54 protein-coding genes and 1 pseudogene (1 of these 55 only partly in view) are annotated in these 53,662 nt (G+C 69.7%); 44 read left to right on the top strand and 11 right to left on the bottom strand.

The genetic code is table 11. From position 1 onward, the window contains the following. On the bottom strand, window positions 1–459 hold a 459-nt coding region (locus H7J06_RS24585), incomplete at its 3' end, for a DUF222 domain-containing protein (RefSeq protein ID WP_264041956.1). Between the two features lie 189 nt (window positions 460–648). On the opposite strand from H7J06_RS24585, the gene H7J06_RS24580 reads away from it, so the two are divergent. The 3 genes from H7J06_RS24580 to H7J06_RS24570 all read left to right on the top strand — a co-directional run bounded on the left by H7J06_RS24580 (window position 649) and on the right by H7J06_RS24570 (window position 2,025). Then, window positions 649–900, top strand: a complete 252-nt coding sequence (locus H7J06_RS24580) for a hypothetical protein (RefSeq protein ID WP_264041954.1) — start codon at window positions 649–651, stop codon at window positions 898–900. Between the two features lie 56 nt (window positions 901–956). After that, the gene (locus H7J06_RS24575; RefSeq protein WP_264041952.1) at window positions 957–1,649 is read left to right on the top strand and encodes an SDR family NAD(P)-dependent oxidoreductase; all 693 of its coding nucleotides are present in this window, start codon (window positions 957–959) and stop codon (window positions 1,647–1,649) included. An 82-nt stretch (window positions 1,650–1,731) separates the two neighbouring features. After that, window positions 1,732–2,025 (top strand): SDR family NAD(P)-dependent oxidoreductase, encoded by a 294-nt coding sequence (locus tag H7J06_RS24570; protein WP_264041950.1) that lies wholly within the window; start codon window positions 1,732–1,734, stop codon window positions 2,023–2,025. A gap of 1 nt (window position 2,026) precedes the next feature. Here the strand turns inward: H7J06_RS24570 and H7J06_RS24565 are convergent, their stop codons facing one another. After that, complete coding sequence (locus H7J06_RS24565; protein ID WP_264041948.1) at window positions 2,027–3,235, bottom strand: serine hydrolase domain-containing protein; 1,209 nt, start codon at window positions 3,233–3,235, stop codon at window positions 2,027–2,029. 116 nt (window positions 3,236–3,351) lie between these two features. On the opposite strand from H7J06_RS24565, the gene pyrR reads away from it, so the two are divergent. The 7 genes from pyrR to pyrF are packed head-to-tail and all read left to right on the top strand — an operon-like array spanning window position 3,352 to window position 11,958. Beyond that, window positions 3,352–3,927 (top strand): bifunctional pyr operon transcriptional regulator/uracil phosphoribosyltransferase PyrR, encoded by a 576-nt coding sequence (gene pyrR / locus H7J06_RS24560; RefSeq protein ID WP_264041946.1) that lies wholly within the window; start codon window positions 3,352–3,354, stop codon window positions 3,925–3,927. Continuing rightward, on the top strand, window positions 3,924–4,880 hold the full coding sequence (locus H7J06_RS24555) for an aspartate carbamoyltransferase catalytic subunit (RefSeq protein WP_264041944.1): 957 nt from the start codon (window positions 3,924–3,926) through the stop codon (window positions 4,878–4,880). The genes pyrR and H7J06_RS24555 overlap by 4 nt, the downstream gene beginning before the upstream one ends. Next, entirely contained in the window at window positions 4,877–6,172 is a 1,296-nt protein-coding gene (locus H7J06_RS24550) for a dihydroorotase (RefSeq protein WP_264041942.1), read from the top strand. Before H7J06_RS24555 ends, H7J06_RS24550 begins: the two co-directional genes overlap by 4 nt. Continuing rightward, the gene (locus H7J06_RS24545; protein WP_264041940.1) at window positions 6,169–6,669 is read left to right on the top strand and encodes a PH-like domain-containing protein; all 501 of its coding nucleotides are present in this window, start codon (window positions 6,169–6,171) and stop codon (window positions 6,667–6,669) included. The genes H7J06_RS24550 and H7J06_RS24545 overlap by 4 nt, the downstream gene beginning before the upstream one ends. Next, window positions 6,666–7,796: a glutamine-hydrolyzing carbamoyl-phosphate synthase small subunit gene (gene carA / locus H7J06_RS24540; RefSeq protein ID WP_264041938.1), complete on the top strand. Its 1,131-nt coding sequence runs from the start codon at window positions 6,666–6,668 to the stop codon at window positions 7,794–7,796. The genes H7J06_RS24545 and carA overlap by 4 nt, the downstream gene beginning before the upstream one ends. Next, window positions 7,796–11,146, top strand: a complete 3,351-nt coding sequence (carB, locus tag H7J06_RS24535; RefSeq protein ID WP_264041935.1) for a carbamoyl-phosphate synthase large subunit — start codon at window positions 7,796–7,798, stop codon at window positions 11,144–11,146. The genes carA and carB overlap by 1 nt, the downstream gene beginning before the upstream one ends. Beyond that, window positions 11,143–11,958 (top strand): orotidine-5'-phosphate decarboxylase, encoded by an 816-nt coding sequence (pyrF, locus tag H7J06_RS24530; protein WP_264041934.1) that lies wholly within the window; start codon window positions 11,143–11,145, stop codon window positions 11,956–11,958. The genes carB and pyrF overlap by 4 nt, the downstream gene beginning before the upstream one ends. A 60-nt stretch (window positions 11,959–12,018) precedes the next feature. On the opposite strand, the gene H7J06_RS24525 is transcribed toward pyrF, so the two are convergent. Beyond that, window positions 12,019–12,378 (bottom strand): hypothetical protein, encoded by a 360-nt coding sequence (locus H7J06_RS24525; protein ID WP_264041932.1) that lies wholly within the window; start codon window positions 12,376–12,378, stop codon window positions 12,019–12,021. 704 nt (window positions 12,379–13,082) lie between these two features. Between H7J06_RS24525 and mihF the strand changes: the two genes are divergently transcribed. The 7 genes from mihF (at window position 13,083) to H7J06_RS24490 (ending at window position 18,832) form a co-directional block, all read left to right on the top strand. Continuing rightward, a complete protein-coding gene (gene mihF / locus H7J06_RS24520) occupies window positions 13,083–13,406 on the top strand; it encodes an integration host factor, actinobacterial type (protein ID WP_057165041.1) in 324 nt (107 codons plus the stop codon). Window positions 13,407–13,435: 29 nt separating this feature from the next. Next, the gene (gmk, locus tag H7J06_RS24515; RefSeq protein ID WP_264041929.1) at window positions 13,436–14,005 is read left to right on the top strand and encodes a guanylate kinase; all 570 of its coding nucleotides are present in this window, start codon (window positions 13,436–13,438) and stop codon (window positions 14,003–14,005) included. Window positions 14,006–14,055: 50 nt separating this feature from the next. Beyond that, window positions 14,056–14,352 (top strand): DNA-directed RNA polymerase subunit omega, encoded by a 297-nt coding sequence (rpoZ, locus tag H7J06_RS24510; RefSeq protein ID WP_264041927.1) that lies wholly within the window; start codon window positions 14,056–14,058, stop codon window positions 14,350–14,352. Window positions 14,353–14,367: 15 nt separating this feature from the next. Further along, a complete protein-coding gene (gene coaBC, locus H7J06_RS24505) occupies window positions 14,368–15,624 on the top strand; it encodes a bifunctional phosphopantothenoylcysteine decarboxylase/phosphopantothenate--cysteine ligase CoaBC (RefSeq protein WP_264041925.1) in 1,257 nt (418 codons plus the stop codon). Between the two features lie 116 nt (window positions 15,625–15,740). Next, complete coding sequence (gene metK / locus H7J06_RS24500; RefSeq protein ID WP_308205831.1) at window positions 15,741–16,949, top strand: methionine adenosyltransferase; 1,209 nt, start codon at window positions 15,741–15,743, stop codon at window positions 16,947–16,949. A 122-nt stretch (window positions 16,950–17,071) separates the two neighbouring features. Next, entirely contained in the window at window positions 17,072–18,085 is a 1,014-nt protein-coding gene (locus H7J06_RS24495; protein WP_264041923.1) for an acetamidase/formamidase family protein, read from the top strand. Window positions 18,086–18,094: 9 nt separating this feature from the next. Further along, window positions 18,095–18,832 carry an SDR family NAD(P)-dependent oxidoreductase gene (locus H7J06_RS24490; RefSeq protein WP_264041921.1) on the top strand — a complete coding sequence of 246 codons (738 nt, stop codon included), beginning with the start codon at window positions 18,095–18,097 and terminating at the stop codon, window positions 18,830–18,832. 4 nt (window positions 18,833–18,836) lie between these two features. Here the strand turns inward: H7J06_RS24490 and H7J06_RS24485 are convergent. The 3 genes and pseudogenes from H7J06_RS24485 to H7J06_RS24475 all read right to left on the bottom strand — a co-directional run bounded on the left by H7J06_RS24485 (window position 18,837) and on the right by H7J06_RS24475 (window position 22,273). Further along, window positions 18,837–20,314 (bottom strand): annotated as a pseudogene (locus H7J06_RS24485) (flavin-containing monooxygenase). A gap of 43 nt (window positions 20,315–20,357) precedes the next feature. Beyond that, the gene (locus H7J06_RS24480) at window positions 20,358–21,326 is read right to left on the bottom strand and encodes an alpha/beta hydrolase (RefSeq protein WP_264041919.1); all 969 of its coding nucleotides are present in this window, start codon (window positions 21,324–21,326) and stop codon (window positions 20,358–20,360) included. Window positions 21,327–21,331: 5 nt separating this feature from the next. Beyond that, the gene (locus tag H7J06_RS24475; protein ID WP_264041917.1) at window positions 21,332–22,273 is read right to left on the bottom strand and encodes an alpha/beta hydrolase; all 942 of its coding nucleotides are present in this window, start codon (window positions 22,271–22,273) and stop codon (window positions 21,332–21,334) included. Here H7J06_RS24475 and H7J06_RS24470 point away from each other — a divergent pair. The 9 genes from H7J06_RS24470 to H7J06_RS24430 all read left to right on the top strand — a co-directional run bounded on the left by H7J06_RS24470 (window position 22,239) and on the right by H7J06_RS24430 (window position 31,751). Beyond that, the gene (locus H7J06_RS24470) at window positions 22,239–23,003 is read left to right on the top strand and encodes a lysoplasmalogenase (protein ID WP_264041915.1); all 765 of its coding nucleotides are present in this window, start codon (window positions 22,239–22,241) and stop codon (window positions 23,001–23,003) included. The two genes, H7J06_RS24475 and H7J06_RS24470, sit on opposite strands and share 35 nt — an antisense overlap. After that, entirely contained in the window at window positions 23,000–24,997 is a 1,998-nt protein-coding gene (locus tag H7J06_RS24465; protein ID WP_264041913.1) for a primosomal protein N', read from the top strand. The genes H7J06_RS24470 and H7J06_RS24465 overlap by 4 nt, the downstream gene beginning before the upstream one ends. A gap of 4 nt (window positions 24,998–25,001) precedes the next feature. After that, the gene (locus H7J06_RS24460) at window positions 25,002–26,804 is read left to right on the top strand and encodes a DUF2207 domain-containing protein (RefSeq protein WP_264041911.1); all 1,803 of its coding nucleotides are present in this window, start codon (window positions 25,002–25,004) and stop codon (window positions 26,802–26,804) included. After that, the gene (locus H7J06_RS24455; RefSeq protein WP_264041909.1) at window positions 26,798–27,334 is read left to right on the top strand and encodes a LemA family protein; all 537 of its coding nucleotides are present in this window, start codon (window positions 26,798–26,800) and stop codon (window positions 27,332–27,334) included. The genes H7J06_RS24460 and H7J06_RS24455 overlap by 7 nt, the downstream gene beginning before the upstream one ends. A gap of 3 nt (window positions 27,335–27,337) precedes the next feature. Continuing rightward, window positions 27,338–28,270: a methionyl-tRNA formyltransferase gene (gene fmt / locus H7J06_RS24450; RefSeq protein ID WP_264041907.1), complete on the top strand. Its 933-nt coding sequence runs from the start codon at window positions 27,338–27,340 to the stop codon at window positions 28,268–28,270. Continuing rightward, the gene (locus H7J06_RS24445) at window positions 28,267–29,658 is read left to right on the top strand and encodes an RsmB/NOP family class I SAM-dependent RNA methyltransferase (RefSeq protein WP_264041905.1); all 1,392 of its coding nucleotides are present in this window, start codon (window positions 28,267–28,269) and stop codon (window positions 29,656–29,658) included. Before fmt ends, H7J06_RS24445 begins: the two co-directional genes overlap by 4 nt. A gap of 32 nt (window positions 29,659–29,690) precedes the next feature. After that, entirely contained in the window at window positions 29,691–30,368 is a 678-nt protein-coding gene (rpe, locus tag H7J06_RS24440; RefSeq protein ID WP_264041903.1) for a ribulose-phosphate 3-epimerase, read from the top strand. Between the two features lie 8 nt (window positions 30,369–30,376). After that, window positions 30,377–31,384, top strand: coding sequence for a bifunctional diaminohydroxyphosphoribosylaminopyrimidine deaminase/5-amino-6-(5-phosphoribosylamino)uracil reductase RibD (gene ribD, locus H7J06_RS24435; RefSeq protein WP_264041901.1), 1,008 nt, complete (start codon window positions 30,377–30,379; stop codon window positions 31,382–31,384). Between the two features lie 211 nt (window positions 31,385–31,595). After that, window positions 31,596–31,751 (top strand): hypothetical protein, encoded by a 156-nt coding sequence (locus tag H7J06_RS24430; protein ID WP_264041899.1) that lies wholly within the window; start codon window positions 31,596–31,598, stop codon window positions 31,749–31,751. Between the two features lies 1 nt (window position 31,752). Here the strand turns inward: H7J06_RS24430 and H7J06_RS24425 are convergent, their stop codons facing one another. Further along, window positions 31,753–33,312 carry an MFS transporter gene (locus tag H7J06_RS24425; protein WP_372515406.1) on the bottom strand — a complete coding sequence of 520 codons (1,560 nt, stop codon included), beginning with the start codon at window positions 33,310–33,312 and terminating at the stop codon, window positions 31,753–31,755. 8 nt (window positions 33,313–33,320) lie between these two features. Next, a complete protein-coding gene (locus H7J06_RS24420) occupies window positions 33,321–34,019 on the bottom strand; it encodes an LppX_LprAFG lipoprotein (protein ID WP_264041896.1) in 699 nt (232 codons plus the stop codon). 64 nt (window positions 34,020–34,083) lie between these two features. Between H7J06_RS24420 and H7J06_RS24415 the strand changes: the two genes are divergently transcribed. The 6 genes from H7J06_RS24415 to H7J06_RS24390 all read left to right on the top strand — a co-directional run bounded on the left by H7J06_RS24415 (window position 34,084) and on the right by H7J06_RS24390 (window position 38,150). After that, window positions 34,084–34,572: a GNAT family N-acetyltransferase gene (locus H7J06_RS24415; RefSeq protein WP_264041894.1), complete on the top strand. Its 489-nt coding sequence runs from the start codon at window positions 34,084–34,086 to the stop codon at window positions 34,570–34,572. 21 nt (window positions 34,573–34,593) lie between these two features. Further along, window positions 34,594–35,202 (top strand): riboflavin synthase, encoded by a 609-nt coding sequence (locus tag H7J06_RS24410; protein ID WP_264041893.1) that lies wholly within the window; start codon window positions 34,594–34,596, stop codon window positions 35,200–35,202. A gap of 138 nt (window positions 35,203–35,340) precedes the next feature. Next, window positions 35,341–35,712, top strand: coding sequence for an ANTAR domain-containing protein (locus tag H7J06_RS24405; RefSeq protein ID WP_264041891.1), 372 nt, complete (start codon window positions 35,341–35,343; stop codon window positions 35,710–35,712). A 184-nt stretch (window positions 35,713–35,896) separates the two neighbouring features. After that, a complete protein-coding gene (locus H7J06_RS24400) occupies window positions 35,897–37,201 on the top strand; it encodes a bifunctional 3,4-dihydroxy-2-butanone-4-phosphate synthase/GTP cyclohydrolase II (protein WP_264041889.1) in 1,305 nt (434 codons plus the stop codon). Then, window positions 37,198–37,680, top strand: coding sequence for a 6,7-dimethyl-8-ribityllumazine synthase (ribH, locus tag H7J06_RS24395; protein WP_264041888.1), 483 nt, complete (start codon window positions 37,198–37,200; stop codon window positions 37,678–37,680). Before H7J06_RS24400 ends, ribH begins: the two co-directional genes overlap by 4 nt. Beyond that, window positions 37,677–38,150 carry a PH domain-containing protein gene (locus H7J06_RS24390; RefSeq protein WP_264041886.1) on the top strand — a complete coding sequence of 158 codons (474 nt, stop codon included), beginning with the start codon at window positions 37,677–37,679 and terminating at the stop codon, window positions 38,148–38,150. Before ribH ends, H7J06_RS24390 begins: the two co-directional genes overlap by 4 nt. Here H7J06_RS24390 and H7J06_RS24385 read toward each other — a convergent pair. Then, the gene (locus H7J06_RS24385) at window positions 38,125–38,586 is read right to left on the bottom strand and encodes a GNAT family N-acetyltransferase (RefSeq protein WP_264041884.1); all 462 of its coding nucleotides are present in this window, start codon (window positions 38,584–38,586) and stop codon (window positions 38,125–38,127) included. The genes H7J06_RS24390 and H7J06_RS24385 overlap by 26 nt on opposite strands. Before the next feature lie 47 nt (window positions 38,587–38,633). Between H7J06_RS24385 and H7J06_RS24380 the strand changes: the two genes are divergently transcribed. From H7J06_RS24380 to whiA, 7 genes are all read left to right on the top strand, one after another. Then, on the top strand, window positions 38,634–39,389 hold the full coding sequence (locus tag H7J06_RS24380) for a hypothetical protein (protein WP_264041883.1): 756 nt from the start codon (window positions 38,634–38,636) through the stop codon (window positions 39,387–39,389). Continuing rightward, window positions 39,386–40,744: a MurL-like N-terminal domain-containing gene (locus H7J06_RS24375; protein ID WP_264041881.1), complete on the top strand. Its 1,359-nt coding sequence runs from the start codon at window positions 39,386–39,388 to the stop codon at window positions 40,742–40,744. The genes H7J06_RS24380 and H7J06_RS24375 overlap by 4 nt, the downstream gene beginning before the upstream one ends. Beyond that, window positions 40,741–42,048 carry a UDP-N-acetylmuramoyl-L-alanine--D-glutamate ligase gene (murD, locus tag H7J06_RS24370; protein WP_264041880.1) on the top strand — a complete coding sequence of 436 codons (1,308 nt, stop codon included), beginning with the start codon at window positions 40,741–40,743 and terminating at the stop codon, window positions 42,046–42,048. The genes H7J06_RS24375 and murD overlap by 4 nt, the downstream gene beginning before the upstream one ends. A gap of 62 nt (window positions 42,049–42,110) precedes the next feature. Beyond that, entirely contained in the window at window positions 42,111–44,102 is a 1,992-nt protein-coding gene (gene uvrC, locus H7J06_RS24365) for an excinuclease ABC subunit UvrC (RefSeq protein WP_264041878.1), read from the top strand. After that, window positions 44,099–45,004, top strand: a complete 906-nt coding sequence (rapZ, locus tag H7J06_RS24360) for an RNase adapter RapZ (protein ID WP_264041877.1) — start codon at window positions 44,099–44,101, stop codon at window positions 45,002–45,004. The genes uvrC and rapZ overlap by 4 nt, the downstream gene beginning before the upstream one ends. Then, window positions 45,001–46,002 (top strand): uridine diphosphate-N-acetylglucosamine-binding protein YvcK, encoded by a 1,002-nt coding sequence (gene yvcK / locus H7J06_RS24355; RefSeq protein ID WP_264041876.1) that lies wholly within the window; start codon window positions 45,001–45,003, stop codon window positions 46,000–46,002. Before rapZ ends, yvcK begins: the two co-directional genes overlap by 4 nt. 13 nt (window positions 46,003–46,015) lie before the next feature. After that, window positions 46,016–46,993 carry a DNA-binding protein WhiA gene (whiA, locus tag H7J06_RS24350; protein WP_149479392.1) on the top strand — a complete coding sequence of 326 codons (978 nt, stop codon included), beginning with the start codon at window positions 46,016–46,018 and terminating at the stop codon, window positions 46,991–46,993. On the opposite strand, the gene H7J06_RS24345 is transcribed toward whiA, so the two are convergent. Beyond that, window positions 46,990–48,714: an esterase/lipase family protein gene (locus H7J06_RS24345; protein WP_264041875.1), complete on the bottom strand. Its 1,725-nt coding sequence runs from the start codon at window positions 48,712–48,714 to the stop codon at window positions 46,990–46,992. The genes whiA and H7J06_RS24345 overlap by 4 nt on opposite strands. Before the next feature lie 94 nt (window positions 48,715–48,808). On the opposite strand from H7J06_RS24345, the gene H7J06_RS24340 reads away from it, so the two are divergent. From H7J06_RS24340 to secG, 5 genes are all read left to right on the top strand, one after another. Beyond that, window positions 48,809–49,522: an ABC transporter substrate-binding protein gene (locus H7J06_RS24340; RefSeq protein ID WP_264041874.1), complete on the top strand. Its 714-nt coding sequence runs from the start codon at window positions 48,809–48,811 to the stop codon at window positions 49,520–49,522. Between the two features lie 98 nt (window positions 49,523–49,620). After that, window positions 49,621–50,643 (top strand): type I glyceraldehyde-3-phosphate dehydrogenase, encoded by a 1,023-nt coding sequence (gap, locus tag H7J06_RS24335; RefSeq protein ID WP_264041873.1) that lies wholly within the window; start codon window positions 49,621–49,623, stop codon window positions 50,641–50,643. A 10-nt stretch (window positions 50,644–50,653) separates the two neighbouring features. After that, window positions 50,654–51,889, top strand: a complete 1,236-nt coding sequence (locus tag H7J06_RS24330; protein WP_264041872.1) for a phosphoglycerate kinase — start codon at window positions 50,654–50,656, stop codon at window positions 51,887–51,889. Between the two features lie 9 nt (window positions 51,890–51,898). Further along, window positions 51,899–52,684 (top strand): triose-phosphate isomerase, encoded by a 786-nt coding sequence (gene tpiA, locus H7J06_RS24325; RefSeq protein WP_264041871.1) that lies wholly within the window; start codon window positions 51,899–51,901, stop codon window positions 52,682–52,684. A gap of 44 nt (window positions 52,685–52,728) precedes the next feature. Further along, complete coding sequence (gene secG, locus H7J06_RS24320; protein ID WP_264041870.1) at window positions 52,729–52,965, top strand: preprotein translocase subunit SecG; 237 nt, start codon at window positions 52,729–52,731, stop codon at window positions 52,963–52,965. On the opposite strand, the gene H7J06_RS24315 is transcribed toward secG, so the two are convergent. After that, window positions 52,949–53,662, bottom strand: the 3' portion of a protein-coding gene (locus H7J06_RS24315; RefSeq protein WP_264041868.1) for an ankyrin repeat domain-containing protein. The gene runs 558 nt beyond the window's last position; 714 of the gene's 1,272 nt are visible here — the last part of the coding sequence; its start codon lies beyond the right edge, outside the window; the stop codon is at window positions 52,949–52,951. The two genes, secG and H7J06_RS24315, sit on opposite strands and share 17 nt — an antisense overlap.

Genomic DNA, 53,662 nt, shown 5'->3' with positions numbered 1-53,662 from the left:
CCCGTCGATCGTCTTCTCCAGCGTCGCCACCGACATCGGTTCCCGGGAGCTCAACGCCGCCGCCAGCATGGCGTCGAGAGCGTGGAGGGCGTCGGGGTCGACAACCAGGGCGCCGCGCTGCACCACCGTCCGCACCAACTGATAGGTGATCAGACCCTCGGCGAACACCGCGGCCACCTGAGGGAACCGTTCATGCAAGGCGACCGCGATCAACAACTGGTTGGACGCGGCCCCGGTGGTGATCCGCAGCACCGCACCGATGTGGGCGGCCACGGCGTCCCAGGTGTCGGTGCACCACAGGTCCCGCTCGGCGGACCCCTCGACGGCGGAAGCCTCGTCGAACATGGCGGCCATCGCGGCGACCTTGCGGGCACACGCGGCCGATTCCGCCTGAGACCACGCCTCGACCGTAGCGGCACCCGAGGTGTCGACGGTTTGTGCCACCAGAAAATCGAACATACGTACGAAGTTACTCGGGGCGAGGGACGATGCCGATGAAAACTAGGCCGCACACCCCCAGGCTGTGGATGAATCAGCCACTGTGGACAACCCCGGCTCCACAGCACCACGATGTCGGTGGCACATGCCATGGCGTCGGTGGGCGGCCTGCCGCCGGTTGACGGCTCCCGTGGTGGGCATACCCCGGTCATGACGATTGACAGTGACGTCACGAGACGACTCGTGGACGCCGACGACGACGCCGTGTTGGTTCTGCTCGAGGGTCGCGCACAGGTGATCGGTGCAGCCCAGTTGGACGACGACGCCCACCGCGGGGCGCTTCAGGTGATCTCGCGGACGGACTTCCTGCAGCGCGTCGGGAAGGCCACCAACCTCTCCGACGACGAGCTCGCCACGCAGGCGGCGATCCTCGACGCCGAGGTGTCCGAACTGGGCGGCTGACGCCCCGACACGCGAGAAGCGGGATGAAACCGGAGACGTCAGTTGCTGACATCAGCATGACCGATTACGAACACCCCACAGCACTGATCGTCGGAGCGTCCAAGGGCCTTGGGCTCGCCATGGTGGCCGAGTTCCTGCGGCGCGACTGGCGGGTGGTCGCCACCGTGCGCGGTGACGCCCCGGCTCCGCTGCGCGAGCTGGACGCATCCGGCCGCCTCGAGATCGAGACGCTCGACGTCACCGTCCCTGAGCAAATCGCCGCACTGCGCGACCGGTTGGCCGGTCGGCGCCTCGACCTGCTGTTCGTCAACGCCGGGATCGCCCACGACAACGTTCCCGTTGCCGAGGTGAGCACCGACAGCTTCGTCGAGGTCATGGTCACCAACGCGCTGAGCCCGCTGCGTGTCGTCGAGACCCTGGAGGACCTGGTGCCCGAGTCGGGCACGATCGGCATCATGTCGTCGCGGCAAGGCAGCATCTCGCAGAACACCCGAGGCGGGCACGAGGTGTACCGCGCCAGCAAGTCCGCGCTCAACCAGCTGTTCCGCAGCTACGCGGCTCGGCACGCCGGCGATCCGCGCACGTTGCTGCTGATCAATCCCGGCCACGTGCAGACCGAACTCGGGGGCAAGGGCGCCACGCTGACCGTCGACGACAGCGTTCCCGGCGTCGTCGACGTCATCGTCGCCCATGCCGGCGACGGCGGACTGCAGTTCCTCGACTATCACGACGCCGTCGTGCCGTGGTGAGCACGAGGTTCTGAGGCATCGCCTAGCGGACCCACATCGGGCGCCAAGGCAATCGGCGTTGACTGATGTCATGATTCGCGAGATGCCCTCTCACACAACATCCGTCGTCGTGATCCTGGACGGCGACACCGACGCCGGCCGCCGGTTGGCCCGACGGACGTTGGCCGACGGACACCGGGTCGTGGTGGTGGCCCGACATGCCGGTGACGCCGTCGAGGTGATGCACGGTCACTCCGCGGATCGGGTGATGGTGATCGCTGCCGACGTGGCGGACGCCCGGCAGTGGAGGCGTGTCACGGAGCGGGTGACCGCGAGGTTCGGTCGGATCGACAGGGTCGTCCGAGCCGAGGGCGCGGCGTTGCGTTCGTCGGCGTGAGTCAGGACTCCAAGGCCTGATACGTACGACGGACGAACCGCGGCTGAGCGGCCTGCAGTTTCGCCAGCGACGTGTTGCCCGCCACCGCGGCCGCGGCGGCATCCGAACTCAGGTCGGGCAGGTTCTGAATCAGGTACAGCATGATCAGGTCCGCCGACGGGTCGGCCTGCCACCACGTGCCGTAGGCGCCGGGCCAACTGAACGTGCCGAGTCCGCCCGGACCGTAGAGCTGGCGGGACTGAGCCGCATCGGTGACCACCGAGAGGTTCAGCCCGAAACCGCGACCGCGCCAAAAGGGCATCCCGAGAAAGGGATACGACTTCTGTTGGTCGGTCAGCCGGTCGGAGCGCATCAACCGCACCGACTCCTCCGACAGCACCCTGACATCGTCCACGACGCCGCCGCCGAGCAACATGCGGGCGAAGGCCAGATAGTCGTCGGCGGTCGACCACAGCCCGGCCCCTCCAGTGCAGAACGTCGGCAGCGTCACCGGCGCAGGACCCATCACGTCGTCGCGGAGACGCCCGTTGTCGTCGAGCTGGTACATCGTGGCCGCGCGCCGGCGCCCTTCGACGCTGACCTTGAAACCGGTGTCGGACATGCCGAGTGGGCCCAGAATCCGGGCGTCCAGCACGTCGGCCAGCGGCTTGCCCTCGATCCGCGACAGTGCGATGCCCAGCACGTCGGTGGAGTGGCTGTAGGTCAGCCGTTCGCCGGGCTGGTGGGCCAGCGGCAGCTTCGCGAGTTCGGCGAGCCAGCTGTCCTGGTCCTGGCGGAACCTCAGCTTGCCGTAGCCACGGGACAGCGGCGGCCCCACCGAGAACGCGTAGGCCAAGCCGCTGCGGTGCGTCATCAGATCGTCCACGGTGATCGGTCGCCGTAGCGGCACCGTCGACTCCAGCGGGCCCGACGGGTCGGCCATCACCCGCACGTCGGCCAACTCCGGTAGCCACCGGGCCACCGGATCGGTCAGCGCGAGCAGCCCGCCCTCGACCATCGACATGGCCGCGGCCACCGTCACCGGCTTGCTCATCGAGGCAATCCGGAAGATGGTGTCGCGCTGCATCGGCAACCCGGCGTGGACGTCGCGGTAACCGAGTTCGTTGACCTGCAGGACCTTGCCCGCCTGCCAGACCATCGTGACGGCCCCCGCCAGCAGGCCGGCGTCGATCGCCTCGCGGATGGATGCCTGATTGCCGTCGAGTTTCACCTGGCCAGCCTAGCCAGCCGGGCTGACGGTGCCCGGCGGGTGTTAAGCTGCCGCGGAAGTTCGACGTCCTTTAACGATCCGTCCCGAGAGGCGGAGAAGGAGGTCCTAGGTCAGTCATGGCTTCTGCCAGCCCCGACCGGGAATTGATGTCCGCCGCGGACGTGAGCCGGACGGTGTCGCGCATCGCGCACGAAATCATCGAGAAGACCGCGCTGGACGGCGCCGACGCGCCCCGCGTCATCCTCCTGGGCATTCCGACGCGCGGCGTCACACTGGCCGCCCGCCTCGCCGAGAAGATCCACGAATTCTCCGGCGTCACCGTGCCACGCGGCGCGCTCGACATCACGCTCTACCGCGACGACCTCGCCGGCAAGCCACCGCGCCCGCTGGAGGACACCTCGATTCCCGATGGCGGAATCGACGGCGCTCTCGTGGTCCTCGTCGACGACGTGCTCTACACGGGACGTTCGATCCGCGCCGCTCTGGACGCACTCCGCGACATCGGCAGGCCGAGGGCGGTTCAGCTGGCAGTACTCGTCGACCGCGGCCACCGCGAATTGCCGTTGCGCGCCGACTACGCCGGCAAGAACGTGCCCACGTCGCGCAGCGAGAACGTGAAGGTACGTCTCGCCGAGAACGACGGGGGAGTCGACGGGGTCTCGATCGCACCGCAGGGAGGGCCCGCCAGGTGAAGCACCTTCTCTCGGCGACCGATCTGAGCCTGGACCAGGCGACGGCCATCCTGGACGACGCCGACCGCTTCAGCCATGCGCTGCTGGGCCGCGAGGTCAAGAAGCTGCCCACCCTGCGCGGGCGCACCGTGATCACGATGTTCTACGAGAACTCGACGCGGACCAGGGTGTCGTTCGAGGTCGCCGGCAAGTGGATGAGCGCCGACGTGGTCAACGTCAGCTCGTCGGGGTCGTCGGTGGCCAAGGGCGAGTCGCTGCGGGACACCGCGTTGACGCTGCGTGCCGCGGGTGCCGACGCGCTCATCATCCGGCACCCGGCTTCCGGTGCGGCGCAACGGCTTGCCGAGTGGACGCGCGAAGGCAGCGACGGCGGGCCCAGCGTGATCAACGCCGGAGACGGGACGCACGAGCATCCGACGCAGGCGCTGCTCGACGCCTTGACCATTCGCCAGCGGCTGGGCTCGGTCGAGGGCAAGCGCGTCGTCATCGTGGGCGACGTGCTGCACAGCCGGGTCGCGCGCTCGAACGTTCGGCTGCTGGCGACGCTGGGCGCCGAGGTGGTGCTCGTCGCACCGCCGACGTTGCTGCCGACGGGCGTCTCGACGTGGCCCGTCACGGTCTCGCACGACCTGGACGCCGAGCTGCCCGCCGCCGACGCGGTGCTCATGCTGCGGGTCCAGGCCGAGCGGATGAAGGGCGGGTTCTTCCCCTCGGCGAGGGAGTACTCGGTGCTGTACGGACTCTCCGAGAAGCGGTCGGCCAAACTCGCCAAGCACGCCGTCGTGCTGCACCCCGGGCCGATGCTCCGGGGCATGGAGATCGCATCCTCGGTGGCCGACTCCTCGCAATCGGCGGTGCTGCAACAGGTTTCCAACGGCGTGCACGTTCGGATGGCGGTGCTGTTCCATCTGCTCGTCGGCGCCGGCTCGGCACCGGAAGGGGTGAATCCATGACGATCCTCGTGCGGTCGGTCCTTCTCTACGGCGAGGGTGATCCCGTCGACGTGCTCGTCGACGACGGGCAGATCACCGAGATCGGCACCGACGTCGCGGCTCCCGAGGGTGCCGAGGTGGTCGAGGGTGCCGGCAAGATCCTGCTGCCCGGGTTCGTCGACCTGCACACCCATCTCCGCGAGCCGGGACGCGAGTACGCCGAAGACATCGAAACCGGTTCGGCTGCAGCGGCGCTCGGTGGCTACACGGCGGTCTTCGCGATGGCCAACACCGATCCCGTCGCCGACAGCGCCGTCGTCACCGACCACGTGTGGCATCGCGGCCAGCAGGTTGGCCTGGTCGACGTGCATCCGGTCGGCGCGGTCACCGTGGGACTCAAGGGCGCTCAGCTCACCGAGATGGGCCTGATGGCCGCCGGTGTCGGCAAGGTGCGGATGTTCTCCGACGACGGTCTTTGCGTGGACGACCCGCTGGTGATGAGGAGGGCGCTCGAATACGCCAGCGGCATCGGCGTCCTCATCGCCCAGCACGCCGAGGAGCCGCGGCTGACGGTCGACGCCGTCGCCCACGAGGGGCCGAACGCGGCCCGGCTCGGGCTGACCGGCTGGCCACGTTCGGCCGAGGAGTCGATCGTCGCGCGCGACGCGATCCTCGCCCGGGACGCCGGAGCGCGCGTGCACATCTGCCACGCGTCCACCGCAGGCACGGTCGAGCTGCTGAGGTGGGCCAAGGAGCAGGGCATTTCGATCACCGCCGAGGTGACACCGCATCACCTGCTGCTCGACGACGCGCTGCTCGAGTCCTACGACGGCCGCAACCGCGTCAACCCGCCACTGCGCGAGGCCAGTGACGCGATCGCGCTGCGCCAGGCGCTCGCCGACGGCGTGATCGACTGCGTGGCAACCGATCACGCACCGCATGCCGACCACGAGAAGATGTGCGAGTTCGCCGTCGCCCGGCCCGGCATGCTGGGACTGCAGACCGCGCTGTCGGTGGTCGTCGAGACCATGGTGCGGTCGGGCCTGCTGAACTGGCGTGACGTCGCGCGGGTGATGAGCGAGGCGCCCGCGGCCATCGTCGGCCTGCCGGACCAGGGCCGGCCGCTGGAGGTGGGCGAGCCCGCCAACCTGGTGGTCGTCGACCCCGACGCCACCTGGACCGTCACCGGTGCCGAGCTGGCCAGCCGGTCGGACAACACGCCGTTCGAGGCGATGACGCTGCCCGCCGCGGTGACGCTGACGATGTTGCGGGGCAAGGTCACCGCGCGGAACGGGCAGAGTCCGCCGGCATGAACACCCCGACCCTGATCGCCTTGCTGATCATCGCCGCACTGCTGGCGTTGTTGATCGCCTTCTTCATCCGGCAGATGATGCGCGGGTGGCTGCACCGGGCGCAGCGGCAGGCCGAGATGATCGGAACGCTGCCGCCGCTGCCCGACACCGTCGGGTCGGCCATCGTCCCGGCCACCAAGGGGCTCTACGTCGGCAGCACGATTGCACCCAGCTGGCAGGACCGCATCGCCGTCGGCGACCTGGGTTTCCGCAGCAAGGCGGTCCTGACCCGCTACCCCGAGGGGATCATGCTGCAGCGCAGCGGCACCGGGCCGATCTGGATCCCCGAGGAGTCGATCACGGCGATCCGCACCGAGCGGGGCATCGCGGGCAAGGCACTGACGCACGACGGCATCCTCGCCATTCGCTGGAGGCTGCCGTCGGGCACCGAGATCGACACCGGGTTCCGCGGCGACGACCGCCGCGAACTTGCGAAATGGACTGGAGAGGTCGAATGACGGTGAAGAACAAGGCCGTAATGGTTCTCGACGACGGACGGGTGTTCACCGGTACCGCCTTCGGCGCGGTCGGGCAGACGCTGGGGGAGGCGGTCTTCTCCACTGGAATGTCCGGCTACCAGGAGACCCTCACCGACCCGAGTTATCACGGCCAGATCGTGGTCGCCACGGCACCACAGATCGGCAACACGGGCTGGAACGGTGAGGACGCCGAGAGTCGCGGGGACAAGATCTGGGTCGCCGGATACGCCGTGCGGGACCCCTCGCCGCGCGCCTCGAACTGGCGCGCCACCGGCACGCTCGACGACGAATTGATCCGCCAGAACGTGGTAGGGATCGCGGGCATCGACACCCGTGCCGTCGTGCGGCACCTGCGAACGGCGGGATCGATGAAGGCGGGCGTCTTCTCGGGAGACGCCCTGGCCGACACGGACGAGCTGCTGGCGCGGGTGCGCAGCCAGCCGTCGATGCTGGGCGCGGACCTCGCCGGCGAGGTCAGCACCGACTCCACCTACGTGGTGGAAGCCGAAGGGCAGCAACGCTTCACGGTGGCCGCGCTCGACCTCGGCATCAAGACCAACACCCCACGCAACTTCGCCAAGCGGGGCATCCAGACCCACGTGGTGCCGTCGAACGCCACGTTCGACACCGTCGCCGCGCTCAACCCCGACGGGGTGTTCCTCTCCAACGGTCCCGGTGACCCCGCCACCGCCGACCACGTCGTCGAGGTCACGCGCAAGGTGCTCGAGGCGGGAATCCCGCTCTTCGGCATCTGCTTCGGCAACCAAATCCTGGGCCGCGCCCTGGGGCGCTCGACGTACAAGATGGCCTTCGGTCACCGCGGGATCAACGTTCCGGTGATCGACCACCTGACCGGACGGGTCGCGATCACCTCGCAGAACCACGGCTTCGCCCTCGAAGGCGAGGCCGGCGAGGAGTTCGACACGCAGTTCGGCCGGGCCGTGGTCAGCCACACCTGCGCCAACGACGGAGTCGTCGAGGGCATCAAACTCATTGACGGAAGGGCGTTCTCGGTGCAGTACCACCCCGAGTCGGCGGCGGGACCCCATGATGCCGCCTATCTGTTCGACCAATTCGTCGACCTGATGGCAGGGGAGGGGCGCTAATGCCGCGTCGCGAAGACCTCAAACACGTACTGGTCATCGGTTCGGGACCCATCGTGATCGGGCAGGCCGCCGAGTTCGACTACTCCGGCACCCAGGCGTGCCGGGTGCTGAAGGCCGAAGGCCTGCGGGTGACGCTCATCAACTCGAATCCGGCGTCCATCATGACCGACCCGGAGTTCGCCGATTCCACCTACATCGAACCGATCACCGCCGCGTTCGTGGAGAAGGTGATCGTGCAGCAGGCCGAGCGCGGCAACAAGATCGACGCCCTGCTGGCCACGCTCGGCGGGCAGACCGCGCTCAACACGGCCGTCGCGCTGTACGAGAACGGGGGACTCGACCGCCACGGCGTCGAGATGATCGGCGCGGACTTCGAGGCCATCCAGCGCGGCGAGGACCGGCAGAAGTTCAAGGACATCGTCGCCAAGGTCGGCGGCGAGTCGGCCAAGTCACGGGTGTGCTTCACGATGGAGGAGGTTCGGGACACCGTCGGCGAGCTCGGCCTGCCCGTCGTGGTGCGGCCGTCGTTCACGATGGGCGGGCTCGGCTCCGGCATGGCGTACTCGGTCGAGGACGTGGAACGCATGGCCGGTGACGGCCTGGCCGCCTCGCCGACGGCCAACGTGCTCATCGAGGAATCGATCTTCGGGTGGAAGGAATTCGAACTCGAGCTGATGCGGGACCACCGCGACAACGTGGTGGTCGTCTGCTCCATCGAGAACTTCGACCCGATGGGCGTGCACACCGGCGACTCGGTGACCGTGGCCCCCGCGATGACGCTGACCGACCGCGAATACCAGACGATGCGCGACCTCGGCATCGCGATCCTGCGGGAAGTCGGCGTCGACACCGGCGGCTGCAACATCCAGTTCGCGATCGACCCGGCCGACGGACGGCTCGTCGTCATCGAGATGAACCCACGCGTCTCCCGCTCGAGTGCCCTGGCCTCGAAGGCCACCGGCTTCCCGATCGCCAAGATCGCCGCGAAGCTCGCCATCGGCTACACCCTCGACGAGATCGTCAACGACATCACCAAGGAGACGCCGGCGTGCTTCGAGCCGACGCTCGACTACGTCGTCGTCAAGGCCCCGCGGTTCGCGTTCGAGAAGTTCCCCGGCGCCGACCCCACGCTGACGACCACCATGAAGTCCGTCGGCGAGGCAATGTCGCTGGGCCGCAACTTCATCGAGGCGCTCGGCAAGGTGATGCGCTCGCTGGAGACGCCGGGCCGTGGCGGTTTCTGGACCGGGATGGATCCCGAGCTCACCGTCGAGGAGCTGCTGACGCGGCTGAAGACGCCCACCGACGGTCGCCTCTACGACATCGAACAGGCACTGCGGCAGGGTGCGTCGGTCGAGGAGGTCGCGAAGGCGTCGGGCGTCGACCCGTGGTTCGTCGACCAGATCAACGGACTGGTGCACCTCGCGGCGGAGCTGCGCGCCGCGCCCGTGCTCGACGAGGAACTGCTGCGCGCCGCAAAGCACAGCGGCCTGTCCGACCGCCAGATCGCGGCCCTGCGGCCCGAACTCGCCGGTGAGGACGGCGTCCGCACGCTGCGGCGGCGGCTGGGGGTTCACCCCGTCTACAAGACGGTGGACACCTGCGCCGCGGAGTTCGAGGCCAAGACGCCGTACCACTACAGCAGCTACGAGATCGATCCGGCGGCCGAGACGGAGGTGGCGCCGCAGGCCGACAAGCCCAAGGTGCTGATCCTCGGGTCTGGTCCCAACCGGATCGGTCAGGGCATCGAGTTCGACTACAGCTGCGTCCACGCCGCGACCACGCTCAGCGAGGTCGGCTTCGAGACCGTCATGGTGAACTGCAACCCCGAGACCGTGTCGACCGACTACGACACGGCCGACCGGCTGTACTTCGAACCGCTGACCTTCGAGGACGTCCTCGAGGTCTACCACGCCGAATCAGCCTCCGGGGCAGGCGGACCCGGCGTCGTCGGCGTGATCGTCCAGCTGGGTGGGCAGACACCGCTGGGCCTGGCGCAGCGGCTCTCCGACGCCGGCGTCCCGATCGTCGGCACCAGCCCGAAGGCGATCGACCTCGCCGAGGACCGCGGTGAATTCGGCGAGGTGCTGAAGAACGCCGGGCTGCCCGCACCACGGTTCGGCATGGCGACCAGCTTCGAGCAGGCTCGCCGCATCGCCGCCGACATCGGGTACCCGGTTCTGGTGCGCCCGTCCTACGTCCTGGGTGGGCGCGGCATGGAGATCGTCTACGACGACGAGACGTTGCGCGGGTACATCACTCGCGCCACCCAACTCTCGCCCGAGCATCCCGTCCTGGTCGACCGATTCCTGGAAGACGCCATCGAGATCGACGTCGACGCGCTGTGTGACGGATCCGAGGTCTACATCGGTGGCGTGATGGAGCACATCGAGGAGGCGGGCATCCACTCCGGCGACTCCGCGTGCGCACTCCCGCCGGTCACCCTCGGCAAGCAGGACATCGCCGCCGTGCGGCACGCGACCGAGGCCATTGCCCACGGCATCGGCGTCGTCGGCCTGCTGAACGTGCAGTACGCCCTGAAGGACGACGTGCTCTACGTGCTGGAGGCCAACCCGAGGGCCAGCCGCACCGTCCCGTTCGTCTCCAAGGCCACGGCGGTGCCGTTGGCCAAGGCCTGCGCTCGCATCATGCTGGGCACCAGCATCGCCCAGTTGCGCCAGGAGGGCATGCTGGCCGCGACCGGCGACGGTGCCGACGTCGCCCCGAACGCGCCGATCGCGGTCAAGGAGGCGGTCCTGCCGTTCAACCGGTTCCGCAAGGCGGACGGCTCCCAGGTCGACTCGTTGCTGGGGCCGGAGATGAAGTCGACCGGCGAGGTGATGGGCATCGACCGGGACTTCGGCACCGCCTTCGCCAAGAGCCAGACCGCGGCCTACGGTTCGCTGCCGGCCGCCGGCACGATCTTCGTCTCGGTGGCCAACCGGGACAAGCGCTCGCTGGTGTTCCCCGTCAAGCGGTTGGCCGATCTAGGGTTCCGGGTGCTGGCCACCGAGGGAACCGCGGAGATGTTGCGCCGCAACGGCATACCGTGCGACACGGTGCGCAAGCACTTCGAGGCACCCACTCCCGACCGACCGGCGACGTCAGCCGTCGACGCGATCAGGGCCGGTGAGGTCGACATGGTGATCAACACTCCCTACGGCAACTCCGGTCCCCGCGTCGACGGGTACGAGATTCGCTCGGCCGCCGTCGCGATGAACATTCCCTGCGTGACGACGGTGCAGGGAGCGTCCGCGGCGGTGCAGGGCATCGAGGCCGGCATCCGCGGCGACATCGGCGTGATGTCGCTGCAGGAGTTGCACAGTCGGCTCGGTGGACCTGCGACGTGACCGGTTTCGGGACCCGGCTGGCCTCGGCCGTGGCCGATCGGGGCCCTTTGTGTCTGGGCATCGATCCGCATCCCGAACTGCTGCAGGCCTGGGGACTACCGGTCGACGTCGACGGGCTCACCGCGTTCTGTGACGTGTGCGTTCGGGCCTACGAGGGCTTCGCCATCGTCAAGCCACAGGTGGCGTTCTTCGAAAGCCATGGCGCAGCTGGTTATTCGGTGCTGGAGACCGTCATCGCGGAGCTACGTGACGCCGGTGTCCTGGTCCTGGCCGACGCCAAGCGAGGTGACATCGGCACGACGATGGCGGCGTACGCCGCGGCGTGGGCCGGGGACTCGCCGCTGGCGTGCGACGCCGTCACCGCGTCGCCGTACCTGGGATTCGAGTCGCTCAGGCCACTACTCGACACCGCCGCCCAGCACGGTCGCGGCGTGTTCGTGCTCGCCGCGACGTCCAATCCCGAGGGCGCCAGCGTGCAGCGGGCAGTGGTCGACGGTCGCACGGTCGCCCAGTCGATCGTCGACGACGCGAGCGCAGAGAACCGCGGGGCGGGGGCGGGATCCGTCGGAGTCGTCGTGGGCGCCACCTTGGCCGAGGTTCCGGACCTCGGCGAGCTCGGCGGGCCGGTGCTGCTGCCCGGCGTCGGTGCCCAGGGCGGTCGCCCCGACGCGCTGCGCGGTCTTGGCGGAGCGGCGCCGGGAACGCTGTTGCCCGCGGTGTCGCGTGAGGTGTTGCGGGCCGGCCCCGACGTCGGTGCGGTGCGCGCGGCGGCGGAGCGCATGCGTGACGCCGTGGCGCACCTCGCGGGCTGACCAGCAGACGACGCGGCGGGTCACCGTTTGCCGGTGACCCGCCGCGTCGGTCCGGGCTGGCTACAGCGGAATCCAGACGGGGCCGAACCAGAAGCCCCAGCCCTGTCCGTTGCCGGCCGGCATCGGGGTGACCTGCTGACCGTTCCAGTTGAACGGCTGGTGGTCCTGGCGGCCCTGGTCCACTCCGCGGTGCTGCCAGTCGACGGGTGCCCCGCCGCCGTTCGGGCCCCGGTTGTCGTCCGGGCCCCGGTTGTCGGTGGGGCCCCAGTTGTCGTGCTGGTCCTGCCCACAGGGCGGCTGGCCCGGCGCGTTGCACTGGCCCGGATTGGCCGACGCCGTCCCGAGACCGACGCCGAACAACCCGGCCAGTCCGACTCCGGCGGCCAGCGTCGACGCGTACACGGCCCGCTTGATGGTCATCAGAATCTCTCCACTCTTGTCGTCCGTACGAGGCGAGTTCGCCTCACCAACACGACGCTAGGGAGTCCAGATGGGCGCCGTCCCTGCTGACGATTTGTGCCCGCTGTGCATCCGGTAACGGAATGAAAACCGCTCGATGACAAGCGAATACGGCAGCGAAGCGGCCGATGGTGTGATCACCACCGGCCGCTTCCGTGACAAGCGTCGAGCATTCGGCCACTGCCGACTCCAGTCAGACGCTACGCACGGACCCTGGGTGCGGGCTTTCCCCGACGTGTGAGTGACGTGCGTGACGGACGCAACTCGAGTGACGATCGGGGTCACCCGGGGCGACCGCCGAGGCGTCGCCGACACGCCCGACATGCGATGACCTGGGAAATTCTCAGTAATCGGGCCTCGCCGAGCGGCGCCTCGGTCGACAGGTCGTCGTGGTGCCTCGCCCGCGACGATTCCGAAACGGCCCAAAACCCCCGCTATGCAGGCAAAACGTCGTCCAAGCCAGGCCGCGCCCGACCCTGCTCTCGGGGGCCACCAAATTCGGCGGATTGCCCTACACGCTGCGCTTTTGGCCCGGGAACCCGGGGGGTGGGGTTAGCTTTCGTCAGCGGCCGTGGGTACGGTCGTCGTCGCTGGCTGGTTCTCCAACCAGTCAAGACACAAGATGATGATGGCCAGTACGAAGATGGCGAGAGACGGAGGAACCCGTGGCCCTTCCCCAGTTGACCGACGAGCAGCGCGCGGCAGCGTTGGAGAAGGCTGCCGCCGCACGTCGAGCGCGAGCTGAACTGAAGGATCGACTCAAGCGTGGCGGCACCAACCTCAAGCAGGTCCTCAAGGACGCTGAGAGCGACGAGGTCTTGGGCAAGATGAAGGTTTCCGCGTTGCTCGAAGCATTGCCGAAGGTTGGCAAGGTCAAGGCACAGGAAATCATGACCGAGCTCGAGATCGCTCCCACCCGCCGTTTGCGCGGTCTGGGCGATCGTCAGCGCAAGGCCCTGCTGGAAAAGTTCGACTTCACGGCAGATTAGTGCCGGCGGAGGACCGGGCGGCGGTAGCGATGAGTCGAGTCGTGGTGCTGTCCGGTCCTTCGGCCGTCGGCAAGTCGACGGTCGTCCGTTGCCTGCGTGAGCGGGTGCCGAATCTGTACTTCAGCGTCTCCGCGACCACCAGGTCGCCCCGTCCTGGCGAAGTCGACGGAGTGGACTACACGTTCGTCACCGCCCGCCAGTTCCAGCAGCTGATCGACGACGGCGCGCTTCTGGAGTGGGCCGAGATTCATCGCGGTCTGCACCGATCGGGAACGCCCGCCGAACCCGTCCGCGCCGCCGCTCGCGCCGGACGTCCCGTCCTCATCGAGGTCGACCTCGCCGGTGCTCAGGCCGTGAAGGCCGCCATGCCGGAGGCCGTGTCCGTGTTCCTCGCCCCTCCCAGCTGGGAAGTGCTGGAGTCCCGACTGGTCGGCCGCGGCACCGAAAGCCCCGAGGTGAGAGAGCGCAGGCTTGCCACCGCACGGGACGAACTCGCCGCCCAGCATGACTTCGACGTGGTCGTCGTCAACGCGCAATTGGAATTTGCCTGTTCAGAATTGGTATCCTTGCTGATGGGCCACACGCCGGATCCGGCGTGACCGATCAGCAGACAGCTAGGCCCCCAGCGAAAACGCCAGGAGATAACTTCGTGACAACCCCTGTCGAGAGCACCGACTCCGACGCCGCCAACGCCTATGACACGCCGCTGGGCATCACCAACCCGCCGATCGACGAGTTGCTGTCCCGCGCGTCTAGCAAATATGCGCTGGTGATCTACGCCGCCAAGCGCGCGCGCCAGATCAACGATTACTACAACCAGCTCGGTGACGGCATCCTCGAGTACGTCGGACCGCTCGTCGAGCCGGGCCTGCAGGAGAAGCCGCTGTCGATCGCCCTGCGCGAGATCCACGGCGACCTGCTCGAGCACACCGAGGGCGAACACTAGGTCACCGGCTTCGACATGACCGAGCGCAAACGGGTCGTCGTGGGTGTCGCGGGCGGTATCGCCGCCTACAAGGCATGCACGGTAGTCCGCCAGCTCGCCGAGGCCGGTCACTCCGTCCGGGTGGTTCCCACCGAATCCGCGCTGCGTTTCGTCGGTGCGGCCACCTTCGAAGCGCTCTCCGGCCAACCCGTCCGCACGGGCGTGTTCTCCGACGTCGACGAGGTCCCGCACGTCCGCATCGGCCAGGAGGCCAATCTCGTAGTCGTCGCGCCCGCCACCGCGGACCTGTTGGCCCGTGCGGTTGCGGGACGCGCCGACGACCTGCTGACGGCCACGCTGTTGACCGCGCGATGTCCGGTCATGTTCGCGCCCGCGATGCACACCGAGATGTGGTTTCACCCCGCGACGGTCCAGAACGTCGAAACCCTGCGGCGCCGCGGGAACGTCGTGCTCGAACCGGCCTCCGGGCGGCTCACCGGGTCCGACAGCGGCGCGGGTCGCCTGCCCGAGCCGGAGGAGATCACGACGCTGGCCCAACTCCTGCTCGACCGGTCCGACGCCCTGCCCTTCGACCTCGCGGGGGTCAAGGTGCTCGTCACCGCCGGCGGCACCCGGGAGGCCCTGGATCCGGTGCGATTCATCGGCAACCGCAGTTCGGGCAAGCAGGGCTACGCGGTGGCCCGGGTGGCCGCGCAGCGCGGGGCGGACGTCACTCTCATCGCGGGCAACACCGCCGGTCTGGCGGACCCCGCCGGCGTCACGGTCGTGCACATCACGTCCGCCGAACAACTGCAGGACGCCGTCTCCAAGCACGCGCCCGACGCCCACGCCCTCGTGATGGCCGCGGCCGTGGCGGACTTCCGGCCCACCCACGTGGCGACCAGCAAGATCAAGAAGTCCCACGATCCCGGCGCTGCGGCGGCACCCGTCATCGAGCTGACGCGGACCGACGACGTCCTCGCGGGCGTGGTCCGCGCCCGTGCCGACGGCCAGCTGCCCAACATGCGCGCCATCGTCGGATTCGCCGCCGAAACGGGTGACGCCAACGGGGACGTGCTGTTCCACGCCAGAGCAAAACTGCAGCGCAAGGGCTGCGACCTCCTCGTCGTCAACGCGGTCGGCGAGGGCAAGGCGTTCGAGGTCGACAACAACGACGGGTGGCTGCTGGCCGCCGACGGCAACGACGTCGCACTGGAGCACGGTTCGAAGACGCTGATGTCTAGCCGTATCGTGGACGCGATCGCTGCGTTCCTCGGAAACCGGGCGGAGTGACGGACTCGTCGGCAACGCCCTGCGCGTAAGGGTTGCGGCCCGCCGGTGCGCACGCTTGGCTGCAGCAAGGCATCGATATGATTCGCACAACTAAGTTTCTAGAAGGGGATGACATCGTGAGCAAAGGTCGGCTGTTTACCAGTGAGTCGGTAACAGAGGGACACCCCGACAAGATCTGCGACGCCATCAGCGATTCGGTGCTCGACGCGCTGCTGGCGCAGGATCCGAAGTCCCGGGTGGCGGTGGAGACCCTGGTGACCACCGGTCAGGTTCACGTCGTCGGCGAGGTCACCACCACCGCCAAGGAGGCGTTCGCCGACATTCCGAAGACGGTCCGCGCCCGCATCCTCGAGATCGGCTACGACTCGTCCGAGAAGGGCTTCGACGGCGAGACCTGCGGCGTGAACATCGGCATCGGCGCGCAGTCGCCCGACATCGCGATGGGCGTCGACACCGCGCACGAGGCGCGCGTGGAGGGCGCGGGCGATCCGCTGGACGCCCAGGGCGCCGGCGACCAGGGACTGATGTTCGGCTACGCCATCAGGGACACGCCCGAGCTCATGCCGCTGCCGATCGCGATCGCGCACCGCCTGGCCCGCCGGCTGACCGAGGTTCGCAAGAGCGGCGTGCTCGACTACCTGCGTCCCGACGGGAAGACTCAGGTGACCGTGCAGTACGACGGCAACACCCCCGTCCGGCTGGACACGGTCGTGCTGTCCACTCAGCACGCCGACGGCATCGACCTCGAGGGTGGCCTGACGCCGGACATCCGCGAGAAGGTCGTCAACACCGTCCTGGCCGACCTCAACCACGAGTCCATGGACACCTCCGACTACCGACTGCTGGTCAACCCGACCGGCAAGTTCGTGCTCGGCGGCCCCATGGGCGACGCCGGGCTGACCGGCCGCAAGATCATCGTCGACACCTACGGTGGCTGGGCCCGCCACGGTGGCGGCGCGTTCTCCGGCAAGGACCCGTCAAAGGTGGACCGCTCCGCCGCCTACGCAATGCGCTGGGTGGCCAAGAACGTCGTCGCCGCCGGCCTGGCCGAGCGCGTCGAGGTGCAGGTCGCCTACGCCATCGGCAAGGCGGCCCCCGTCGGGCTGTTCGTCGAGACCTTCGGCTCCGAGACCGTCGACCCGGCTCGCATCGAGAAGGCCATCACGTCGGTCTTCGACCTGCGCCCCGGCGCGATCGTCCGCGACCTTGACCTGCTGCGCCCCATCTACGCGCCGACGGCGGCCTACGGTCACTTCGGCCGCACCGACGTCGACCTGCCGTGGGAGCGGACGGACAAGGTCGAGGAGCTCAAGGCGTCCGTCTAAACCCCGAGCAGTCGCAAAGGGCCCTGAATCCTCGCGATTCAGGGCCTCTTGCTGAAGCCGCTCGCGGACTGGTCACGCGGGTCGGGTGGGCGCGCGGTGACGGGATCCAGCAGGATGGCCTTATGGATCACGTCACCTTCGTGCCAACGGTCGACCAGCTCGCCTACACCTTCGGTGGCGCCACCCCGGTGATGCGCATCAAACCGGGCACGGCACTGACCCTGTGGACCGAGGACGCCTACGGCGGCCGCATCACCAGCGCGGCCGACGTCGCCACCACGGCGCTGGACACCGAGGACCTCAACCCGCAGACCGGCCCGTTCTGGATCGAGGGCGCCGCGCCGGGGGACACCCTCGCGGTGCACCTGGTCGACCTGACGCCCGCCCGCACCTGGGGCGCGTCGACCCTGATTCCGTTCTTTGGTGGGCTCACCAGCATTCCGGCCAGTCCCACGCTGCAGGACCCCCTGCCGGAGCGCACCTACGTCTACGACTACGACGCCGGCACCGAGACACTCGGGTTCTCCGCGCTGGGGAGCGACTTCCAGCTGCGCCTGCCGTCGAACCCGATGCTCGGCACGGTCGGCGTCGCACCCGCGCGGCGCGAGGTCCGCACCTCGCTGGTGCCGGACTACTTCGGCGGCAACATGGACAGCCCCGAAATGGCCGCGGGCGCAACGTGTTACCTGCGGGTCAACGTCGACGGTGCGTTGTTCTCCCTCGGCGACGGCCACTATCGGCAGGGCGAGGGCGAGTCGTGCGGGACCGCGGTGGAGGGGGCGATGCACGTGACCGCGATCGTCGACCTGATCAAGGGTGGCGGGCCGGCCTGGCCGCGGATCGAAACCGACACCCACCTGATGTGCATCGGCTCGGGCCGCCCGCTCGAGGAGGCGTGGCGGGCGAGCCAGGTCGAGATGGTCGGCTGGCTCGGCGAGCTGTACGGCCTCGACCGTCTCGACGCCTACCAGCTGCTCAGCCAGATCTCGGAGGTGCCGATCGCCAACGTGGTCGACACCAACTACAGCGCCGTGACCAAGGTCGACAAGCGGCTGCTGCCGAATGCGCCGGCCTTCGGCGGCCTTCACGACGAATTGCGCAGGGCTGCACGGTCACTGGGCTCGATCTCGTACTGAGGAGACACCATGGAACTCGGACTGTCGGGCAAGCGATTCCTGGTCACGGGCGGCACCAGGGGCATCGGCAGGGCGGTGGTCGACGGACTGCTGGCCGAGGGTGCAACCGTGGCCTACTGCGCCCGCACGGTCGAGGCGGGGGCGGGTGCCGAGTCGGCCATCGGCACCGCGGTCGACGTGGGTGACGCGGCGGCGCTCAAGAAGTGGGTGGACGACAGTGCCAGCGCCCTCGGCGGCATCGACGGCGTGGTGGCCAACGTGAGCGCACTCGCCATCGCGGACAGTCAGGAGAACTGGCGCACCAGCTTCGACGTCGACCTGATGGGCACCATCGGGCTGGTCGACGCGGCGCTGCCACAGCTGCTCGCGTCGGGTGCGGGCTCGATCGTGACGATCTCAAGCGTCTCCGGGCGGGAGATCGACTTCGCCGCGGGTCCGTACGGCACGATGAAGGCCGCGATCATCCACTACACGCAGGGGCTCGCATACAATCTCGCAGGCAAGGGCGTGCGGGCCAACACGGTGAGCCCGGGCAACACCTACTTTCCTGGCGGCGTGTGGCCCTCGATCGAGGAGAACGACCCCGAGCTCTTCGCCACGGCCCTCGGCCTCAATCCGACGGGCCGCATGGCCACCCCGCAGGAAGTCGCCAATGCCGTTGTCTTCCTGAGCAGTTCGGCGGCAAGCTTCATCACCGGCACCAACCTCGTCGTCGACGGCGCCCTGACCCGCGGCGTGCAGTTCTGACCGGTCAGCGGCTGAACTCGTAGTCGCCGAGCGGAAAGCGGCGACTGCGCCAGATGGCCTCCGCGGTGGTGGTGGGCCGTAGCGGCACGTCGCCGTTCTTGTCGAAGTAGTAGCTGTTGGCCAGGGCGCAGCTGTCCTGCCAGAAGATTTGGCGATGCCGCTTGCGCATCATCTCGGCGAAGAACCGGTCGTTGGCCGCGCCCGACACCTCGACGCGGGTGGCCGCCTCGCGGGCGGCCTGCGCGAGGCACCGGACGATGTGGTGGGTCTGGGTCTCGATGAGGGCGAAGTACGACGAACCGACGTAGCCGTAGGGCCCCATCACGGTGAAGAAGTTCGGGAAGCCGGGGATGCTGACGCCCTCGTAGGCCTGCAGCCGCTGCTCCGTCCAGAACCGGGCCAGCGACCGCCCGCCCGCCCCGGTCACCGGGAAGGTCGGAAGGCTGTCGACGTCCATCACGGCGAAGCCGGTCGCCAGGATCAGCACGTCGACCTCGTGCAGCGCTCCGTCGACGGTGGCGACCCCGGACCCGGTGACCTTCTCGATCGGCTCGGTGACCAACTCGACGTTGTCGCGGTTGTACGTCGACAAATAAGTGTTGTGGAATCCCGGTCGCTTGCACCCGACGGCGTACCGTGGCGTGAGCTTGTCGCGCACGACGGGATCGTGCACCTCGCGCTTCAAGTAGGCCCGCCCCATCTTCTCGGCGCGATTGGCCAGCGGGAAGCGTGTAGTACTGCGCCGAGATCGTGAACGTCAGCTCGACGTAGGCCTGGCTCAGCACCCGCTGGATCACCTTGCCACCCGGAATGCGCATCGCCCAGCGGGCCGCGGTGGGCAGCGGCACGTCGAGCTTCGGCATGCACCAGATGGGGGTGCGCTGAAATACGGTGAGCTGCTCGACGATCGGGGCGATCTCCGGGATCACCTGAACGGCCGAGGCGCCCGTGCCGATGATCGCCACGCGTTTGCCGGTCAGGTCCTGAGAGTGGTCCCACCGCGCGGTGTGCATCGTGACGCCGGAGAACCCGTCCACGCCGTCGACGTCGGGCAGCTTCGGCACGGTGAGCACGCCGCTGGCGTTGACCAGGAACCGCGCGGTCAGGGTGTCACCGTCGTCCAGTTGGACGCGCCAGCAGTCGGATTCGTCGTCGAAGGACGCGGCCGTCACCGTCGTGCCGAAGCGAATCTTGCCGCGTAGGCCGTAGCGGTCGACGCACCGCTCGGCGTACCGCTTGAGTTCGGCGCCCTTGGCGTAGGTGCGACCAGTCCGCGCTCTGCTCGAACGAGAACTGGTAGGAGAACGACGGAATGTCGACGGCGATGCCGGGATAGGTGTTCCAGTACCAGGTTCCACCGGGTTCCTCGCCGGCTTCGAGGATCTGGTAGTCGCCGAGGCCCGCCTTGTCGAGCTGGATCGCCGTGCCGATGCCGGAGAACCCGGCACCGACGATGACCGTGTGGAAGTCGGGTGCGGTCACGCGTTACCTCCGTCGACGTCGACTGGGCAGAAGGGTACGCCCGCTAGACCGGATGTAGGGCCGCCCTCAGCGCGGCCAGCCCGCGATTGGCGGCTTCGGCGGCCGCGGGTGAGGCCATCGCCAGGCTGACGTAGCCGTGCACCATCGTCGGTTCGTTGCTCAACTGAACGGGAACGTCTGCCGCCGCGAGCAATTCGGCGTACCGTCCGCCGTCGTCGCGCAGCGGGTCGTGCTCGGCGGTGCCGATGAAGGCGGGCGCCAGCCCGGCCAGCGTGGCCGCATTGGCCGGGGCGAGGTCGGTGGGCAGGGTCGTGGGGTCGGACATGTCGAGCCCGGGGAGGTACCACGTCAGGAAGGCCGTCATCACGTCGGCGTTGAGGATCGGGGCGTCCGCGTTCTCGACGAACGACGGCGCCGAGAGGTCACCGACGGCCACCGGATACCACAGCAACTGGAACACCAGCGGCGGTCCACCGGCGTCCCTGGCCCGCAGCGCCATCACCGCGGACAGATTGCCGCCGGCGGAGTCACCCGCGACGGCAATGCGCGACGGGTCCCCGCCGAGTTCCTCGGCATGTTCGGCGACCCACTGCAGCGCCGCCCAGGCGTCGTCGACGCCGGCGGGGAAGGGATGCTCCGGCGCCAGGCGGTAGTCGACCGACACCACGATCGCCTCGGCTCCGACGGCGTGCGCCCGGGCCACGTGGTCGTGGGTGTCGAGGTCGCCGATCGCCCAGCCGCCACCGTGGTAGAACACCACCACGGGCAGGTTGGCGTGCGCCTCGACGGGCGGCCAATAGATGCGGACCGGGACGTCGGTGAGGCCGCCGTAGCCGACCGTCCGCTCCTCGATGCGCATGTCCGGCAACATCTCCGCCGGCGGCTTCACCGCGCGGAACTTCTCGCGGGCCACCTCGACGCCGTCGTCGACGGTGAATTCGAGCGGCACCGCGTCGAGAAGCATCTTGAGGATGGGGTCGATTCCGGGCCGGTCGGACGTGGTCTCCGTCATGGTGCTCAGGCTAGCGCCCGACGCAGTGCCCCCAACCCGCGCTCGACGGCATCGGTCGCGGCGGGCACCACCCCGGCGTAGCCCAGATAGCCGTGCACCAGCGTCTCGGCGTTGTGCACCTCGACGGGCACCCCGGCGGCGCTCAGCAACTCGGCGTAGCGGATGCCGTCGTCGCGCAACGGGTCGTGACCCGCCACCGCGACGTACGCGGGCGCCAGCTCGGCGAAGTCCGTCGCCCGGCCGGGCACCAACGTCGCCGGCGGGTTTCCGAGGTCCTGGCCCTTCGCGTACCACCGGGAGAAGTCGGCGACCGCGTCCAGCGACAGGATCGGTGCGTCGGCGTTCTCGGTGAACGACGGCAGCGACGTGTCCCATGTCGTCGCCGGGTACCACAGCAGCTGGAAGGCGATCGGCGGCCCGCTCGTGTCGCGGGCCAGTTGGGCCACCACCGCGGCGAGGTTGCCGCCGGCCGAGTCGCCCGCGACCGCCAGCCGGGTCGGGTCCGCCCCGAGGTCGGCCGCGTGCTCGGCAACCCAACGGGTGGCCGCCCAGACGTCGTCGACGGCCGCGGGATACGGGTGCTCCGGTGCCAGGCGGTACTCCACCGACACCACCAGCGCGCCGGAGCCCACCGCGTGCCGGCGGGCGTCGTTGTCGTAGCTGTCCAGGTCGCCGACCACCCAGCCCCCGCCGTGGAAGAACATCGCCACCGGCACGGGTGCGTCGCCCGCCTCGGGCGGCCAGTACAGCCGGATCGGAATCGGTCCGCCGGGACCGTCGACCGTGCGGTCCTCGACGCGCACCTCCTGGTGCACCGGAGGCCGCGGCAGGTCGCGGAACCGCGCGCGGGCGGCTTCGGGCCCGCCGTCGGTCGTCAACTGGAAGGGGACCGCTTCCAGTACCTTCTGCAGGATGGCATCCAGGGGCGGCTTGTCGGGGACGGACATTGCCTCACCGTACGCATCGCGCGGGACGCGGCTGCCGTGGGGCGCGGCGGTGGTCGTCGGCGCCGGCTACGGCGTCTTCCTGGTCGTCGTGGCGCTCCGGTCGCCCGCCGGCGCCGAGCTGACCGGCCAGTTCGCCGCCCAACCCGCCGTCAAGGCGCTGACCGCGGTGCTGCTCGCGGCGGCGGCCCTGAGCCATCCCGTCCGGCGGGAGCGCCGCTGGCTGGTGCCGGCCCTGGTGCTGTCGGCGGCGGGGGACGTCTTCCTCGCGATGCCGTGGTGGGAGCCGTCGTTCGTGCTCGGACTCGGCGCGTTCCTCGTCGCGCACCTCTGCTTCCTGGCCGCGCTGCTGCCCCTGGCCGCCACCACTGCCGCCAGGGTGGCGGCCGCGGTCGTCGTCTGCGTCGCCTGCGTGGCGCTGCTTGTCTGGTTCTGGCCTTCCCTGCTCGCCGACGGCATGGCGATCCCGGTGGTCCTCTACATGGTGGTGCTCGCCGCGATGGTGTGTGCGGCTCTGCTGGCCGACCTGCCGACGCCGTGGACCGCGCTGGGTGCGGTGTGCTTCGCGGTGTCCGACGGGATGATCGGGATCGGGCGCTTCGTCCTGAGATCCGAGGCGCTGGCGGTACCGATCTGGTGGGCCTACGCGGCGTCGCTGCTGTTGATCACCGCCGGGTTGTTCTTCGGCCGCGGTCGGACGGCGTCGGGACTCTCTGTTACACAACCCGGGTGACCGACATCAGGCAGGCGGCCGAGCACGAGCCGATCGCCAGGGTGCTTCCCATGCTGTCGGTGCCACACCTCGACCGGGACTTCGACTACCTCGTCAGCGCCGAGCAGTCCGACGACGCCCAGCCCGGCGTACGGGTGAAGGTGCGCTTCCACGGCAGGCTGGTGGACGGGTTCGTCCTCGAACGCCGTTCCGACACCGACCACGACGGCAAGCTGGGCTGGCTGGACCGGGTGGTCTCCAACGAACGAGTCCTCACCCCCGACGTCCGGCGCCTGGTCGACGCGGTCGCCGCCCGGTACGCGGGCACCCGGCCCGACGTCCTGCGCCTCGCCGTCCCCCCACGGCACGCCACCGTGGAGAAGCAGCCCGTCCCCGACGCACCGCAGACGACGTCCCCGCCGGTCGACCCGACGGCGTGGGGCGACTACCACCGCGGCACGCAGTTCCTCGACGCACTCGCGGAGGGCCGGGCCGCCCGCGCGGTTTGGCAGGCGCTGCCGGGCGAACGGTGGACCGACCGGATGGCCGAGGCCGCCGCGGTGGTGGTGCAGTCGGGCCGTTCGGTGCTGGCCGTCGTCCCGGATCAGCGCGACGTGGACGCGCTGCACGAGGCGGCGCTCCGGCACGTCGGCGAGGGCGTGGCCGTCGCCCTGTCGGCGGGACTCGGCCCGTCGCAGCGCTACCGCCGCTGGCTGTCGGTGCTGCGGGGACACGCCCGATTCGTCATCGGCACCCGCAGCGCAGTGTTCGCACCCGTCGCCGACCTCGGGCTGGTGATGGTGTGGGACGACGGCGACGACACACTGTCCGAGCCGCGGTCGCCGTACCCGCACGCGCGCGAGGTGGCGATGCTGCGCGCCCACCAGCTGCGTTGCGCCGCGTTGATCGCCGGCTACGCCCGTACGGCCGAGGCACAGGCGCTGGTCGCCAGCCGATGGGCCCACGATCTGGTGGCCACCCGACCGACCGTGCGGACGCGCACCCCGCGGGTGGTCGCGCTCGACGACAGCGGTTTCACCCAGGAACGCGACGCCGCGGCGCACACCGCACGGTTGCCGACGATGGCGCTCGACGCGGCCCGGGCGGCGCTGCGGTCGGGCCACCCCGTGCTGGTTCAGGTGCCCCGGCGCGGCTACGTCCCGGCCCTGGCCTGTGGCAAGTGCCGCACCATCGCCCGGTGCAGGCACTGCACGGGGCCCATGTCGTTGCCCGACCGCGCGGCGGGAGCCGTCTGCCGGTGGTGCGGCCGCATCGAGCCGACCCTGCGCTGCGTGCGCTGCGGCTCCGACGCCGTCCGAGCCGTCGTCGTCGGAGCCCGGCGGACCGCGGAGGAACTAGGACGCGCCTTTCCCGGCACCACGGTGGTCACCTCCGGCGGCGACTCGATGGTCGCCGAGGTACCGGCCGCGCCGTCGCTCGTCGTGGCCACCCCCGGGGCGGAGCCCGCGGTGGTCGGTGGCTATGGCGCAGCGCTGCTGCTCGACGGTTGGGCGCTGCTCGGACGGCAGGACCTTCGGGCGTCCGAGGACGCGCTGCGCCGGTGGATGGCCGCCGCCGCGCTGGTCCGGCGTCGCGGGGACGGCGGAGTGGTGGCCGTCGTCGCCGAGTCGGCAATCCCGACCGTGCAGGCCCTGATCCGCTGGGATCCCGTCGGGCACGCCGAATCCGAGCTCGCGGCAAGGACCGAGGTCGGCCTGCCGCCCGCGGTTCACATGGCGGCCGTCGACGGTCCGCCGGCGGCCGTGGCGGCGTTGCTCGAGGCCGCACACCTGCCGGATCATTCGGACGTCCTGGGTCCGGTGGACCTTCCGCAGGGCGCGCGTGGGCTGCCGGGTACCGACCGCGACGCCGAGGTGGGTCGGATGCTCGTCCGGGTTCCACGCGCCACCGGCCTCGAATTGGCGTCGGCTCTTCGCCGCGCCACCGGAGTCTTCAGCGCCCGTCACGATCAGCCGCCGGTTCGCGTGCAAATCGACCCGTTGCACATAGGGTGAGCCCGTGAGGCGGATCTTCGGCTGGGTCGTCCTGGCGGCCCTGATCGCCGCCGGTCTGCTCTGGCCCCTGCTTCCCGGCGGCGGGTCGGGTTCCGCCGCGGCCGACGACCCCGTGGTGATCAGCGACTATCGGGCCGACTTCACCGTCGGTGCCGACGGCCGGCTCAACGCGGTCGAGACCATTCGGGGTGAGTTCCCCTCGGGTCGGCACGGCATCTTCCGGTACTGGGACGTCGCCAACCAGAACAGTCCGCGGGTGCGCCAGGAACCCGTCGTCACCTCCATCCTGATGGACGGCGAACCCGTTCCGTACCAACTGCTTTCGGAGTCCGGGGACCGGTTCCGGGTCGCCAAGATCGGCGATCCCGACAGCACGCTGGCCCCGGGCACGCACGTCTACGAGCTGCGATACGCCATCCCCGGCGTCCTCGACCCAGGGAGCACCGGCGAGAACCGTGGCTTCGCCAAGGTCGTCGGCGACCCCGACTCGACGTCGGCGTTCTTCTGGAACGTGATCGCACCGTCGTGGAACAACGAGATCCAACGGGTGCACGTCCGCGCGACGCTGCCGGCCGACGTCACCGGTGCCGAATGCTCCGTCGGCATCGGCACGGGCCGACCATGCGACGGGCTGTCGGTGTCGGGGAACACGGTCGAACTCAGCGCCGCGAACCTCGCCCCCCGCACACCGGTCACCCTGCGTGCGGGCGTCGACGCGCCCACCCCGGAGCGGCTCAGCCTGCCGTGGTCCTACGAGTGGGACCGCGTCCTCGGCCGCTCGCTCGGCGGCGTGGCGTGGGTGGTCGGCCTCTCGGCGGCCGGCGCGCTGATCGCCTACCTCTGGTACCGCACCACCGTCGAGCCGGACCCCGGCTTCCCGGTGCAATATGCGCCACCGCCCGGGCTGGGGCCCGTGCAGATCGAGTACATCCGCACCGAAGGCGTGCCCGCAAACGGGATCACCGCCACGCTCCTCTATGCCGCGGAACGCAATCTCGTCGAACTCAAGCAGGTCGACGACGACCAGTGGCACGTCCGTGGCACGGCCGACGCCCCGGCGTGGGCCGACGTCGACCCCGTGACCGTCGCCGTCGGGGCGGCCCTGCGGGTGACGGGGCGCGACAAGGTGTTCGAGGCCAAGAAGACCGCCGCCTCGGGCAAGAGGCTCTCCACGGCCAAGAGTGACATGGCCGAGGTGGTCCACGAGTGGGCGCTGGACGAGGGACTCGTGGTCACGCGCCGCAAGGAACTGTGGGTGCGCGCGGCCAACGGACTGGCCGTCATCCTGGCCGTGTGTGGGTTCTTCCGCTGGGGCTTCCCGGCCACCATGTGGGGGCTGCCGTTCGCGGCGTTCTTCCTGTTCTCCCGGCGGTCGTGGGCCGACGGCGTCGGGAAGCGGCGGACGGCGGCGGGTCGCCAATTGTGGTCTCAGGCAGGCGGATTCCACCGGCTGCTGTCCACCGACTCGGCCGAGACGCGGTTCGACTTCGCGGCCCGCAAGGACCTGTACACGGCGTACGTCCCGTTCGCCGTCGCCGGTGGTGTCGCAGCGCTCTGGGCGAAGAAGTACAGCGACACCGTGGGTGCCGCCGCCCCGCAACCCGAGTGGTATCAGACGTACCCGTCGTCGATCGGCTACGGCTCGAGCCAGTCCGGCGGAGCGGACTTCGACAGCTTCGAGTCGGCGTTGTCGTCGTCGATCAGCGCCTACACGGCGTCGCAGTCGTCGTCGTCCTCGTCGGGGGGCAGCAGCTTCAGCGGTGGTGGTGGCGGAGGCGGCGGCGGGGGAGGGGGAGGTTCGTGGTGACGTCGGTACTCGTTCTGGCGGTGGTGCTCCTGGTCTTGATCCTGGCGGCCTTCGTGTTGGGCTACAACAAGATTCGATCGGCCGACGTCCGGGTGTCGGAGGCCTTGGCCGGAATCGACGTCGAGCTCACCCGGCGGGCGTCGCTGATTCCCAGCCTGGTGCACACGGTGCAGACCTTCGCCGCCCACGAGAAGGGCGTGCTCGACCACGTCACCGATGCGCGCACCGCGCTCACCACCGCCACCGGTGGCGCGTCGGTCGCCGACCGCAGCGCCGCCGAGCGTGAGCTGGACACCGCGCTGCGACCACTGCTCGCTCTCGGCCAGAGCCATCCTCAGCTGAACTCGTCGAACAACTTCCTGAACCTTCAGGACAACCTCGCCGACACCGAGAACAAGCTTGCGTTCGCCCGCCAGTACTACAACGACGCGGTCGCCACGCTGAACAAGACCCTCACCACGATTCCGTGGATGTTCGTCGCCCCGCTGGCCGGAGTGTCCGAACGCGAGTACTACCAGATCAACGGTTGAGAATTGCGAATCATCTTTGCGGGCACCCCAGAACCCGCTCTTCCCTCCCTGCGTCGACTCGTCGACTCCCCGCACCACGATGTGATCGCCGTGCTGACCCGCCCCGACGCCGCCTCTGGCCGGCGCGGAAAGCCGGCACCGTCCCCGGTGGCCCGCTTCGCCCTCGACGCGGGCATCCCGGTGCTGCGGCCCACGCGGCCCAACGACGACGAGTTCGTCGCCGAGCTCCGCGACCTCGCCCCCGACTGCTGTGCGGTGGTGGCCTACGGCGCGCTGCTGCGCGACGGGTTGCTGGCCGTCCCGCGGCTCGGCTGGGTCAACCTGCACTTCTCGCTGCTGCCCGCGTGGCGGGGCGCCGCCCCCGTGCAGGCCGCGATCGCCGCGGGCGACGAGGTGACCGGTGCCACGACGTTCCTCATCGAGCCCAGCCTGGACTCGGGGCCGGTGTTCGGCGTGGTGACCGAGACCGTGCGGCCCACCGACACGGCGGGCGACCTTCTCGAACGCCTGTCGATCTCGGGGGCGATGCTGCTGGAGCGGACGATGGACGGCATCGCCGACGGTTCGCTCGCGGCGGTCCCGCAGCCGTCCGACGGGGTCACCGTCGCGCCGAAGATCACCGTCGAGGAGGCGCGGGTGCGGTGGGATCTCCCCGCCCAGGTGGTCGACCGTAGGATTCGCGCCGTGACTCCCAACCCCGGTGCGTGGACCATGATCGGCGACCTCCGGATCAAGGTCGGTCCGGTGACGCTCGACGAGGAGAGCCAGGAAGCGTTGCCGCCCGGCCTGATTCGCGTCGACCGACAGGGCGTTCACGTGGGAACGTCGTCGACTCCCGTGCTGCTCGGTGAGATCCAACCGCCCGGCAAGAAACCGATGAGGGCGGCGGACTGGGCCAGGGGCGCCCGGCTCGACGAGAACGCGGTGGCCCGGTGACCCGGCCGCAGGGCAGGCGTCGGCCGCCGCGCAAACCGCTGGACCCGGCGCGCCAGGCCGCCTTCGACGTGCTGCGGGCCGTTTCGGAGCGGGACGCCTACGCCAACCTGGTGCTGCCCACGCTGCTTCGCGAGCGGCAGATCTCGGGGCGCGACGCCGCCTTCGCCACCGAACTCGCCTACGGCGCCTGCCGGGCGCTCGGGCTGCTGGACGCCGTCATCGTGCATGCGACGAACCGTCCACTCGACCGCATCGACCCCGTCCTGCTCGACCTGCTGCGACTGGGGTCCTATCAACTGCTGCGCACCCGCGTCGACGCCCACGCCGCGGTGGACACCGCCGTCGAGCAGGCTGCCATCGAATTCGACACCGCCCGTGCGGGATTCGTCAACGGCACGCTGCGGACGATTGCGTCCCGCGACGAAGCGTCCTGGGTTGCCGAACTGGCCCCGCCCGCCGACACGGATCCGGTCGGCAACATCGCCTTCACCCACGCGCACCCGCGGTGGATCGCGCAGTCGTTCGCGGACGCACTCGGTGCCGACGCCGGCGAACTGAGGGCACTGCTGGCCAGCGACGACGACCGGCCGCTGGTGCACCTGGCCGCCAGGCCCGGCGTGTTGACCGCCGACGAGCTGGCCGCGGCCGTCGACGGTGACGTCGGCCGGTACTCGCCGTACGCCGTGTACCTGTCGGGGGGTGATCCCGGGCAGCTCGACGCCCTGCGCGACGGCCAAGCCCAGGTGCAGGACGAGGGCAGCCAGCTGGTGGCCCGCGCCCTGACGCTGGCACCCGTCGAGGGCACCGACGAGCGGTGGCTGGACCTGTGCGCCGGTCCCGGCGGCAAGGCCACCATCCTGGCCGCCGTCGCCGCCGGGAGGGGCGCTCGCGTGACGGCCGTGGAACCGACGCCGCACCGCGCCGAGCTCGTCGAACAGGCGTTGCGCGGCCTGGACGTCGACGTCCTCCGGGTCGACGGTCGGGAGACGGGTCTGCCCCCTGCGTCCTTCGACCGGGTTCTCGTCGACGCGCCCTGCACCGGGCTCGGCGCCCTGCGGCGCCGACCCGAGGCGCGGTGGCGTCGGCAACCCGGCGACGTGCCCGGCCTGGCCAAGCTGCAGAAGCAACTGCTGGCCGCGGCCGTCGAGCTGACGCGCGACGGTGGTGTCGTGCTGTACGCCACGTGCTCTCCGCATCTTGCGGAGACGGTCGGCGTGGTGGCCGACGCACTGCGCCGCCAGCCCGTCACGGCCGTCGACGCCCGGCCGCTGTTCGAGGGCGGCCCGACGCCGATTCCCGACCTCGGTTCGGGGCCGTACGTCCAGCTGTGGCCACACCGACACGGCACGGACGCGATGTTCGCGGCCGCGCTCAAGGTCCAGCGGTGAGTGCGAGCAGGCCGGAATCTAAGCTTGCCGCCATGGCACAACCCTTGATCGCGCCGTCGATTCTGGCCGCCGACTTCGCGCGCCTCGCCGACGAGACCGCCGCCGTGACCGGCTCCGACTGGCTGCACGTCGACGTGATGGACAACCACTTCGTGCCAAATCTGACGCTTGGCCTGCCGGTCGTGGAGAGCCTGCTGAAGGCCACGGACATCCCGATGGACTGCCACCTGATGATCGACGACCCCGCTCGGTGGGCACCGCCGTACGCCGAGGCGGGCGCCTACAACGTCACCTTCCACGCCGAGGCCACCGACGACCCGGTTGCCGTGGCCCGCGACATCCGGGCGGCGGGCGCCAAGGCCGGGTTGAGCGTCAAGCCCGGTACCCCGATCGAGCCGTACCTGGAGATCCTCCGTCAGTTCGACACCCTTCTGGTCATGTCGGTCGAACCGGGGTTCGGCGGCCAGAAGTTCATGCCCGAGGTGTTGTCCAAGGTCACCGCGGTGCGACGCCTGGTCGACGCGGGCGAGCTGACGATCGTCGTGGAGATCGACGGCGGCATCAACGCCGACACCATCGAGGCGGCGGCCGAGGCGGGGGTGGACTGCTTCGTGGCGGGCTCGGCGGTCTTCGGTGCCACCGACCCCGGGCAGGCCGTGGAGAGCCTCCGCCGTCAGGCCGCCGCGGCGTCCAAGCACCTGTCGTCCTGACCGCGCCGATGAACGTCGAGGACGCCATGCGGTCGGCCGTCGCCCAGGCCGACGGCGTCAAGGGCACCACCTACCCGAACCCGCCGGTCGGTGCGGTGATCCTGGACCGCGACGGTGACGTCGCGGGGGTCGGGGCCACCCAGCCGGCCGGGGGGCCGCACGCGGAGGTCGTCGCGCTGCGGCGCGCCGGTGAACGGGCGGTCGGCGGCGTGGCAGTGGTGACCCTGGAACCCTGCAACCACCACGGCCGCACCCCGCCCTGCGTGGACGCGCTCATCGCCGCCGGCGTCGCGACGGTGGTGTACGCGATCGCCGATCCGAATCCGGTGGCCGCCGGGGGAGCCAAGCGCCTGGCCGACGCCGGCATCGCGGTCGAGGTCGGGCTGCTCGCCGAGGACGTCGCCGGCGGTGCGCTGCGCGAATGGCTGCACCGGCAGCGCACCGGGCGCCCCCATGTGACGTGGAAGTTCGCCTCGAGCGTCGACGGGCGCAGCGCCGCCGCCGACGGCAGCAGCCAGTGGATCACCAGCGACGTCGCCCGGGCCGACGTGCACCGGCTCCGTGCGGTCGCCGACGCGATCGTGGTCGGCACGGGCACCGTGCTCGTCGACGACCCGACGCTCACGGCGCGGCTGCCGGACGGGTCGCTGGCAGATCGGCAACCGTTGCGCGTCGTGGTCGGCGAGCGTGACGTCTCGTCGGACGCCAAGGTCCTCAACGACGACTCGCACACGATGCTGATCCGCACACGCGATCCGCACGAGGTGATCCAGGCGCTGTCGGACCGGACGGCCGTGCTGCTGGAGGGCGGCCCCACGCTCGCGGGGGCGTTCCTGCGAGCGGGCGTGGTCGACCGGATCCTGGCCTACGTCGCCCCGATCTTGCTCGGCGGACCGATCACCGCGGTCGACGACGTCGGGGTCGCCAGCATGGTCGCGGCCCAACGGTGGCGCTACGACGGCGTCCTGCGGCTCGGACCCGACATCCGGATGAGTCTGGTGCCGGCGTCGCTCTAGGTGAGACCTGCAATTGGCTTGCCCGGCAATGTGACTGGCGTCACGCGGGAATATCCCCTGTTCGGATACTCGTTACCTCTTCGAGACCTCAACCGCCCCACGTGGACCCGGCTGGTGTCGGTGGTCCCCGTAAAATCGGAACCAAGGTCGTGGCCAACAGGCCCAGGCTGCCCGTTGACTCGGGCACCCCAGTAACGAAGGACGAAGAGCAATGACTGCACTGCAGGACTGGCTCAGCTTTCGCCCCGCCGATCAGAACTCCATCGTCGACGTGGTGTTCCGCCCACTGCGCGCGGTGCTGAGCGCCCCGGATTCCGAAGCCAGAACCCAACTCAAGCTGCTCACCCCCGGCGTCGAGCGCTGCTGATCTAGCGCTCTGCGCCGACCGGCACGGTCGTCGCGTCCAGTTCCTCGGCGTGCTCGTGCTTGCCGGCGATCAGCAAGCCGAGCAGCGCGCCTACTCCGCAGACGACCATCGTGATGAAGAAGATCTGCCCGTACTGCATCGTGTAGGCGGTTCGCACGTTGGCGGCCAGCTGCGCGCCGATCTCCAACAGGTTCTTGCCCTTGGGCTTCGGCATCTCGGCGAGGTACTGGTTGAACTTGTACAGCCCCCACGCGCTGAGGGACGCCAGCCCGATGAGCATGCCGATCATCCGGGACACGACCACGGCGGCGGACGCGATGCCGTGCTGGGAGCCGGGCACGGTGCGCAGCGTCGCCGACGTCAACGGTCCGATCACCAGGCCGAGGCCCAGGCCGGCGAGGATCAGGTCGGTGTCGAACGTGGGCAGCGTGAACAGCACCAGGTCGTGGTGCGCCGAGAGCACGTCGACGTTCCAGTGCGACACCAGCCAGTAGCCGAACGCCGCGATCACCAGTCCGACGAACGCGACGATGCGGTCGCCGATGCGGGTGGCGATGAAGCCGCCGAGGACCGCGCCGACGGGCAGCGCCCCCAGGAACCACAGCAGCAGGAGCACGGTCTCGTTCTGCTCCTTGCCGAGCACGCCCTGGCCGAACAGTTCGACGTTGACCAGCGTGACCATCAGGGCCGCGCCGGTACAGAGCGACGCACCGAGGGCGGCGAGGAACGGCCGGAACTTCACCCCGGTCGGATCGATGAGCCGGGTCTTGGCGAACTTCTCCCACACGAAGAAGGCGATCGCCGCCACCAACGCCACGCCGAGCACGGGCAGCCCCCAGCTGGGGAACACCTGCTTGCCGTCGGGCGACGGGTTGTACATGCCGAAGACCATCAAACCCAGCGCGACGGCCAGCAGCACACCGCCGACGACGTCGACCTTCTCCCGCGGCTCGTCCGGGTCTCGCGACGGCAGGCTGAAGTGGATCATCACCATGGCGATGATCGCGAGCGGCACGTTGATCCAGAACACGTCACGCCACGAGCTCAACGCCCAGACCACCGCGACGCCGTACAGCGGACCCAGGACGGCGCCCAGCTCCTGTGCCGCGCCGATGCCGCCGAGCACGGAGGCCCGGCTCTTCGCGGCCCACAGGTCGGCCGCCAGGGCCAGGGTCACCGGCAACAGCGCGCCGCTGGCCGTGCCCTGCAGGAATCGGCCGATGACGATGGTGAACAGGTCGTCCGACAGCGCGGTCACCACGGACCCGACGGCGAAGCCCGCCAGGCTGACCTGCAGCACCAGCTTGCGGCCGAAGCGGTCCGAGGCCCGTCCCAGCAGCGGCATCGCGGCGATGTACCCGAGGAGGTACATGGTGATGATCGGGGTGACGCGCTGAATCTGGTTCAGCGAGATCCCGATGTCTCGCATGATGTCGTTGATGACGGTGATCACGACGTAGGTGTCGAGGGCGCCGAGGAGGACCGCGAGTCCACCCGCACTGATCGCAATCCGCCGGTTGGTCGCCTTCGGCTGGGCGGTGCCGTCGGCCTTGGACGTCACGCGAGGCATTACGCGGCGGGCTTGGTGACGGTGACGGTCTTGCCCCAGTCGCTCAACGTCATCTGGACGCTGTTGCCCTCACTGGGGTCGAGCTTGGCCTGGATCAGCGCGTGGTCGCCGTCCTCGGTGATCCACGCGGTGGCCGGAACGTCGCCGGAGGCACCGAGGTTGGCGAGCCCGTTGACGGCCGCGGCGTTGACCTTGCCGGTGACCTTGACCGTGTTCACGCCGTTGATCGTCTCGCGGCCCTCGGCCTTCGGATCGGTGAAGTTGGCGAGCACGTTGGCCAGGCCGACCTTCGGGTTGAGGATCTTCGACACGTCGTAGATCTCCGCCGCGGGGCCGAAGTTGGTGAAGCTGCCGGGCGTGAGAGCGCCGTACAGGTCGCCGTCGGCGACCACGAAGTCGACGTCCTTGAAGGTCTGGCCGAACGCGATGATGCTGGCCTTGCCCTGGGCCGCGACCACGGGCACGTTGGTGAGGTCGCCGGTGAGGGTCTCGATCGGCAGCTCCTTGATCTTGCCGGTCACCGTCAGGGCCAGGTGCACGCTCTTCTGCGCGCTGGTGGTGGCGTTGGATTCCTTGAGCAGCGACGCCGCGTCGGGCAGCGGTGCGTTTGACTTCTCCGACGACGAGCCACAACCCGCGATGAGCAGGATTGCAGCGAAGATGGACACGAGGACGGCAATGCGAGGGCGCGTCTGCATGAGTGCATCGTAGTGGGTGCGGCCGGGTGGACCGTTGCCCGAGGTACCGGGTACAAACGTTCACGTGCCTACTGAGCTGGTCTTTCGCCCCGTCCCCTCCGACGTCGGCGACGCCGCCGCACTGGTCGCGGCGATGCTGGCGGAGATGCGCGAGCTCTATTGGGACGTCGGCGGATCGGGTGGTCTCGACCTCGACTCACCCGACATGCCCAAGGCCGGCCCCGCGGAGCTGGGACCGCCCGGTGGGGTGTTCCTGGTCGGCTACCGGGACGACGCCGCGGTGTGCGGCGGTGGTCTCAAACGGTTGCCGGACGGGGCCTGCGAGATCAAACGGATGTACGTCGTCCCCGAGGCCAGGGGACAGGGCGTCGCCCGAGAGTTGTTGCACGCCTTGGAGGATGCGGCCCGCGCCATCGGCTACACGATCGCCCGGCTGGACACCGGCCCACGGCAAACTCACGCCCAACGGCTCTACGAGCGCGAGGGCTATCGCGCGATTGCCAACTTCAACGACAACCCGGTGGCGACGTACTTCGGGGAGAAGCGGCTCTGACACCCGACTAGCCTTGGACGAATGTTCACCGGCATCGTCGAAGAGTTGGGCGAGGTCGTCGGCAAGGAAGACCTCGCCGACGCGGCCCGATTCGTCATCCGCGGCCCGCTCGTCACCACCGACGCCGGGCACGGCGACTCGATCGCCGTCAACGGCGTCTGTCTCACCGTCGTCGACCTGTTGCCCGACGGGGCGTTCACGGCCGACGTGATGGCCGAGACGCTGAACCGCTCCAGCCTGCAGGGCGTCGGGGTGGGCAGCCAGGTCAACCTGGAGCGCGCCGCGGCGGTGAACAGCCGACTCGGTGGCCACATCGTGCAGGGGCACGTCGACGGCACCGGCCGGGTGCTCACCAGGACGCCGTCCGAGCACTGGGAGGTGGTGCGCATCTCACTGCCCGACACGGTCTCGCGGTACGTCGTGGAGAAGGGCTCCATCACCGTCGACGGCATCTCCCTGACGGTGTCCGCGATCGGACCGGACTGGTTCGAGGTGTCGCTGATTCCGACCACTCTGCAGTTGACGACGCTCGGGCGCGCCGAGGTCGGCACCGCGGTCAACCTCGAGGTCGACGTGATCGCGAAGTACGTCGAGCGGCTCTTGTCTCACCGCGATCACGCCGGCGGCTAAACCCCGGCCGCGAACGCGATGCCCGAATGCGAGATGTCGAACGAATGGTTCAGTAAAATCCATCCTTGGGCGTGCGCGCGTCGAATATCGGGTGAACACCGCCAACCGTCCGCTGCACTGGCAGCCGAACGACGCCTCGTGACCGGAGTGGAGATGCAGGACCCCGAGCAGCGGATCACCGAGGCCCTTCGAGCCATCACCGAGCGTCGCGCCGTCATCGAGCAGGCCAAGGGCATGCTGATGCTCGTCTACGGGGTCGACTCCGACGAAGCGTTCGACGTCCTCCGCAAGCAGTCCCAGGACAACAACGTCAAGCTGAACCTGGTCGCCGAACAGGTGATGAAGGATCTCGTCGAACTGGCGCGCACCAAGGGACCGGTGCGTCAGCTCGCCCTCGGGGGCCTCATCGCCGCGGCGAGCCAGCGAATCAAGCACAGCGCCGTCCGGCAGCTCGACGGGGAAAGCAAGACCGGCGTCCCCGTGAAGGAACTCGGGCGGCCGCCGCGATAGGCGCAGGCGACGACTTTCCGCCCCGGCTGAGCGGAATGTCCACCCTGCTCAGAGCGCCTGGCGGGAGCGGGCAATAAGTGCTGCCTCCGGTTGGTTCATACTGAAGGACACTGACCGACGTCGAACGACGTAGTAGGGCGCATCGCACGATGGTTCCGATAGCGGAACGGCAAGGGTGGCAAGGATGACGAGGCTGGATTCCGTCGAGCGGGCGATAGCCGACATCGCCGCGGGCAAGGCCGTCGTCGTCATCGATGACGAGGATCGCGAGAACGAGGGCGATCTGATCTTCGCCGCCGAGAAGGCCACCCCCGAGCTGGTGGCGTTCATGGTCCGGTACACCTCCGGCTACCTGTGCGTTCCGCTGTCCGGTGAGGTCTGCGACCGGCTCGGTCTGCTCCCGATGTACGCCGTCAACCAGGACAAGCACGGCACCGCCTACACCGTGACCGTCGACGCCAAGAACGGCGTGGGCACCGGGATTTCGGCCTCCGACCGGGCGACGACGATGCGATTGCTCGCCGACCCGACTGCGGCCGCCGGGGACTTCACCAGGCCCGGGCACGTCGTGCCGCTGCGGGCCAAGGAAGGCGGTGTTCTGCGCCGGCCCGGCCACACCGAGGCGGCCGTCGACCTGGCCATGCTCGCCGGTCTGCAGCCCGCGGGGGCCATCTGCGAGATCGTCAGCCAGAAGGACGAGGGCGAGATGGCCCAGACCGACGAGCTGCGGGTCTTCGCCGACGATCACGACCTCGCCCTCATCTCGATCGCCGACCTCATCGAGTGGCGGCGCAAGCACGAGAAGCACATCGAGCGAATCGCCGAGGCCCGCATCCCGACCCGTCACGGCGAGTTCCGCGCGGTGGGCTACACCAGCATCTACGACGACGTCGAGCACGTCGCGTTGGTCCGCGGCGACATCACCGGTGGCGGATCCGACGGCGGTGCCGATCACGATGGCCACGACGTGCTGGTCCGGGTGCACTCCGAATGTCTGACCGGTGACGTCTTCGGTTCGCGGCGCTGCGACTGCGGTCCGCAGCTCGACGCCGCGATGGCGATGGTCGCCCGCGAGGGCCGCGGCGTGGTGCTCTACATGCGTGGGCACGAGGGCCGCGGCATCGGCCTGCTGCACAAGCTGCAGGCCTACCAACTTCAGGACGCCGGCGAGGACACCGTCGACGCCAACCTCAAGCTCGGGTTGCCCGCCGATGCCAGGGATTACGGCATCGGCGCCCAAATTCTGGTGGACCTCGGGGTCCGCTCGATGCGGCTGTTGACGAACAACCCCGCCAAGCGCGTGGGTCTGGACGGGTACGGACTGCACATCATCGAGCGGGTGCCGTTGCCGGTGCGCGCCAACGCCGAGAACATCCGATACCTGATGACCAAACGCGACCGGATGGGCCACGACCTCACCGGTCTCGACGATTACGACGAGACGGTGTATCCGCTGCCCGCGGCGACCGACGCGGGATCCGCGCAGTGAGCGGTGGCGCAGGCGTTCCGGACATGCCGGCGGTCGACGCCGCCGGCCTCAAGCTGGCCATCGTGGCGAGCACCTGGCACACCACCATCTGTGACGCCCTGCTCGAGGGTGCGCGGCGGACCGCGGCAGCCTCCGGGGTGGCCGACCCCGACGTGGTCCGCGTCCTCGGTGCGATCGAGATACCGGTCGTGGCACAGCAATTGGCCAAGTCGCACGACGCCGTCGTGGCGCTCGGCGTCGTCATCCGCGGTCAGACCCCACACTTCGACTACGTCTGCGACGCCGTCACGGCGGGATTGACGCGGGTCTCGCTCGACGAGGGCACGCCCGTCGCCAACGGCGTGCTGACCACCAACGACGAGAAGCAGGCCCTCGACCGGGCCGGGTTGCCCGGCTCCGCAGAGGACAAGGGCGCCCAGGCGGCCGCCGCGGCCCTCTCGACCGCGCTCGTGCTGCGGGACCTGCGCACGAAGCCGTGACCGACCCCGCCTGCGACCTCGAGGTCAGGCCCCACCTGACGCCGTACTTCGCCTACGGCGCGGCGTTCCTGATCGCCGTCGCCCACATCGCCGTCGGGTTCCTGCTCAAGGTCGGCTCCTCCGGGGTCATCTTCCGTACGGCCGACCAGGTCGCCATGGGAGTGCTCGGCGTCATCATCGGATGCCTCGTCCTGATGTTCGCGCGCCCAAGGCTTCGGGTCGGTCCCGACGGTCTCGCCGTCCGGAACCTGTTGGGCTACCGCCTGATTCCCTGGTCGGACGTCGTCGACGTGTCGTTCCCGAAGGGCGCGCGGTGGGCGCGCGTCGACCTGCCCGACGACGAGTACGTTCCGTTGATGGCGATCCAATCGGTGGACAAGGAGCGTGCGGTCGACGCGATGGACGCCGTGCGGGCCCTGGTGGCCAGGTACCGTCGGCCCGAGGTCAACCGACGCTCAGCGACATCGTGACCTCGTGGGCCTTCGACGGGCCCTCGACGACACCGAAGCCCAGTCGCTCGTAGATCCCCCGGGCGGCCGCGTTGCCGGAGTCGACGCGAAGGGTCACCACGCGCGCCCCCTGGGTCCTGGCCCAGTCGACTGCCGCGCTCACCAGCTGGTGTCCGAGCCCGCGGCCCCGCACGGCCGGTTCGAGCCACAGCGAGTAGAGGTACACCACGTCGACGCTCTGGCGTTGGGCGCCGATCAGACCGACCAGGTCGTCGGCGAGGAGGGCGAACTGGGCATGGGCCCGCAACCTGCGCCGCCACTGGGCGGCGGTGAAGGCCAGCTCCTCGTGGTACTGCCGGTCGTCGGTGCCGAGGGTGTCGGTCAGCGCCCGAAGGCGCAGCGTCGCGAACGCGCGCCAGTCCGCTTCGACGAGCCGTGTGACGGTGGGGGCACTCATGCAGCGTCGCATGACTCCTTCGGGCGATACGTTAGAATGTGCTGATAGTGACCCATTTTCGCACGTCGGTGACCGCTCTGGAAGCCGACGCACGCCACGTGCGCGCCACCCAGTTGATCACGCGTCCCGGGACGTTGCCCACCGTCACGATTCCGATCGCCGACGGTCGGTGGCCCGACGCCGACGGCATCTGGCCGTACCTGCGGGAACCGGCGGAGTTCTTCGGGATCGACATGCCGGAACCCACCGCACTCACCGCCGCGCTCGCCGAGTTCGCGGCCACCGTGCCGGCCACGTTCCTCGCCGCCACCGTCGTGATCGTCGAGACCGACGGCGGATCCGGCGTCGTGGTGTCCGGCATTCCGGTGCAGCCAATGCGGTCGGCGCCCGTGGCGATCGTCGCCGACGACTCGGTGCCGCCCGCGCACCGCGCCTCGGACCCGTGGTGGCGACGGATGGCCGCGCGCACGACCAGCCGGGCCGAGGTCGACCAGCGGGAACGTTGGCTCAACGGCCGCGGCTACGCCGACGCGCTGTCCGACGGCGTACCAGTCCTCGGTGCACTGGTGGTCGAGACGCCCCGCGGTGTCGTCGGGGTGGAGAACCCCGAGCCCACGTCGGTGCTGGATCAGCTGGCGGCGTGCGGGTGGACGGCACCGATCACGCGGGCTGCCACGACGCCCGCCGACGCCGTGCGCGCGTGGTGGGTGTCACCGCGATTCGACACGCACCCGGTCGCGGAGCTCGCCGGAGTGTCCCTGCCGTCGACCGAGGCGGTACCGTCCTTCGCGAGGTGGTCATGAGCGAGTTCGACCCGGCATCGTTTCGGGCCATGAGCATCGACGGCTACGACATGGCCGACGGTGTGTTCCGGGCGCGGTACACGTTGCGCGCCAGCGGGTCTGGCGAGCAGTCCGGTGACGTCTCCTTCACCGAGGTGGTCGACTTCACCGCCGCACTGGGCGACCGCCGTCCCGACGACCGATTGCTCAGGCTGCTCGCGCTGACGTGCTCGCCGAGCTACTTCAAGGCCGCCGCGCCGCCCCGCGTCGAGATCGCCTTTCCGACGAGCGACGTCGAGCGGCACTACCTGCGCGAGCTGATCGCCGGTGGGCTCGGCGAATTCGCCTACCGGAACTCACTTCCCGACGCCCTGACCCCCACTGTCACTGGTCCCAGGGCGGCTGCGGAACCCGCGGCCGGGACCGTCGACGGGTGGGATCCCGACGCCGAGCCTCTGGTGCCCGTGGGTGGCGGCAAGGACTCGGTGGTCAGCATCGAAGCGCTCAAGCGCCAGGGATTTCGCCCGACGCTGTTCAGCGTCAACAAGTTCGACCCCATCGACCGCTGCATCGAGATCAGTGGCCTCGACAGCCTCCGGGTCACGCGGCGCGTCGACCCGGCGCTCATCGAGGCCAACGGGCGCGGCGCCCACAACGGGCACGTTCCCGTGACGGCGATCAACAGCGTCATCGGCCTCGTCGTCGCCGACGCCAACGGTCTCGGACCGGTGGTCCTGTCCAACGAGCGGTCGTCCAACGTCGGCAACATGACCTGGCTGGGCCGCGACGTCAACCACCAGTGGTCCAAGAGCATCTCCTACGAGACGCTGCTGCGGGACACGTTGGCCGCCTATGGGTTCAACCCCGACCGGTACTTCTCCCTGCTGCGGCCACTCTCGGAATCCGAGATCGCCGACCGGTTCCGGAGCAGCCCGCAGTACTTCCGCGACTTCATCAGCTGCAACCGCCCGTTCGCGATCGACGCCGGCCGGCGCGGGGCAACCTGGTGCGGGCACTGCCCCAAGTGCCTCTTCGTCTACGGGCTGATGGCGCCGCGGCTGGGCCGCGCGGAAGTCGAGGCCATCTTCGGCCACGACCTGTTCTCCGACCTCGACAACCGGCCCGGCTTCGAGGACGTCGTCGGCCTCGGCGTGCACAAGCCGTTCGAATGCGTCGGCGAGTACTACGAGGCAGCCGAGTCCCTGATGTCGGTCCTCGACGACGACGACTGGCGCGGAGTGCCGCTGGTCGAGGAGTTCCGTTCCCGCCGTGCCGAACTCGAGAAGGTCTCGGTGTCCCACGCATCGGAGCGCGACGGCCTGGTCGACGTCGACTACGTCCCCCCGAGGTACGCCGCGGCGTTGGACCTGCCGTGAGCCCGACCCCGTCCGACCTGGCCGGGTTGACCGTCGGCATCTGGGGCTTCGGCCGGGAGGGCGTCTCCATGGCGCGGACGGCCGCCGCCGCCGGGGCCGCCCGCATCGAGGCCGTCGACGACATGGGTCGGCGCCCCTTCGAGGAGCCCGACGACATCGCCCACCTCGAGGTGTTCCGGGGGCGCGAACACCTCGAGCGGCTCGGCGCCTGCGACGTCGTGTTCGTCAGCCCAGGGGTGCCCTGGCGGCAGCCGGTGTTCGAGGACCTGCGGCGCTCCGGCATCCGGATCTCCAGTGCCGCCGACTGGTTCATGTCGCGGCACGGCGCGGCCACCATCGGGGTCACCGGCACCAAGGGCAAGAGCACCACGGCGTCGTTCCTGGGGCACCTGCTGCAGCGGGTCGGCGTGGACGCCGTCGTGGCGGGCAACATCGGCACGCCGCTGTCCGACCTGTCGCCCGGGGACGGCACGGTCGTCGTCGCCGAGATCTCCAGTCAGCAGGCCGCGCTGCTGACCACCTCACCCGCGGTCGCGGTGATCACGAATCTCTTCGAGGACCACCTGGATTGGCACGGCGACCGCGACTCCTACCACCTGGCCAAGGCAAACGTCTTCCGGCGCGGCGCCCGCTCGCTGGTGACCACGCCGGAGGTCGTCGCGACCCTCGAGCGGCTCGGGGTGACGCCGATCGAGCCCGAGGTGCGCCTGGTCGACCCGACCCGTCGTGAACGCACGCCGAGCACGTCGGTGATGAGCTACGAGCACAACCTCGTCAACGGAGCGCTGGCGGCCGTCGCCGCCGCGGAGGTGCTCGGCAGGGCCGTGACGGCCGAGGAATTCGACTCCGCCGTGCGGACGTACCCCGGTCTGCCGCACCGCCTGCAGACCGTCCGCACCACGGGGCGGGTCCGGTGGATCGACGACACGCTTGCGACGACGGGGGAGAGCGTCACCGCGGCGCTGCGGGCGATGGACCCCGGCCAGCACGTCGCGGTGATCGTCGGCGGCATGGACCGCCAGCTGAACTACGAGCAGCTCGACGACTACCTGTGCCGCGGTGAGCGCCGGGTGTCACTGATTCAGTCACCGACCAACGGCGCGGCCATCGGTGCGGAGTTCGCGCGCCGCCACCCGTCGCGTACGCACCTGGTGGACGGCCTCGAGGCGGCGGTGCGCGTGGCCGCCGGGCTGCCCGACGTCGACGTGGTGCTGCTCTCACCCGGCGCAGCCAGTTACGACCTGTACGTCAACTACGAGGCGAAGGCCGCCGCGTACTGCGGTTTCATCGACGCGCTCGGCTGACCGACGCACGCTCGCCCGTCCGATGGCGTTTGGTTGTCGGCAGGCGAACTAATCTGGAACCCGTGCCCGATCCAGCGACCTACCGGCCGGCCCCGGGCTCGATACCCGTCGAGCCTGGTGTCTACCGGTTCCGCGATCCGCACGGCCGGGTGATCTACGTCGGCAAGGCCAAGAGCCTGCGCAGCCGCCTCAACTCCTACTTCGCCGACCTCTCCGGGCTGGCTCCCCGCACCCGGCAGATGGTGACCACGGCGGGCAGCGTCGAGTGGACCGTCGTCGGCACCGAGGTCGAGGCGCTGCAGCTCGAGTACAACTGGATCAAGGAATTCGATCCTCGGTTCAACATCCGCTACCGCGACGACAAGTCCTATCCCGTCCTCGCCGTCACGCTGAACGAGGAGTACCCGCGGCTGTTCGTCTACCGCGGTCCGCGCCGCAAGGGCGTGCGCTACTTCGGTCCCTACTCCCACGCGTGGGCGATCCGCGAGACCCTCGACCTGCTGACCAGGGTCTTCCCCGCCCGCACCTGCTCCAACGGAGTCTTCAAGCGACACAACCAGATTGGCCGGCCGTGCCTGCTGGGGTACATCGACAAGTGCTCGGCGCCGTGCGTCGGCCGGGTCAGCGCCGAGGAACATCGGCGCATCGTGCTCGACTTCTGCGACTTCCTGGCCGGCAAGACCGACCGGTTGGCCCGCGACATGGAACAGCAGATGAACGCGGCGGCAGAGGCGCTGGACTTCGAACGGGCCGCCCGGCTGCGCGACGACATCGGTGCGCTCAAGCGGGCGCTGGAGAAGCAGACCGTCGTCTTCGGTGACGGCACCGACGCCGACGTGGTGGCGTTCGCCGACGACGAGCTCGAGGCGGCCGTCCAGGTGTTCCACGTACGCGGCGGGCGGGTGCGCGGTCAGCGCGGCTGGGTCGTCGAGAAGTCCGGTGAGCCAGGCAAGTCCGGGCAGGAGCACCTCGTCGAGCAGTTCCTCACCCAGTTCTACGGCGACCAGGCCGAACTCGGGGGCGCCGCCGACGACGCCACCAACCTGGTCCCGAAGCAGGTTTTGGTGCCGGTGCTGCCCGACAACGCCGACGAGCTCGCCGCCTGGCTCAGCGGGTTGCGGGGGTCCAACGTGCAGCTGCGGGTGCCGGCCCGCGGTGACAAGCGCGCGCTCGCCGAGACCGTGCATCGCAACGCGAAGGACCAGCTGGCCCAGCACAAGCTCAAGCGCGCCGGTGACTTCAACGCGAGATCCGAAGCACTGCAGAGCATTCAGGAGTTCCTGGGGCTCGCCGAGGCGCCGCTGCGCATCGAGTGCGTGGACATCAGCCACGTGCAGGGCACCGACGTGGTGGCGTCGCTGGTGGTGTTCGAGGACGGGTTGCCGCGCAAGTCGGACTACCGGCACTACGCCATTCGGGAAGCGGCGGGCGACGGCCGCTCCGACGACGTCGCCTCCATCGCCGAGGTCACCAGACGCCGCTTCGCGCGCCACGTGGCCGACGCGCACGCACCCGTGGTCGAGGACGGCAAGGCCAGACGATTCGCATACCCGCCGAACCTGTTCGTCGTCGACGGCGGCGCACCCCAGGTGAACGCCGCGGCCGCGGTCTTGGAGGAGCTGGGCGTCGTCGACGTGGCCGTCATCGGGCTGGCCAAGCGTTTGGAGGAGGTGTGGGTACCGGGCGAAGAAGATCCGGTGATCATGCCCCGCAACAGCGACGGGCTCTACCTGCTGCAGCGGGTGCGTGACGAAGCGCACCGCTTCGCGATCACCTACCACCGAAGCAAGCGGTCGAAGCGGATGACCGCGTCGGCACTAGACTCCGTCCGGGGACTGGGGGAGCACAGGCGAAAGGCGTTGGTGACTCACTTCGGGTCGGTGGCCCGGCTGAAGGACGCCACCGTCGAGGAGATCACCGCGGTGCCGGGAATCGGAGTGGCCACGGCGAACGCCGTCCTGGAGGCACTCGGCGTGCCTACGATCAAGGACGAGGTGTCGATGACGGGCCAGGGGATGACGACGAGCGAGCAGCTGGAGGCGGATCGCGCATGACCGATCTGCGCGAAGGCCACGGCGACGATCCGCCTGCGGCCGGGATCGACGTCGTCCTCGTCACCGGTCTCTCGGGTGCGGGCCGCGGCACCGCGGCCAAGGTCCTCGAAGACCTCGGCTGGTACGTCGCGGACAACCTGCCGCCCGAGCTGATCGCCAGGATGGTCGAGCTGGGTCTGGCTGCGGGGTCGCGCATCACCCAGCTCGCCGTCGTGATGGACGTGCGCTCCCGCGGGTTCACCGGCGACCTGGAGTGGGTGCGCCACGACCTCGCCACCCGCGGCATCACCCCCCGCGTGCTGTTCCTCGAGGCGTCCGACGACATCCTGGTCCGCCGGTACGAGCAGAACCGGCGTAGTCACCCGCTGCAGGGCAATCAGACTCTGGGCGAAGGCATTTCCGCGGAGCGGACCATGCTGGCGCCCATCAGGGCCGCGGCCGACCTGGTGGTCGACACCTCGTCGTTGCCGGTGCCCGCCCTTCGCGAGACCATCGAGCGCGCATTCGCCGCCGAGACGGTGGCGCACACCAACGTGACGGTCGAGTCGTTCGGCTACAAGTACGGCTTGCCGATGGACGCCGACACCGTCATGGACGTCCGATTCCTCCCCAACCCGCACTGGGTCGACGAGTTGCGACCGCACACCGGTCGGCATCCGGCGGTGCGCGACTACGTCCTCGGCCAACCGGGGGCGGCGGACTTCATCGACACCTACCATCGGCTTCTGGACGTCGTCATCGACGGATACCGCAGGGAGGGCAAGCGCTACATGACCGTCGCGATCGGCTGCACGGGCGGCAAGCATCGCAGCGTCGCCATCGCCGAAGCCCTCGCCGGACGACTCGACGGTGACGGCGATTTGACGGTGCGGGTCCTGCACCGGGATCTGGGCCGCGAATGAGCGCCCGCATTGTCGCACTCGGTGGCGGCCACGGTCTGTACGCGACCCTGTCGGCCCTGCGCCGGCTGACGCCGCACGTGACCGCGATCGTGACGGTCGCCGACGACGGCGGCTCGTCGGGCCGGCTACGCAGCGAGCTCGACGTCGTGCCGCCGGGCGATTTGCGAATGGCGTTGGCGGCGTTGGCATCCGACACCCCGCACGGTCATCTGTGGGCCACCATCCTGCAGCACAGGTTCGGCGGCAGCGGCGCGCTGGCCGGCCACCCCATCGGCAACCTGCTCCTCGCGGGGCTCAACGAGGTGCTCGCCGACCCGGTCGCGGCCCTCGACGAACTCGGCCGCATCCTGGATCTCAAGGGCCGGGTGCTGCCGATGTGTCCGATCGCCTTGCAGATCGAGGCCGACGTCTCCGGTCTGGAATCCGACCCGCGGATGAGCCGGGTGATCAGGGGTCAGGTCGCCGTCGCCACCACCGTCGGCAAGGTCCGGCGGGTGCGCCTGCACCCGGGCAACCCGCCCGCCACCAGGCAGGCGGTCGACGCGATCATGGCCGCCGACCTCGTCGTGCTCGGCCCCGGCTCGTGGTTCAGCAGCGTGATTCCCCACGTGCTGGTACCGCAATTGGCCGCGGCGCTTCAGGCGACGGCGGCGCGGCGCGCCCTGGTGTTGAACCTGGTGGCCGAACCCGGTGAGACGGCGGGGTTCTCCGCCGAACGCCACATCCACGTACTGGCGCAGCACGCACCAGGTTTCACCGTGCACGACATCGTGGTCGACGCGGCAGGTGTCCCGGGAGAACGAGAACGGGACCAACTTCGGCAGACCGCGACCATCCTCGAGGCGCGGGTTGAGTTTGCTGACGTGTCCAGACCTGGTACACCATTACATGATCCGGCCAAGTTGGCCGCGGCGCTGGAGCGAGTGAGGCTGCGCGGTAGTGCACCCGCGCCGCCGCCGGCTCCGACGGCCGCCGCTCAGTCGGTCGACGAAAGGTGACGATCTCGTGGCGATGACAGCCGAGGTCAAGGACGAGCTCAGCCGACTCGTGATCAACTCGGTCAGCGCGCGGCGCGCGGAAGTGGCGTCGCTGCTGCGCTTCGCCGGTGGCCTGCACATCGTGGCGGGTCGCGTGGTGGTGGAGGCCGAGGTGGACCTCGGGGTCATTGCGCGGCGGCTGCGCAAGGACATTCACGACCTGTACGGCTACAACGCGGTCGTGCACGTGATGACCGCCAGCGGTATTCGCAAGGGCACCCGCTACGTGGTGCGGGTGGCGCAGGACGGTGAGGCGCTGGCTCGCCAGACCGGGTTGCTGGATCTGCGCGGCCGGCCGGTGCGCGGGTTGCCCGCGCAGGTCGTGGGCGGCAGCGTCGGCGACGCCGAGGCCGCGTGGCGGGGAGCCTTCCTGGCCCACGGGTCGCTCACCGAGCCCGGCCGCTCGTCGTCGTTGGAGATCAGCTGCCCCGGTCCGGAGGCGGCGCTCGCGCTCGTCGGTGCGGCGCGTCGGCTCGGCGTCAGCGCCAAGGCGCGCGAGGTGCGCGGCAGCGACCGGGTGGTGGTGCGCGACGGGGAGGCCATCGGAGCGCTGTTGACGCGGATGGGCGCCCAGGACACCCGGTTGACGTGGGAGGAGCGACGCCTCCGCCGCGAGGTGCGGGCGACCGCGAACCGCCTCGCCAACTTCGACGACGCGAACCTGCGCCGCTCGGCGCGCGCCGCGGTGGCCGCCGCCGCCAGGGTCGAACGTGCGCTGCACATTCTCGGCGACTCCGTGCCCGACCACCTGTCCAATGCGGGCCGCTTGCGCGTGGAGCACCGGCAGGCGTCCCTCGAGGAACTGGGCCGGCTCGCCGAGCCGCCGATGACCAAAGATGCCGTGGCAGGGCGCATTCGGCGGTTGCTGTCGATGGCCGACCGCAAGGCCAAGCAGGACGGCATCCCCGACACCGAGTCGGCCGTGACGCCGGATCTGCTCGACGACGCCTAAGCGGCCACCGCCGCCGGGAGCGGCATCGGATTGGCTGCCGGATTGGCTGCCAGGGCGTCGAGGACGGCGGCCATCGCCTGCGGACTGAGGAAGATGTTCGCGTGTCCGAGGACGAGCCCCGGGTACCGGTCTTGCAGGACGACGTTGGTGACCCCCGGTCCGGTCAGGGCCTGCTGGGTGTAGGGCGTGACGACTTCGTCGTCGACCGACGAGATGGTCGTGTACAGCACTCCCGGCCGGGTGTCCCCGTTGCCGTAGACCTCCTGCTGGAACGGTGACCCCTGCGCCTGCTGGAACAGCGCGGGCGCGATCGCGTCGGACAGTGCGGTGAACAGCGGGCCCAGGATCGGAATGGACGTCAACCCGTTCAGCTGGTCGAAGTCGGTGCCGTGATTGCTCGGGGCGAGACCGATGATCTGCGAGACCTTGTCGGCACCGCCGAGTTCGTTGACGTAGTACACCGGCAGGATGCCGCCGCCCTGCGAATGCCCGATGAGGATGACCTTCGGAGCGCCCGTCGACGCGAGCACCCGGTCCACCTCCGCGGCGAGTTCGAGGCCGGACTGCCGGATGTCGCCCACGGCCTGGATGGGGAAGTTGGGATCGCCGGTGGTGTTGCCGTAGTTGAACGTGAAGACCTTGTAACCCGCGTTGGCCAGCACCGGCGCGCCGACCGACCAGTTGACGCCCTGCGTCGCCGTGGTGCCGTTGAGCAGGATCACCGGCAACGGATGCTCCGGTGTCACCGTGATCGACGGGTCGTTCGCCCCCGCGGGTGGCGTGGTGGGGGTGAAGAACGAGAGTCCGTCGAGGATGCCGTAATTGACGGCGAACTGGCCGCTCGGAGGCGACAGCGGCGCTCCGACCAGGGTCCGGCCGGCGGCGGCCGCCGCGTTGGCCACCGACATGGCCAAGAGGTAGGGCACGCCGAGGAAGCTGGACGGCCCGAAGGCCTGGGCGACGATGGTCGCGGCCGTGTGCACCACCGACACCGTCACCGTGGCGACGTCGACGGCCAATCCGGCGAGCTGCCTGTCGAGCCGGGGCGCGATGGTCGGAGCGGGGGTGGGCGTGACCACCGCCGCGGAGGCGGCGGCGACGGGGGTGGCGGGGGCGACGCCCGACACCGACGGGGGAGTGGCCGCCGCCGTGACACTGCGCACGGCGGGTGCGCTGCTCGTCGGCTCGGGCCGGGACACCTCGGGTCGCGACGCCGGCTGGATCGCGGGTGTGGTCGTATTCGTCTGCTGGACATGCTTGTTGGACTCGTGCGGCACGACGACGGGCGCTTCGATTGCGGGCGGGTCCGCGTCGACGGTCGGCGCCGGGTCGGGCTTGGGCGATTCGGTGGCCGGCGGTTCGGCGTCGTGCGTGGGTGGGTCGGACGGCGCGTGGGTCGTGCCGGGGAGTGTCGCCGGACTCGACGGGGCCCCGGGGTCGTCCGCCTTCGAGTCCGACCCCGGGTCCGGCTTGTCCGTGTGGGGGGAGGACTGCTGGGACTTCTCCTGCGACGTGTGCTGGGACGTCTGTTGGGACGTCGAGGTACCCGTGGTCGACGACGGGCTGCCCGAACCGCTCGGCCCGCCGTCGGCCACGGCGACGCCGCCGCCCAACGACCCGGCGGAGAACCCGGCCAGGAGGAGCGCGGCAAGCGACACTCGCAGGCGCGCGTGGGGCGCCGACGTGCGATGCGAACTGGGGCGACGGGAACTCTCGTGCATCCGAACCTCCGACTCGAGCTAACGGACCGTAGCCGCTGCGCGGCGTTGGCGGCCGCGGTTCGGGCAAATCCGACGCCACAGTTACCGTGAGTCGATGGACACCCTGCGGGTGGGCGCGTTCGTCCCCGATCCACCGTTCAGCGGCATGGCCGACGGCGGCGGCCTCGCCGTCGACCTCGCCGCCGCGTTGGGCGCCGCGCTGGGCCTGCCCGTCGAACCGATCGCCTACGACGGTCCCGACGCCGACGGAATCCTCGCGTCCCTCGCGGCGGGGGCGTTCGACTGCGTCGTCGCGGGCCTGGTCGTCACGGCCGAGCGCCGGCGCGTGGCCGCCTTCGGGCCGCCGTACCTGGTGTCGGATCAGGCCCTCGCCGTCGACGCCACGCGCCATCCGACGGTCAGATCGGTCGACGACCTCGTCGGTCTCACCGTCGCGGTCCGTCGCGGCTCCGCCGGTCAGTCGGTCGCCGAACGCCTCCTCGCCGATGGTCGGGCGGGTGCGGTCCGCGCGTTCGACGACCGCGACTTTCGTTCGGTGGCAACCGATCTCGAGTCGAGTGGCTGCGACGCGCTCATGGCGCTCGCGCCTACGCTCGCCGCACTGGTCGGGTCCCTTCCCGACGTCGACGTGGTGCAGCGCGGCCTGTCCCGGGAGGAGATCGCGATTGCCGTCAGCCCGGACGCCGACGCGCTGCTGGCGCAACTCGTCACGGCGCAGGAACGACTCGAGGCCGACGGCTCGCTGCAGGAAATGCGGCGCAAATGGCTCGGCAACCCCTACCGGGACCAGAGTCTGGCCGCCCACTGACCAGCCTTCGCGTTGCGGAGGGCGCACCACTAGGCTGATCCCCGAGCACGTGACTGGGCAAGATGCCGGAGCATCTTCGAGATCTAAGGAGCACGACAGTGACCGTTCGGGTAGGCGTTAACGGCTTCGGCCGAATTGGACGCAACTTCTTCAGGGCCCTGGACGCACAGAAGGCCCTCGGCAAGAACACCGACATCGAGATCATCGCCGTCAACGATCTGACCGACAACGCCACGCTGGCGCACCTTCTGAAGTTCGACTCGATCCTCGGCCGGCTGCCCTACGACGTCAGCCTCGAAGGCGACGACACCATCGTCGTCGGCGACACCAAGATCAAGGCGCTCGAGGTCAAGGCCGGCCCGTCGGAGCTGCCGTGGGGTGACCTGGGCGTCGACGTCGTCGTCGAGTCCACCGGCATCTTCACCAACGCCGCCAAGGCCAAGGGACACCTGGACGCCGGAGCCAAGAAGGTCGTCATCTCCGCGCCGGCCACCGATCCCGACATCACCATCGTCATCGGCGTCAACGACGACAAGTACGACGGCAGCCAGAACATCATCTCCAACGCGTCGTGCACCACGAACTGCCTCGGCCCGCTGGCCAAGGTCCTGCACGACGAGTTCGGCATCGTCAAGGGCCTGATGACCACGATTCACGCCTACACCCAGGACCAGAACCTGCAGGACGGCCCGCACAGCGACCTGCGTCGCGCCAGGGCCGCCGCCCTCAACATCGTTCCCACCTCCACCGGCGCCGCAAAGGCCATCGGCCTGGTCATGCCCGAGCTGAAGGGCAAGCTCGACGGATACGCGCTTCGCGTGCCGATCCCCACGGGCTCGGTCACCGACCTGACGGTGGAGCTCGCCAAGTCGGGCACCGCGGAGGAGATCAACGCCGCGATGAAGGCTGCCGCCGAGGGCAAGCTGAAGGGCATCCTGAAGTACTACGACGCCCCCATCGTGTCGAGCGACATCGTCACCGACCCGCACAGCTCGATCTTCGACTCCGGCCTGACCAAGGTCATCGACAACCAGGCCAAGGTCGTGTCCTGGTACGACAACGAGTGGGGCTACTCCAACCGTCTCGTGGACCTGGTCGCGCTGGTCGGCAAGTCGCTGTAGAGCCGGATCCGTGGCCGAATCCTCCATCAAGTCACTGTCGGATCTACTGGCCGAGGGCGTCGAGGGGCGTGGCGTACTGGTGCGCTCCGACCTCAACGTCCCGCTGGACGACGAGGGCACCATCACCGACCCCGGGCGGATCCTGGCGTCCGTCCCGACGCTGAAGGCGTTGTCGGACGCGGGCGCCAAGGTCGTCGTCACCGCCCACCTCGGACGGCCCAAGGACGGCCCCGACCCCAAGTTCTCGCTGGCGCCCGTCGCGGCGGCCCTCGGCGCGGAGTTGGGCAGGCACGTTCAGTTGGCCGGTGACGTGGTCGGCTCCGACGCGCTCGCCCGCGCCGAAGGCCTGACCGACGGCGACGTGCTGATGGTCGAGAACATCCGCTTCGACCCCCGTGAGACCAGCAAGGACGACGCCGAGCGGCTCGCGCTGGCCAAGGAGCTGGCCGAACTGGTCAGCGGAGCCGACGGTTCGCCCGGTGCGTTCGTCTCCGACGGATTCGGCGTGGTGCACCGCAAGCAGGCGTCGGTGTACGACGTGGCGACGATCCTGCCGCACTATGCGGGCTTGTTGGTCGACACCGAGGTCAAGGTGCTCGAGCAGCTCACCAGCTCGACCGAGCGCCCGTACGCGGTGGTGCTCGGCGGCTCGAAGGTCTCCGACAAGCTGGCCGTCATCGAGAACCTGGCCACCAAGGCCGACAGCATCGTCATCGGCGGCGGCATGTGCTTCACCTTCCTTGCCGCACAAGGGGTTTCGGTGGGCACCTCGCTGCTGCAGCCGGAGATGATCGACACCTGCAAGAAGCTCCTCGAGGACTTCGGCGACGTCATCCACCTGCCGGTGGACGTCGTCGTGGCGGAGAAGTTCTCCGCCGACTCCCCGGCGGAGACCGTGGCCGTGACCGCCATCGCCGACGACCGGATGGGCCTCGACATCGGCCCCGAGTCGGTGAAGCGGTTCACCGCTCTGCTGTCCAACGCCAAGACCGTGTTCTGGAACGGCCCGATGGGCGTCTTCGAGTTCCCGGAGTTCGCCGCGGGCACCAAGGGCGTCGCCGAGGCCGTCATCGGTGCGACGGCCAAGGGCGCGTTCAGCGTCGTGGGCGGGGGCGACTCGGCCGCCGCCGTGCGGCAGCTCGGCCTTCCCGAGGACGGCTTCTCGCACATCTCGACGGGTGGCGGCGCGTCGCTGGAATACCTCGAGGGCAAGACGCTGCCCGGCATCTCGATCCTGGAAAGCTAGGAGACTCCCTTGCCTCGCAAGCCGCTCATCGCCGGCAACTGGAAGATGAACCTCAACCACTTCGAGGCCATCGCCCTGGTGCAGAAGATCGCCTTCTCGTTGCCGGACAAGTACTTCGACAAGGTCGACGTGACGGTCATCCCGCCGTTCACGGACCTGCGCAGCGTGCAGACCCTGGTCGACGGTGACAAGCTCCGACTCACCTACGGGGCGCAGGACGTGTCGCAGCACGACTCGGGTGCCTACACCGGCGAGATCAGCGGCTCGTTCCTGGCCAAGCTCGGCTGCACGTTCGCCGTGGTCGGGCACTCCGAGCGGCGCACCTACCACGGCGAGGACGACGCCCTGGTGGCCGCCAAGGCCAAGGCCGCCCTCAAGCACGGTCTGACGCCCATCGTCTGCATCGGCGAGGCGCTGGAGGTCCGTGAGGCAGGCAACCACGTCGAGTTCAACGTCACGTCGCTGCGCGGCTCGCTGGCCGGGCTGACGGCAGAACGGATCGCGAACGTCGTCGTCGCCTACGAGCCGGTGTGGGCGATCGGCACCGGCCGTGTGGCCAGTGCCGCCGACGCGCAGGAGGTGTGCGCCGCCATCCGGGCGGAGCTGGCCGAGTTGGCCTCGCCCGCCGTCGCCGACACCGTGCGCGTGCTCTACGGCGGATCGGTCAACGCCAAGAACGTCGGGGAGATCGTCGGCCAGACAGACGTCGACGGTGCCCTCGTCGGCGGGGCGTCACTCGACGGCGAGCAGTTCGCGATCCTCTCGGCGATCGCCGCCGGCGGACCCCTGCCCTAACCCCGATTCCCTGATCCGGCGGGGTCGCCGGTAGTCTGGCGACCATGATTTTCGCTCTGCAGATCACCCTCGTCGTCACCAGCATCCTGGTGGTCCTGTTGGTGCTTCTGCATCGGGCCAAGGGTGGCGGTCTGTCGACCCTGTTCGGTGGCGGCGTGCAGTCCAGTCTCTCCGGCTCGACGGTCGTCGAGAAGAACCTCGACCGCCTGACCTACTTCGTGACCGGCATCTGGCTCGTCTCGATCATCGCCGTCGCCCTGCAGATCAAGTACGGCGCCTGAGCCGCAGCACCGCCGCCGTCGCCTCGGCCTGACCGTGTTCGGCCCAGCCCAACGGCGTGGTGCCGTGCACGTCGTCGAGCACCTCGGGATCGGCCCCGCACTCCAGTAGCGCCTCGACCAGTTCGACGTCGCCGATCCAGGCGGCGTGATGTAGCAGCGTGTGGCCGTCGATCCTGGCATCCACGTCACCGCCCGCGGCGGCCAGCGCGCGCACGCCGTCGGGCGTGCCCGCGGCGGCGATCGGTGGCTCCGGCCCATCCGGCCGCCACGGCGACGGCGCACCCACCGGCCGGCCCTCGGTGAACCCGTACGAGGCGAGCAGGTCCAGACGGTCGGTGAAACCCCGATCCCTCGCCCAGTCGACCTGCCGCTGCACCATCTCGGCGGGGGTCTCCAGCGCCTCTCCGAGGCGCCGCTGCCACGGCCCGCCGTCGCCTCGACCGAGCCCGGCGGGCAACAGGATTCGCAGATGGCCGTCGTCGCGGGCGAACATCCGGTTGTACAGCGTCTGAGCGTCGTTCGGCTCGGCACCCCGGTCGAGCAGCAGGCCGGCCAGCTCGTCGGCGGCCGGGTGCCGCGGTTGTCGTCCCGGCCCCGCCTCGCCCTCACCGAAGCACATCGTCAGCACGGTGAACGGCGTCGGCAGCCCGAGCCAGAGGTAGCCCGCGTTCGGGTCCGCGCCGGCGTCGAGGAGCAG

This window comes from Mycolicibacterium hodleri (assembly GCF_025822245.1).
Classification (GTDB): Bacteria; Actinomycetota; Actinomycetes; order Mycobacteriales; family Mycobacteriaceae; genus Mycobacterium; species Mycobacterium hodleri.
The sequence above is the reverse complement of the archived record's forward strand: the minus strand, read 5'-3'. Positions and strand labels throughout refer to the sequence as shown.

Bases quoted from the DNA above. Each gene is read 5' to 3' on its own strand.
- H7J06_RS24525 (WP_264041932.1), bottom strand. From the start codon at position 12,378: ATGACCATCAAGCGGGCCGTGTACGCGTCGACGCTGGCCGCCGGAGTC.
- H7J06_RS24340 (WP_264041874.1), top strand. From the start codon at position 48,809: ATGGACACCCTGCGGGTGGGCGCGTTCGTCCCCGATCCACCGTTCAGC.
- carA (WP_264041938.1), top strand. From the start codon at position 6,666: ATGACGGTGAAGAACAAGGCCGTAATGGTTCTCGACGACGGACGGGTG.
- H7J06_RS24410 (WP_264041893.1), top strand. From the start codon at position 34,594: ATGTTCACCGGCATCGTCGAAGAGTTGGGCGAGGTCGTCGGCAAGGAA.
- rpe (WP_264041903.1), top strand. From the start codon at position 29,691: ATGGCACAACCCTTGATCGCGCCGTCGATTCTGGCCGCCGACTTCGCG.
- ribD (WP_264041901.1), top strand. From the start codon at position 30,377: ATGAACGTCGAGGACGCCATGCGGTCGGCCGTCGCCCAGGCCGACGGC.
- H7J06_RS24430 (WP_264041899.1), top strand. From the start codon at position 31,596: ATGACTGCACTGCAGGACTGGCTCAGCTTTCGCCCCGCCGATCAGAAC.
- H7J06_RS24580 (WP_264041954.1), top strand. From the start codon at position 649: ATGACGATTGACAGTGACGTCACGAGACGACTCGTGGACGCCGACGAC.
- H7J06_RS24420 (WP_264041896.1), bottom strand. From the start codon at position 34,019: ATGCAGACGCGCCCTCGCATTGCCGTCCTCGTGTCCATCTTCGCTGCA.
- H7J06_RS24375 (WP_264041881.1), top strand. From the start codon at position 39,386: ATGAGCGAGTTCGACCCGGCATCGTTTCGGGCCATGAGCATCGACGGC.
- secG (WP_264041870.1), top strand. From the start codon at position 52,729: ATGATTTTCGCTCTGCAGATCACCCTCGTCGTCACCAGCATCCTGGTG.
- coaBC (WP_264041925.1), top strand. From the start codon at position 14,368: ATGACCGAGCGCAAACGGGTCGTCGTGGGTGTCGCGGGCGGTATCGCC.
- H7J06_RS24575 (WP_264041952.1), top strand. From the start codon at position 957: ATGACCGATTACGAACACCCCACAGCACTGATCGTCGGAGCGTCCAAG.
- pyrR (WP_264041946.1), top strand. From the start codon at position 3,352: ATGGCTTCTGCCAGCCCCGACCGGGAATTGATGTCCGCCGCGGACGTG.
- H7J06_RS24470 (WP_264041915.1), top strand. From the start codon at position 22,239: ATGGCATCCAGGGGCGGCTTGTCGGGGACGGACATTGCCTCACCGTAC.
- H7J06_RS24570 (WP_264041950.1), top strand. From the start codon at position 1,732: ATGCCCTCTCACACAACATCCGTCGTCGTGATCCTGGACGGCGACACC.
- H7J06_RS24550 (WP_264041942.1), top strand. From the start codon at position 4,877: ATGACGATCCTCGTGCGGTCGGTCCTTCTCTACGGCGAGGGTGATCCC.
- H7J06_RS24475 (WP_264041917.1), bottom strand. From the start codon at position 22,273: ATGTCCGTCCCCGACAAGCCGCCCCTGGATGCCATCCTGCAGAAGGTA.
- H7J06_RS24495 (WP_264041923.1), top strand. From the start codon at position 17,072: ATGGATCACGTCACCTTCGTGCCAACGGTCGACCAGCTCGCCTACACC.
- H7J06_RS24400 (WP_264041889.1), top strand. From the start codon at position 35,897: ATGACGAGGCTGGATTCCGTCGAGCGGGCGATAGCCGACATCGCCGCG.
- H7J06_RS24490 (WP_264041921.1), top strand. From the start codon at position 18,095: ATGGAACTCGGACTGTCGGGCAAGCGATTCCTGGTCACGGGCGGCACC.
- carB (WP_264041935.1), top strand. From the start codon at position 7,796: ATGCCGCGTCGCGAAGACCTCAAACACGTACTGGTCATCGGTTCGGGA.
- H7J06_RS24480 (WP_264041919.1), bottom strand. From the start codon at position 21,326: ATGACGGAGACCACGTCCGACCGGCCCGGAATCGACCCCATCCTCAAG.
- whiA (WP_149479392.1), top strand. From the start codon at position 46,016: ATGACAGCCGAGGTCAAGGACGAGCTCAGCCGACTCGTGATCAACTCG.
- gmk (WP_264041929.1), top strand. From the start codon at position 13,436: ATGAGTCGAGTCGTGGTGCTGTCCGGTCCTTCGGCCGTCGGCAAGTCG.
- H7J06_RS24545 (WP_264041940.1), top strand. From the start codon at position 6,169: ATGAACACCCCGACCCTGATCGCCTTGCTGATCATCGCCGCACTGCTG.
- rapZ (WP_264041877.1), top strand. From the start codon at position 44,099: ATGACCGATCTGCGCGAAGGCCACGGCGACGATCCGCCTGCGGCCGGG.
- H7J06_RS24385 (WP_264041884.1), bottom strand. From the start codon at position 38,586: ATGAGTGCCCCCACCGTCACACGGCTCGTCGAAGCGGACTGGCGCGCG.
- H7J06_RS24345 (WP_264041875.1), bottom strand. From the start codon at position 48,714: ATGCACGAGAGTTCCCGTCGCCCCAGTTCGCATCGCACGTCGGCGCCC.
- yvcK (WP_264041876.1), top strand. From the start codon at position 45,001: ATGAGCGCCCGCATTGTCGCACTCGGTGGCGGCCACGGTCTGTACGCG.